The sequence below is a fragment of the Pseudoalteromonas sp. S4741 genome (assembly GCF_005886135.1).
GTDB lineage: Bacteria > Pseudomonadota > Gammaproteobacteria > Enterobacterales > Alteromonadaceae > Pseudoalteromonas > Pseudoalteromonas tetraodonis.
Window position 1 is genome coordinate 1 of the sequence record NZ_PNCN01000004.1, and the last position, 57671, is coordinate 57671.

Sequence of the window (57671 nt, forward strand, 5' to 3'; positions counted from 1 at the left end):
CAAAGATCAACACGCCCTAGTTGCCTACCAATTATAAGTTGCCGAAATCATGGCATTACGCGGTTTTCCTGGGAAGTAACGCTCGCCAGTAAAACTGGTGTAATCGGCGCGCTCAGCGTAAGCAGTGTCTGTTAGATTTATTATTCGCGCACTGAGTAATAAATGTGGGCTAATTTGCCACTGGCCGCGCAAGCTTAAAATATCGTGGCCTTGATATTCATGTAAGTTTTCAGGGTCGGTAAAGTAGCGGCCCACATAGTGCCATTGCAACGCAAGACTAATACTCTCGTTGGCTTGCCAGTTAAAATCGATATTAGCAACCTTTCGAGGTGCGGTATCAATATCGTTACCTTTAATATTAATGCTGCCAATAATTTGCTCATTCGAGTACGTATGCTTGGCATAGGTGCCTGCAAAATTAACAGATAAATGCTGATTAAAGCTATGCGCTAATTCAAGCTCAATACCGCGATGCCGAGTTTGGCCGTCATTAACAGTAAAAAAGTCACTGTCGCGGTAGATGGTATTGTGCTTGCTCATCGCATACATCGATAAGCCATAGCGAGTATTGTTGTACATCCCTTTAATACCCACCTCAGCATTATTAGCTATTTCTGCGTCTAAGTCGGCAGTACTTTGCTCGCGCTGTAATTGATAGAGTTCAGCCGCTTGGGGGGCTCGATAGCCTCTTGAAAAATTAGCGTATAATGTATTGTTAGTATTAAGCTGATAGCTCACCCCGAGTTTTGGCGAAAGATTACTAAAGCTGTTTTTAGTGCTTTCGGGGCGGCTATAACGACAGCCACCAAAACCACATTCGTTGCCATCCTCTTTTGTACGCCCTGCAAGCATATTATTTTGATAGTCATATTGCATGTGCTCATAACGCAGCCCAGCGGTAATAAGCCAGTCATTAAGCTGCCAATCAATAGCGGCAAATGGAGCGTATAAGGTTGCATCGACTTGGTAATCGTAATGTTTACCTTGCGGCACAGTGGCCACTAAAAACGCAGAGCCTTGGGTGGGGTTATCTTGGGTTTGTAAAAAATCGGCTTGGGTAAACTCACCATCAAAGCCAAGCTTTAAGTTCGTATTGTCGTTCACATAATGTTGATAAAGCGATTGTAGGCCAAACCCCATTTGACTGTTTTTTTCGAGCGGAGTACCGGGTAAAAAGTGTTTGAAAAAGTCCATGCTTTGGTCACGAATATAAGGAGTAACAACCAGTGTGTTCTCACCTAATTGCCAGCTTGCTTTACTCCAAGCCCTAAGCGAACGGGCTTTTCTAAAGGCGTCAGGATCAAAATTTTGCTGTGCAATATCTTCATCTTTATAGCTTTGAAAGCCACTAATATACCCTGCGGTTTGTTGGTCTAAGTCGGTATAGGTCAACCCCGATATTAAACTTAAGTTGTTGTTAGCGTACCGATGTCGCACATTTATTTTTTGTTGTTTAACGCTTTCATCATCTCGGTAACCGCCATCATCGGTAAAGCTGGCATTAATACCGAACCCTGAATTATCCATAGCATGGCCTGCACGCAATTTATAGCGAGCATAACCGTAAGAGCCATAATCAACACCCAGTAAACCACCACCTTGGGTTGTGTCTGGTGTAATGACGTTAATTACGCCATGCACTGCATTTGAGCCATACAGTGCAGAGCCTGGGCCTTTTAATACCTCAATACGCTGTGCCATTTCGCTATGTGCTTCAAACAGCTCATTAATATTGCAAAACCCAGCTGCACGAAGTGCAATACCATCTTCAGCAGTTAAAATCCCTCCACAAGCCCCCGTACCAGAAAGCACCTGCGAGCGCAGGGCGGGTAAATATTCTTGACCATTACCACGTTGTATATTGGCACCTGCAACGCGTTGCAGTGCTTCTTCTACATGGGTAGGGGCTATAAGCTCAAGTTGTGATTCGCTTAATACACTGATCACCAAAGGTAATGGGGTGGAGAGCGCTTCACTACGTGATGCTGTGGTGGTGATACGTTCAATTGATTGCGCGGTATCTTCAGCACACGCACTATTAATTAAACTTAACTGACTGCATAACAATAAAGAGGGTAAATAGTAATATTTCATAAATTCCAGCACATCGGCAAGTTGATAAGTTTAGGGTAGGGGAGTTTGTGAATTGGTTAAAGCACACTCAACCTATAAACCCGATAAGTAATCGATAAAACAATACAAAAAATACCCGGAAAAACTAAAGTGAGCACTGAGTAATGTTTAAATAGCAATACGCCCACCACTCCACCGGTTAAAAAACCGGCAACAATTAATGTAAAGACCAAGCATTTTCTATTGTCAAAAGCTTCTCCTTTTAAGGCTTTACCAAACATCAAACCCAAATCGGTAAAAATACCGGTTAAATGAGTAGTACGCACTACAGCACCGCTGTAGTTAGTGGCTAAAGCATTTTGTAAGCCGCAGGCGGCAGAGGCGAGTGTAAGTGCGTAAGGATATGAATGTTGAAGTAGCTGTGCGCTTACCAGTAGTAAAATACCCTCAATAAATAAGAGCGTATCGTAATGGCGTCCTAACTTAAGTGACCCGCCTGAGAGCATTAAGCCTGTTAATGCCGAGCCAAATATAAAGCTCAGTACAATCGCAATTAAAAATAACGCTGCATTGATGTTGGTAGTAAGTTCAATAGCTAATGAAGTCACCGACCCCGAAACATGAGAAATTGCTTGCTGTTCAAACCCTAATAAACCTACTGCGTTTACCATACCGGCAATAAAAGCGAGGGTAAACGCACCATATTCGACCCACTTAGGTAGTTTTGTAAACATCCTTTTAGCTCCGGTTTCAGTGTGTAGATTAATCATACACTTAATTAAAGTTAATAAATGAAAAGAGGTTATATTTTTAACATCACAAGCAAGTGATGATCGCTAAATTTAACTTTTGCGTATCAACAGAATTTGGAATAAATATGTTTAACCAAGAACAGCAATCACGCATTATAGAAATGGCATGGGAAGATAGAACACCGTTTGAAGCCATTGAAAATCTGTATGGGCTAAATTACTCTCAATTAGTTAATTTTATGCGTGACCACATATCTAGTGGCTCATTTAAAGTATGGCGTAAACGCCATGCCGGGCGTAAAACTAAACACCTAAAGTTGCGCGACCCCGCGATTATACGCAGTCATTGTAAAACACAGTACAAACAGCGCTAACTTTAGGGTTTCATGTGTTGTTCAGGCTTAAGCGTTAATAATCTTCAGTAATAACCACACTGGAGAACAGCCATGAAAACATTAATCAGTATTTTATTAATGGTTTTTGCGCTAACGGCAACAAACGCATTTGCTGTACCACACAAAGACAAACATGCAGGCAAGCATGCGAATAAACACGCAAACAAGCATCACTGGAAAAAGCAAAAAAATAACCAATACCATAATAAAAAATGGCTTTCTAAGAAACAAGCCAAGCAGTTAATTCGTCAAGGGTGGACTCCACCAGGGTGGCACAGATCTTATCATCAAGGTGATATCCTTGAGCATGACATTTATAAGCGTGCTAGAGTAATAGACCGAGAAAGAGACACAGTGCGAGTTGAAATTGATCGCACTATTATTCACCTAGTGCACGACACTCGTGAAATACTCTCTATTTTACAGCGCTATTAGGATTTATAAATGCTCACTGTATTGGTCATAGTTACTGGCTTGTTGTTATTAATAACCTTATTACCCCTGTCATACAGTCAGCATTACTTGATACGAAGTTGCGACTTTGTGCGTTTGCAGGTGTGCTACCTAGCAAGCGCTGTAATTATCGTTGCACTAATAGGTATGTGGCAAATCGACTTAATTGCATACTCACTCGTAGCGGTGGTCGCTTTTGTTATTTTAGTTTTGCAAGCTAAGTGGATTTATCCCTACACTTGGTTTGCTAAAAAAGAAGTATTAACAGCGCCAAAAAGTAGTGATCATAGCATCAGAATCTTATGCGCTAATGTACTGATGTCGAATCGACATAGTGAGCAGTTAATTAACTTAGTCGATAAATATCAGCCCGATTTACTTATCACCTTAGAAAGCGATAGCTGGTGGCAAGATAAGTTATCTGTGCTTAAAAAAAACTACCCTTATCAAGTACAGTGCCCAAAAGATAATCGTTACGGCATGCATGTATTTAGTAAATTTAACATACTCGATGCACAAATTTGTGAACTCATAGAAGATAATATTCCCTCTATTCATATTTTATTTGAAAACCACCAAGGGCTAAAAATGCAGGGGCATTTTATTCATCCCGCGCCACCAAGCCCAACAGAAAAAGATTCATCGCGTCCGCGCGATAGCGAACTAATAATGGTGGCTAAAGCGCTTAAAAATCCAAGCCGCCCAACGATAGTCGCCGGCGATTTAAATGATGTAGCTTGGTCACGCAGCACCCGTTTATTTATGCAAATCAGTGGCTTTTTAGACCCACGTAAAGGACGGGGCTTTTATAACACTTTTCATGCTGGTTACTTTTTTATGCGCTGGCCGCTCGATCACTTATTTCACTCTACAGGTTTTACTGTAAAGCGTATCAAACGTGTTGCTAAATATGGCTCCGATCACTTTGCTCTGCTTACCGAACTTGTTTATGAAGATGCTAATCAGCAATCACTCGAAACAAAGCCCAGCGAGCTTAAACAGCAAGACATACAAGAGCTTGCTATGAGCAAAGCCGATAAACGTAAAGTGCCTAGGTTTGAAAAAGGCTAGATTAAGTACAGGTGTTAGGTTAAAGGCTTTAGGCGAAAGGCAAAGTTAATACATTAGGGTCGTGCTTTTAAATTTGCGGGATTTTATATAGCGAGCTATTTAGTTGAGTGTTAATTAACAAAGAGATTCATTATGTTTAATAAAATTATCGACTTTTGGTTTACTGAGCTTGAGCCAAAGCAGTGGTGGCAAAAAGACGAGGCGTTTGATTTGATGATTGAGGCTCGTTTTGGCCAATTACACCAGCAAGCGAGTGCGAGTGAGTTATTTCAATGGCGTGAGAGTGCATTAGGCAGCCTAGCTGAAATTATCGTGCTTGATCAGTTCTCGCGAAATATTTATCGTGACAAGCCAGCATCATTCGCCTGTGATTCAATGGCTTTAGCGTTAGCACAATCGGCCATTAAAAAAGGGTTTGATAAGAGGTTGACGGATGAGCAGCGAGTATTTTTGTATATGCCTTTTATGCACAGCGAATCGCAGTTAATTCATAAGGAAGCAGTCCGGTTATTTAAGGCGTTAGGTATTCAAAATAACTTAGACTTTGAGTATCAACATAAAGCGATTATCGATAGATTTAATCGTTACCCGCATCGTAATAAAATACTGGGGCGGGAGTCTACAGAAGAAGAACGCGAGTTTTTAAAACAGCCCAATTCAGGTTTTTAGATTTATCAGGCAAAAAACACCGCGCTTATTACAAGCGCGGTGTTTAGTTTTATTAACCAGATACCTGATATTAGCTATTAATCATGATGCTTTTAACATTCACAAACTCGCGAATACCAAAGCCGCCATGTTCTCTGCCATAGCCACTGTCTTTAACACCGCCAAATGGTAGGTTCGGTTGTGCGAGTCCGTAACCGTTTATGTTGATCATACCGGTATCAAAATGCTTTTTAGCCAGCTCAATGGCTTTTTTCTCATCTTTTGAAAAGATACCGCCGCCTAGTCCATAACGGGAGTCGTTGGCAATACGCATAGCGTCGTCATTATCTTTGGCTTTAATCAAAGATGCCACAGGGCCAAATAATTCGTCATCATATGCAGGCATCCCTGGTGATAAATTTTCTAGTACTGTAGGTGGGTAGTAATAGCCTGTTTGCTGCGGAATTTCGCCGCCTACAATTACTTTTGCGCCTGCATTTACCGAGTCTTGCACTTGCTGATGAATTTTGTCGCGTAAATCTTCTCGTGCCATAGGGCCCAGTTCAGTATCTTTATCCATAGGGTCGCCCATTTTAATTGCTTTAAATTGCTGGCTCAGTGCTTCTTTAAAGTCATTGTATAATGAGTCAACTACCACAAAACGCTTGGCAGCCACACAGGTTTGGCCATTGTTAATAATGCGGCCCTGCAAACAGGTTTTAACTGCCAGTGCGAGGTCAGCATCATCAAGTACAACATAAGCGTCATTACTACCCAGTTCTAGTACGGTTTTTTTAACGTGCTTACCGGCCTGCTCAGCTACTTTTTTGCCTGTGCCATCACTTCCTGTGAAGGTAACGCCACTAATGTGTTTATGAGAGATAAGTGCGCTGGCTGTTTTTCCATCAATTAGTAAGTTACTAAAGCAATGCTCAGGGAACCCAGCTTGTTTAAATAAGGTATCTATTTTTTCAGCCATACCAAACACATTGCCCGCGTGTTTTAATACCGTGGTATTACCCGCCATAATATTTGCGGCACTGTATCTAATAACTTGATAAAGTGGGAAGTTCCATGGCTGAATACCTAGCAACACGCCAGTGGGGCGATAACTTATAATTGCACGACCGCCATGCATATCGCGTTCTTCGTCGCTCAGCATATCGGCGCCATGTTCTGCGGTATAACGGCAAATGTCAGCACAAAGCTGCACTTCTTGAAAGCCTTGTTCGTACACTTTACCCATTTCTTCGGTCATCAGTTTAGCAAGCGCTTCTTTTTGCTCTTCAAATAAAGAGGCTAGCTTATTCAGGTATTTAGCGCGCTCAGTAAACGAGGTTAATCGCCATGTTAAGTATGTTTCATGAGACTTTTCGATCACTTGTTCTGCTTGAGCTTGAGAAAGCAGCGTATAGCTATTGATGACTTGCTCAGTTGCTGGATTGATCGTATCTACTGTGTTACTCATTTTACCTCCTAACAAATTATGTAATAGGGTAGGTGCAAAACCAAAGCCAGTTGGGTGATAGTTTATAATAGTTCATAACTTTTTGTTAATAATGGTTTTTATATTACTTCATACAAAAATCTAGATTTTGTTTGTTCGTTGTTTTTGCTATGGTTCTGTAAATACTGCAAGTTGTTGAAAAAGTTACAGGGAGTAGTTAGATGATACAGTCATTGTTTAATATCGATTTACCTCTTATTCAAGCGCCCATGGCGGGCGTACAAAGCGTTGAGTTGGCTGCAAGCGTTTGTGAAGCTGGCGGGCTAGGGTCGTTGCCTTGCGCTATGTTAACGCCAGCACAGTTAGTTGAACAGCTCGACATGCTTACTCAAAAAACAGATAAACCATTTAATCTAAACTTTTTTTGTCACACGGTTACAGATTACACCAGCCAACAAAAGCAGCAATGGCATAATATGCTGACCCCTTATTTTGCAGAGTATGAAATTGATCCGCAAAGTTTAACCGCAGAGGCATCCCGTCAGCCTATAAACCAAGCCGTTGTAGATATTATTGCTCCCTATAAACCTGCAGTTGTGAGTTTTCATTTTGGTTTACCTGAGCACGCTATTGTGGCGCAAATAAAAAACTGGGGCGCTAAAGTAATTTCAACGGCGACCACTTTAGATGAAGCTATTTGGCTCAGTGAAAATGGCGCTGATGCTGTTATTGCTCAAGGTTTAGAAGCTGGTGGGCATCGAGGGCATTTTTTATCAATGGATTTAAGCTTGCAACAAACCACTGAGCAGTTAGTTAAGCGTTGTGTTGAGCATTTATCATTACCGATTATTGCTGCAGGAGGTATTGCAATGCCAGATGATGTAAAGCATATGAAAGCGCTGGGGGTAAGTGGAGTTCAAGTTGGTAGCGCTTATTTATTATGTAAAGAGGCAAAAACATCTGCTTTACATCAGCAAGCTATTTTAGAGCAGGCTCAAGATAGCACCGCGCTTACTACTTTGTTCTCTGGTCGAGCCGCGCGGGGTATTCAAAACCGCGTCATGCTCGAGTTAGGTACTATGCCTGAGGGCGTGCCTTCGTTTCCTCACGCTAGTAGCGCAATAACAGCATTAAGAACATGCGCTGAAAAAGCAGGCCAAAGTGATTTTTCGCCTTTATGGTGTGGTCAGAAGTATGTGCCTAGGGTGGGGGTATCAGCTGCGGATATTACGCATATTTTAATGGAAAAATGGTAATGTTTAATGTCTGACAACCCACTTTTATCGCTTGGCGATAGTTACGAAGTGCTTATAAATAAGCTTAAATCACAATTGGCAGGTATTTACCCTCAACAGCTTGTCGCGCGCAATACCGTGTTATTGCCCCAAGGCGATGTACAGCGTTATGGCTATTTAATTATGGAGGGGGTTTTAGGTGCTATTCATGATGATATTGATGGCGGGCAAAAATGCAAAGAGTTTTATTTTAAAAATGAGTTTGCATTGCTGTTTGCCAATTGGATGACCTCAAGCCCCGCTTTTTATCAATTAAAAGTAATTAATGAGGCAAGTGTAATTAAAGTACCGCTAACACTATTTGAGCAAGCACAGTACCAACTCATTAAGCAGCAGCTCATTGCGCAGCAACTAATATTTAAAGAAGCCAAAGAAGCATTTTTATTACTCAACAGCCCCGAGCAGCGATACTGTTACTTGCTTAAACATAAACCGCATTGGTTGGCGCAGTTAAGCTTAAGCCAAGTGGCTATGTATATAGGTATTTCGGCCATTTCGTTATCACGAATTCGTAAGCGACTTAACTTAAGTTAAGTGCTGTTTATATAAAGCACTATACACTCCTCATTTTTATGCCTTAAGTGCCTTGGAGTGTTATGTTTTTAATTGCCCAATCATTGGTTGCCGTCGCGACTTTACTCGACTTAGCTTCATTTCAGTTTAAGTCCCGACGCATTATCTTATGTTGTTTATTTACCTCTGTGTTATTAACCTCAGTCCACTTTTTTATTTTGGGTTATAACAGTGCCGCCTGCTTAATGCTTATTGCCGCGTTACGTTATTTTTACTGCATATACTTTAAGCATACTTGGGTCATGTTTGGATTTATGGCAGTGAGTTGTTTAGCCGTTTATTTAACATGGCAAGATTGGTTTAGTGGCTTTGCGCTGGTGGCGACATTAATACAAACCATTGCTTCATTTCAAAATAGAGACTTGCACTTAAGGTTATGTATGGTGGTGGGAACCTCTTTTTGGATAACGCATAATATTTTTGCTGGCTCCCCTGTGGCAATAATTATGGAAAGCCTATTTTTAAGTAGTAACTTATTTGGTTTATATCGATTTTATATTAGTAAAAAAAAGTCTTGCTGAACCTCAAATAGGAACGTAAAATGCAGCAATGTAAACTTATTAAAAGAACTGTTTGGCAATTTCTTTTAATAAAAAGGTTTCTCGAATAATCGACAATCCTTGTTTATCGCTATTAGCTAATGTGCGTTCGTTGTGAGCTATCGCCTCAAAAATATTTACCCATTTAGCTTGCATACCATTTTGTTGCTCATAGTGCTCAAGCTGTGCTTGGCCGAGTTGTTCGTTAATTTCGCATACATAACAGTATGACTTTATATGAATAATATCAAAGTCATCTTTGTACCAAGGACGATATTCTTCATAGAGGCCAAACTCACTGCAAATTTTTATATTTTGCGCGCCAGTTTCTTCATTAAGCTCTCTGATAAGTCCTTGTTCAATGCTTTCATTTGAGTCTATGCCACCACCGGGTAAACTGAAATCGTCATAGCGCTGAGTGTACATTAATAAAATATGCTGTTGTTTAAATACAATTGCGCGAGCAGTAGGGCGAGTAAACTGACAACCATGAGTAATATTAATAGTGGGGTGAATAGTGGTTTTTAATAAGCGCATAACGACTCCAACAATAAAGGTAAATTATATCAGCTGGTTATATTAATTACTTCATTGTTAAAAAGTAATTAGCTGCAAAGCTTGTTAATTTCAGCGCTTATACATATATCTTTAGTTATAATAGCGAATTATAAAAAAATAAAATGTCATTGTTTTGACCATGCTCTGTATATCTTTCATTTGTTGAAAGGGGTGAGTAGAATAATAAAAAAGCATAGGGATTAATCATGTTAAATATACTTTTAGTTGATGACGACATCGAATTTAGTGATGTTATTTGTCACATTGTTGAGTTTCTTGGGCATAATATTCAAACTGCAACCAGTTTAGAAGAAGCGCATCAGTGGTTTGAGAATAATTCCTTTGATCATATATTACTGGATTTCATGTTACCCGATGGTAGCGGCTTGCACTTATTAGATCATTTGAAAATGATTGGTCAATCTCCTAAAGTCACGCTTATTTCAGGGCACCCATCGGTTAAGGGGATTTTAGCCGATATGTGTGAGCCCAATGTAACGCATTTATTAAAGCCGCTGCAGCGAGAAGATTTAGAACTGGTTTTAAATGGTTCTAAAAAAACTGTTAAAAAAGCTAAGAAAAACGCTATCACCCATCATTTTGATACCTTAATTGGTGAATCTGAGGCAATGCAAAAGCTCTATACTATGATAGAACGTGTTGCTAAAACACAGGCTAACGTAATGTTAGTAGGTGAAAGTGGTGCCGGTAAAGAAGTGGTTGCACAAGCGATTCATAATGCCAGTCAATGCGAAGGACCTTTAGTTGCTAGCAACTGTGGCGCCCTTTCAAAAGAGCTTATTGGCAGTGAATTATTTGGTCATGAAAAAGGTGCCTTTACAGGGGCGATAGCCCGCAAAGAGGGCGTGTTTGAACAGGCAAATAATGGCACCTTATTTTTAGATGAAGTCACTGAAATGCCCATTGGCATGCAGCCTAATTTATTGCGCGTATTAGAAACAAAAAAAGTAACAAGGGTAGGTGGCAACCGAGAAATTCCAACTAACTGCCGCGTTATTTCTGCGACCAACCGTTCTTTAATCGATTTAGCCCAAAATAATATTTTACGTGAAGATATTTACTTTAGGCTTGCCGTATTTCCTATTGATATACCGCCATTACGTGAACGAAAAGACGATATTCCATTACTGGCAAAAGTTTTTTTAGAGCAGTTAAATGACGAAAATGGCACTGCTTTTAGCTGGACGAACGAGCAACTTAAAGAGCTTCAAACGTACGACTGGCCAGGTAATGTACGCGAACTTCGTCACGCTATTCACCGCGCTTTTATTATGAGCGATCCACAAACAAGCGATGTGGCACTGCCAAATAACCTAGAGTCACCTTTTTCACGAGTAAATAATCAAGCTCAGGAAAATCAGGTTTCTGCAGGGCAAACCATTGAAGAAGTTGAAAAAGAGCTTATTCATGCAACACTCGATAAAGTACAAGGTAATAAAACATTGGCTGCACAAATGTTAGGTATAAGTACTAAAACGCTTTATAACCGCCTTAACGCATATGGTGGCATTGGCGAATATAAATAAAATAACATGAGGATAGTATGGCATTAACTAAACAAATAAAGCCTTTAAACGAACTAGTACATGATGCGCGAGCACCGTTAAATCGTATTTCAATGAATGCTGAGCTTATCAAGCTAGTACTTGAAAACGATATGCCCGTCGAAAAAGCACTCGAGGCACTCGATAAAATAATTGTTAATTGCCAAGCATGTAGTGACAGTTTACAGCTTATTTCAGACTCAAAATAATAAAAACCAGGACGATAAATGATTAAACGCAAACAGCAAGGCAAAGCAAATGTTATATGGGCGTTATTTATCTCCATAATACTATGCATTATTGTAGGTAATGCATTTTTAGCGGTTAATACCATACAAGGCTTAACGCGTACTCAGCAAAGTTTAGATAATACTAATATGCTAAGTACAGCCATTGAGCAAATGCATCTCTCTGTAGTGCAGGCTGAATCAGGGCAGCGCGGGTATTTATTAACGCAGGACGATGATTACTTAGTTCCCTATTACGATGCGATTGCACAAATTGAATCGCAAACCGATTATGTTCGCTCTTTAAACTCTGAAATTGAGGGGCAAGCTGAGCGTATTGCAACGTTAATTTTATTAGTTGATAGTAAAATTGCTGAGCTTAAAAGCACAGTTCAATTAGCATTAAATGACAAAGAAGAACGTGCAATGCTCATACTCAACTCTCATAAAGGGCGTGACCTATACCGAGAGATTCGTGTACTTGTTAATGATATTCAAGATCGAGAGCTGTTATTTAAAGTCAGTCACTTTTCTAAATTAGCGCAAATAAAAAACGAGGCAAAAATCACTTTTGCAATTACAGCCATCACGAGTGCTTTACTTATTGGTGGTATGTTTTTACTTGCGCGGCTTAACTTAAAAAATGCGGCGGTATATCGAGCTGAGCTCGAAATGCAAAACGAAACCTTAGCCAGTAAAGTGACCGAACGTACCCAAGAACTTACGTTATATTCTGATGAGTTAAGTCGCAGTAACCGTGAGTTAGAAGAGTTTGCTTTTGTTGCCAGTCATGACTTGCAAGAGCCGCTGAGAAAAATTCAAGCATTTAGCGATCGTCTTGAAAGCATGTTTAAAGACGAGTTAGGTGAAAAAGGAACTGACTACATTGCTCGAATGAAAAATGCTGCGCAGCGCATGTCTAATTTAATTAATGATTTATTAGAGTTCTCTCGAGTAACAACTCGAGGTAAAGATTTTACCGACACCAATCTAAATAGCATACTTAATGATGTTTTAAGCGATTTAGAAATAGCCATTAACGAGTCTAATGCGCAAGTGATAACGGTTGATATGCCAATCATTCAGGCTGATCCGAGTCAAATGCATCAGCTGTTTTTAAACTTAATTTCAAATGCTGTTAAGTTTAGAGCGCCTAACGTAAACCCTGTTATTGATATTAGCTTTGAACGAATTAGCGAGTTTAGTGAAGACCATAATAGTAAAGTAAGTTGGCATGTTATTACTGTAAAAGATAATGGTATCGGCTTTTCAGCTGAGTATGCAGATAAAATATTTGTGCCATTTCAGCGTTTACATGGGCGTTCTCAATATAAAGGAACCGGCGTTGGATTATCTGTATGTCGCAGAATTGTAGAGCGACATGGAGGAACTATTACAGCAATAAGCACCCCTAACGAAGGCGCAACCTTCATTATTAAACTACCTGTGGATGCAGAGTTATTCACATTACAAGGAGAGGCATAATATGCCATTAACAAACGTAAAACCCATTACCATTTTAATGGCAGACGATGATGAAGATGATCGTTTATTAACCCAAGATGCTCTCGCTGAAAGTCGCGTTTTAAATGAATTACACTTTGTTGAAGACGGTGTAGAGCTTTTAGAGTATTTAGAGCGTACAGGCAAGTTTGAAGATAAAACCCTGTCACCAAGACCTGGCTTGATTTTACTCGACTTAAACATGCCGAGAATGGATGGACGTGAAGCACTTCAAGCGATTAAAGCCAACCCTAATTTAAAAGGTATTCCCGTTGTTATTTTAACTACTTCAAAGCAAGAAGAGGATATGGTTAAAGGTTACGATTTAGGTGCGGCGTCATATATTACCAAGCCAGTAACTTTTGATGGTTTAGTTGAGTTGATGAAAACGTTAGGTAAATACTGGGTTGAATTTGTAGAGCTACCAAGCACGTTTAACGATTAAGCATATAATTAAAATAGGAGACGCTATGTTAGCAAAGGCAACGAAACTGCTATTGGTTGAAGATGATGAAGATGATTATATTCTTACTCGTGACTATTTAGAGCAGCTCAGTTCCCATGTGTTTAACATAGAGTGGATAAGCTCTCCTGAGCAGGCAATACATGTACTAAGTAAAAATGAGCATGATATTTGCCTGCTTGACTATCGCTTAGGTGCCTCAGATGGCTTAAGTGTTTTAAAGCAAGCGATTAAGAATGGCTTTTGTGGGCCTATTATCATGTTAACGGGGCAATCTAACGATGCGCTAGATTCGGCTGCGCTTGATGCTGGTGCGGTTGATTACTTAGTTAAAAGTGAAATGAGTGGTAGCCGGTTTGCCCGTTCTATTCGTTATGCTTTAGCGCGCCGCGATGTAGAAGATGAGCGAGTTGAACGTTTAAAAGCGGAGGCTGAAAACCGTTCAAAAGACCGCTTTTTAGCGCATTTAAGCCACGAACTACGAACTCCCTTGTCGTCTATTTTAGGCTATACCGAACTACTTATGCTCAGTGATTTTAGCAAGCAAGCTGAAAATGAGTTGGGTGTTATTTATCGTAATGGCAAGCACTTATTGAGCTTACTGAATGATGTTTTAGATTTATCTAAAATTGCAGTCGATAAGCTTGAGCTAAGCTTAGGGGATGTTAATCTTGATAGCCTAATGGCCGACGTGTTTACGCTAATGCGTGTATCAGCCCTTGATAAAGGTTTATCATTAAAATTTGAATCACTGGAGCCTTTGCCATTAGTTATTCGTGTAGATGCTACTCGGGTTCGACAAATTCTCATTAACCTGATCAATAATGCGATAAAATTTACCGAGCAAGGCGAAATTATCGTTAACGCATGGACAGAGACGGTGGCTGATCGTGAAATGCTCTTTTTTAGCATTAAAGATTCAGGCTTGGGTATTGCTCCAGAAAAACAAGCACTCATCTTTAAGCCTTTTGAGCAAATTGCCGATGTCGAGTCGCGCTCAGTAGGTGGTGCAGGCTTGGGATTAGCTATTTGTTCTGAGCTACTTAGTCGTATGCAGGGCACCATTTCATTAGATTCTTATGTAGGTGAGGGCTCAACGTTTACCATTTCCTTATACCCTGGTGATATCAGACAGGTAGAGCGCAATTTATTAAAACTTGATTTAACCCCCAACATGCAGCAAAAAGTAGCGCCATGCGAAGTAAGTGGCAAAGTGTTGGTGGTGGATGACTTACGCGATTTACGTGTGTTAGTTGGCCATTTAATTGGCTCAGCGGGTGCTGATGTAGATTATGCTGATAATGGCAAACAAGCGCTTGATAAGGTTAAAAAGCAACTCGCAGAGGGGCGCGCCGCTTACGATATTATATTTTTAGATATTCATATGCCGGTGATGGGTGGGAAAGAAGCTGCCATTGAACTTAGAAAGTTAGGGTTTAAAGGGGCGATTATTGCTTTAACCGCGGCCACCATGAAAGGTATTCATAACGAACTAACCGCGCTAGGGTTTGATGATATGATTGCTAAACCTGTGGATTCCAACTTACTTTACCAATGCTTAGAGTCAGCGCTGGGGAAAAAAACACAACGTGTTTCATCGATACAACCAACGCCAAAACATAATACTAATATAAAGCGTTTTTTATTAGTGGAAGACGATGCTGATGCCGCACAAATAACTCAGCTTTTATTAGAAAGCTTGGATGTAGAAACCACTATTGCAACTAGTATAGAGGCGTGTTGTACAGCGCTTAAACAAGACAGTAATTACGACAAAGTATTACTCGATATGCATTTACCCGATGGTTCAGGTTTAGAGCTTGCTGGGTTTATTAAAGAACACTATCCCGATATTCAACGAGTTATTATTAGTGGAATGGAGCCTGATGCCGTACACATTAGGCAGCTAGAAATAGAGCAAGTTTTGCTTAAACCAATAAACTTGGCGCTATTAAGTAAACTTGTTTAACGCCACTATTTGCCAATTTATATAATAATTAGCTAGGTAATATTAACGACTGATTGGCGTATGACTAATTCGGGCTGAAATAAAGTTTGAATAGGCTGTACGCTTTTTTGATATACAAGGCTCAGTACCCACTGTGCAGCTACTTTACCCATTTCATCTATTGGGTAATTAATAGTGCTTAAAGGGGGGTATACATGGCGGGTAAAGAACACGTTATCGTAGCCTATTATTGAAAGTTGTGCGGGTAGTTCACCCGTGAGAAAGTGATTCATGACATTGCCGAAGAAGACAAGGTGTGTAACTGCTGTGGTAATGAGTTGTATAAAATGGGTGAAGACGTCAGCGAAAAGCTCGACTTCGTCCCCGCAAAGATAAAAGTCATTGAGCATATTCGCCCAAAGTACGCGTGTCGTGAATGTGATAAGTCAGGGTCGAATAACAGTATTAAACAAGCCAAGATGCCAAACATGGCCATCAACAAAGGCATGGCCACGTCCAGTTTGTTAAGTCAAATTTGACAAGAGTCGATGTTCAAGCAATACGGCATTGAGCTTAGCCGTAAAACCATGAGTGACTGGGTACTCGCATCCACTACCTTGTTTGAACCGCTGATACAACGACTGAAACACGCGTTACTTAAACAGCCTGCGATACATGCCAATGAAACGACGGTCAATGTGCTCAACGCCGACAAAGTAAAAAGTTACATGTGGCTATATTGTACCGGCACGGATTCGCCATCGGCTATAAATAAACACAACCCAATACCAAACATTGTGCTTTACGACTATCAAACCAGTCGGGCAGCTTCCTGTGTGGTTAATTATCTGGATGACTATTCGGGCTATTTACAGGATGATGGTTATCAAGCGTATGCACAAACGCAATCAACACTCGTTGGTTGCTAGGCCCATGCACGTCGTAAATTTATAGAAGCAAAACACGTGCAGGGTAAAAACAAGACAGGCAAAGCCGACGTAGTCTTGAGTCTCATTCAAAAACTGTACGGCATTGAATCAAAACTCAACGATAAAACACCAGCACAAAAGCATGAAATAAGGCAAGAGCAAGCGAAACCTATTATCGATAAACTGCATAAATGGCTAGAGCAAAATCAGCCACGTTTAGTCGGGAAAACCAAGTTAGCAGAGGCAGCAACCTATCTCGCTAATCAATGGCATAAGCTTATAGTTTACCTTGAAAATGGTCAGCTTAATATCGACAATAACCGCGCCGAGCGCGCTATCAAACCATTTGTTATCGGCCGTAATAACTGGATGTTTAGCCAAACCTCACGCGGCGCAATAGTAAGCGCTCACCTATACAGCATCATCGAAACTGCAAGATCCAACGGCTTAACGCCATTTGATTACATCATGCATTGCCTCGATGAGCTTTGTCAGTCTGAGCCAGACATAGAACAATTATTGCCTTGGAATATCAATATCTAGGTGATGATCACCGGACGTTTACCATACGCAGAAGTTAATGGTGATGTTGATAACCTCGAATACCAGCGCGGTAATCAAAGCGACTTAGCGCTACTGCGTAAGTTTAAAGATGCGGGAATCCCTGTTGTTTCATTATTTATAAGCGGTCGCCCTATGTGGGTTAATGCTGAGCTTAACGCCAGTGATGCGTTCGTTGCTATTTGGCTTCTAGGTAGTGAAGGCGATGCAATTAGTGATGTCTTGTTTAAAAATGCAGACGGTTCAATTAATCATGACTTTAAAGGCAAGCTATCGTTTTCCTGGCCTAATAATCCAATCGATAATGAAAACCGTAACGACGGAGGTTACAGTCCATTACTTCCTTATGGTTTTGGTTTAACTTACAACGATAGTAATGTCTTAAAAGATGACCTGGTGGAGCAAACTCAACAGACTGAAAAACTGGATGATTTAGTATTGTTTGAGCGTGCAATTAAAGCACCGTGGTCACTGGTTTTAAAAAGTGGTGAGCAACAAAAAACGGTGGCGAGCAGTCGCGAGTCATTAGGTGCGGTGAGCATCCAAACATTTGATAAAGAGGTGCAAGAAGATGCCCGTGCAATTCGTTTTAATGGCCAAGCGATGGCTGGGGTTAATTTAGCGGCTGCGTTTCCATCTGACTTACGTTCATACGTTGAAAACAATGGCCAACTGCAAATGCAAATTAAAGTAGATAAAGCCGCAGCTAGTCCGTTATGGGTTGGTATGGGGTGTGGTGAGAATTGTCAGGGTAAGTTTGATATTGCTGATAACCTTGAGCAATCAGGTCAATGGCAAACATTAAACATCAACTTAAGTTGTTTTGCAGAGCAAGGTGTTGATTTAGCACAAGTGTTCCCCCCTTGGCAGTTAAGCTCGCAAGGTGATTGGCATGTATCTATTGCTAAGCTGGCTATTACAGCAAATGCTGCCGAGCAAAGTAGTGTTACTTGTAAGTAGTCAATAACCTATTAATAATCTATCAATAAGCAGGTACTAAATGTACCTGTTTATTGCTTTAAAAACGGGTATACAAAAACCTACCAAATTATACACGTCTACTTTTTATTTCAGTCTGTATCATTGATTATATTTAGCTCAGTAGTAGTCATAAAAGCATGATAAAACTGTATTCGCTTTTGCGTTAATAATTTGAGAGTATGCCAAAATATTAAACGCGTTGTGTAATTAACAGGTGATAGAATGAATCAAATAAAGCTGGCTTCGCAGAGCATACAACCTTCAAAAATAGTCTGTGTGGGGCGTAATTACAGTGCGCATATTGCTGAATTAAACAACGAACACCCAGAGCAAATGGTGGTTTTTAATAAGCCTAATAGCGCGATCACTGATACCTTACTCGCTACTCATCTTGGCGATACATTGCACTACGAAACAGAGTTATGCTTTGCGGTTAAAAAGAAACAACTTGTGGGCGTGGGCATTGGACTTGATTTGACTAAACGCGCTTTGCAAAGCAGCTTAAAAGAAAAAGGCCTGCCGTGGGAGCGTGCTAAAGCATTTGACGGTTCAGTTTTATTTAGTGAGTTTATTGAATTAACGCCAGAGATGACATCGTTTATATTTGAATTACATATTGATGGCAAGCCGGTTCAACATGGTGATAGCCAACTTATGTTGCACCAACCTGCACAAATATTGGCTGAGGTTAGTCAGTTTATGAGCCTCGAAGAAGGCGACATTATTATGACTGGCACGCCTGCTGGCGTAGGGATGGTTAGTACTGGGCGAGAGTTTAACGTTGCTCTTTATTCTGGTCAGCAGTGTTTATTGGAGCATCATTGGTCTGTGAGTCAAAGTTAATTATGTGTTGATAATATTGTTTATCAAAATTATCGATATGTTCACTTAGCCAGTGTCGCTGGCTTAGTTGATGAGCCGCTGATTCTAGTATGGTACTTTCTAATGCCGCATTAATTTTCTTAATTGCCTGATTAGCAAAATCATTAGGTGCATTAGTCGCACAGCCTACAGCTCCTTTGATTAATGAGCGCGTATTTTGAGCTATGGGGATACTAACGATTTTTATAGGGTGTTGTTGCTGGTTAAGGTAACTGGCCATAAAAGGGTAATCGAGCGAGTAGTCTAAAAAGCCATGCCTCAACCTATCGATCACAACGCCACTCTCATTATCACTACTTAAGCTCAAGGACACGTTATGATGGCTCAAAGAGTTTTCAATAATCATATTTATGTGTGGTGAAAAACGTCGTGCTGCGGCTTGTCCATAGGTAAAGCGTTCATCGCTAAGTAAACTAATTAAATTTATAGGATTACCATGTGCTTTAGTAAGTGTTTCTGCTTTTTGGTTAGTTGTAATAATACTAAACTCAGGGTAGATAGAAGTAGGACGTGAGTATGTATAGACTTCGTTGGTACTCTTTTTATGGATTACGCATGGAAAGCAGACATTTTTGCCTTCTTTGATATATTTATTAATTCGTTTTTGTGGAACAAATAATCGAGTATGTTTTACATCCTTTATACTACTGATTAGTTGCTTAGTTAAATTATCACACAAGCCCATTTGAGTATTCTCTGAGTCTAAGTGAAAAGGTGGTGTGTTGCTTTGTAGCCATAAAATTTCAGTAAGCTGATTTTTAGATTGGCTAATACTGTTACTCGAGAATATTAAAAATAGCAGGCAGAAATAACGAGCTGTATCCATAAAAAGCTGATAATTCTTTATTAAATGACTGTATTTAATTATACCTCAGCGCTTAAAAAATAAACATAAAGAATAGCAAAGAATCAACATTATTGAATAACATTTACCCTTTGCTTAATTTCATTAGTAAGGCATTGGATTATTTCTAAATATGATATCAATCGCTGATAACACGTCATCGCTCAGTGTTAGATCAAACGCATCAATGTCTTCCTTTAATTGCGCCATAGTAGTGGCACCAATGATAGATGATGTCACTCCATCAACTTGATTACACCAAGCCAGCGCTAATTGAGCTGGGGTGATAGCGTGTGCATGGGCAAGTTCAACATACTCTTTGGACGCCTGTTGTGATTGTGGCGTATCACGAAAAATACCGTTACGCTGCATAAATGTCCAGCGGGAGCCTTCAGGGCGTGCTCCATTTAGGTATTTACCGGTTAATAGCCCTGCGGCCAATGGTGACCAAGGTAAATAAGCAATATCTTCATGTACACATTGTTCTATTAAATAAGGCCAATCTTTGGCATGTACTAGGCTAAACTCGTTTTGGATAGACACCATTTTTGGCAAGTTATGCTCTTTTGCTAAATTTAAAAATTGGCTAATTCCCCAAGGCGTATCATCAGAAAGCCCACAATGCTTAATTTTTCCTGCTTTAACACACGCATCTAACCCCTCTAAAATATCAAGCATATCAGCGGTGTGTTGTTTTGCATCTACCTCGGTAAATTTAAGCATACCAGGCCATTGCCTAGCAAAGTGAGGGGTACGGCGATTTGGCCAGTGTAGCTGGTATAAATCAATATAGTCGGTTTGTAGGCGTTTTAGAGAATGATCAACCGCATCAATAACAGCTTGGCGGGTAATATTGCCGCCATCACGTACCCAAGAAAGTCCATTCCCTGCAATTTTAGTTGCAATAACAATGTCTTTTCGTTTTTGTGAATTACGTGCTATCCAATTGCCTATAATTTCTTCTGTTTTACCGTAGGTATCGGGAGAGGGAGGAACAGCATACATTTCTGCTGTATCAATAAAGTTCACACCCTGCTCAAGCGCATAGGCTATCTGTTGGTCGGCATCATGTTGGGTGTTTTGTACTCCCCAGGTCATGCTACCTAAACACACTCTTGAAACGCTAACACCACTACTGCCTAATTGACTATATTGCATTGCTAATCCTAATTATTCGGTTTGAGAGTTTGCTTTTAAAGCCGATAACAATGGCTCAGTGATCGTGGCTTTTTGGCCTGTTTTAAAGTCAAACATCACCACTTTTGACATGCCGGTGGTTGTTATCGCGTTTTGCGCATGACTAAACACACTGTAGTTCATTACAAATCGGTCAGATTTAATATCACTAATGGTAATACCTACGCTCAATGTGTCGGGAAAGGTAACTGGACGCTTATAGCGAATATTATTTTCACTGATCACAGGCCCCGTGGCTTTAGCATTAATAGTATCAAATAAATTTAATTTATTTAAAAAATCGATTCTGGCTATTTCAAAATAACGCAGGTAAACACAGTTATTAACATGCTGTAGGGCATCCATATCGCCCCATGCCACAGTGATATCGGTATGAATAGGGTGTTGTTGTTTAAACGTTTCCATGTATTTATTGCTCTTAGTTTTAAAGCATTTAGATTAGCAATATGGTCGGATGAGCTCAAGGGAATTATAACTAGGGGTAGAGCTACTCTGTATTGCCCTCATGGATGTAAATAAGGGACGTAAGCAGGACATGGAAGCTTTGCGCCTTTTTTATTTAAACAATTAGGCTATAAACCTCGCGCCGCGAGTAAACTGCCTCAGATTGAACAAACCTTAACCTTAAAAAAACAACAGTGCTAAATAAAAACCCTTGAGTAAAAATTGTACCTCTTTAAATTCATGGCTATAGTAACTATTAACACACAAGGAGATAACTATGCAGAATATAATTAATTGGTTATTGGCATGCACCGTTTTTATAGCGTCGTTTACTTGTTACGCTATGGGTAATGAGGCTGGGGCAATTGTTTTGATTTTATTAGGCTTTTCTTTAGAAATTTTATTTTGGATGTATTGTTTTAATAAGCCAAAGAAAAGTAAACGCTCTTTTTAAGCAATAACATGCTTGCTAATTAAAAGTGATTCCACAATAATGGCTGTATAAATAAACAGTTGTTATTGTGTGATGAAAAAGTTTATTCATATAGATATGGACTGCTTTTATGCGGCCGTAGAAATGCGCGACAATCCTAAGCTTGCAAGCTTACCGCTGGCAATTGGCGGAAATAGTCGTCGTGGAGTGCTCTCTACCGCTAACTATATTGCTAGAGAGTATGGGGTGCGCTCTGCTATGTCTAACTATCATGCCAAACAGCTTTGCCCTGACTTAGTTATTGTGCCTGGCAGAATGGCTGTTTATAAACAAGTATCAACTCAAATCCGCGCCATTTTTAACCGCTATACTGACCTTGTAGAACCTCTTTCGCTTGATGAAGCATATTTAGATGTAACTCACAGTACTGCTTTTAAGGGCAGTGCAACGTTAATTGCAAAGCAAATTCGTACCGATATTTTTAATACCACAGGACTGACTGCATCTGCAGGTATTGCCCCAATAAAGTTTATTGCCAAAATAGCCAGTGATGAAAATAAGCCTAATGGGCAATTTGTGGTATTGCCTGAGCAGGTTGACTCGTTTTTAGCCCAATTGCCATTAGGTAAAATTCCAGGAGTGGGTAAAGTAACTCTAGAAAAGCTTAATTTAAAAGGGTTATACACGGGGCAAGATGTGCGCGAAAAAGGGGCTAATTGGATGCAACAGCATGTGGGTAATTTTGGTGTGTCGTTATATCAAAAGTGCATGGGTGAGCATATAGGGCGAGTTTCAACTGAGCGGATTCGTAAGTCATTGAGTGTGGAACATACTTATGAATACAACAAAAACAGCCTAGATGAATGCCTTGAACAATTACCGCAACTGTTAGATGAACTCGTGGTTCGATTAAATAAACAGCAACTACAACATAAAATTAATAAATTAAGTGTTAAAGTTAAATTTGCTAATTTTGTAGTGACCTCAGCAGATCAAGCTGCGCATCAATTAAACACGGCTATTTTTAAAGAGTTACTCGCCAAAGCCTATCAACGTGGATTACAACAACCGGTGCGCTTATTAGGAATTGGCGTGGGTATTAAAAACCAACCAGAGCATAATTTACAGCTTAGTATTTTAGATGTGTAAAACGCGTAACTCCAAGTTGCCAGTAAGTAAGCAGGTTATCGCAGTACACTGGTTATAAATTGCTAAATAAATAATAATAGGGACTACGTTTTCTAACAGGATCCTTTTTTATGGCATATCCAAAAGCAGTACTGGCTAAGCCGGTAAGTGCAAGCCTAGATTGTACATCGCATGATGCACTTATTATTATCAGCAACGACTTTTCTCATTTACCAAATACGCCACTGCGTGATGCAATTTTAGACCAAGCCCAAGTAGACTCTCGCATAGGCAATCAAGTCACCTTGTTAGTGATTGCCGGTAAACGTGTCGTGTTAGCGCCAACAGGCCCTTTAAACAGAGATTATGACGACGTTCGTCGTTATTTTGATGCAGCCAAATTAGCCATTAATGAGGCAAAAGCATCAGGTAGTGTTAACCCTGCTATTTATTTACCCGCTTTAAATACGGATAGCCGTTATCAACATGCTCTTGAAGTGGCTTACTTAGGCGCATGCCAAGCATTATGGCAACCCCTAGAAGCGCGTGAGTTTCATGGTCATGGTATTGAACCTATTACTCAAATAGGCTTAATTGATGCCAATGAGCAAACAATCAAAGCAGTCAATGCATTAGCTGCGGGGCAATATGCCGCACGTGATTTATGTGGCACCGAGCCTGAACGCATGGCCCCGCCACGTTTTGCTGATTATTGTACTGAGTTATTTGAAAACAGTGCGGTGAGCGTTGATGTGATTGATGATTTAGCTGCCATTGATAAGCATTACCCCATGCTAAGTACCGTTGCTCGTGCATCGTATGCGGTAGAGCGTCATCATCCACGCGTTGTTAAACTTGAATACGTGCCTGAGGGCGAAGTAACCCGAACACTGATGTTTGTTGGTAAAGGTTTAGTCTATGACACGGGCGGTGCAGATTTAAAAGTCGGTGGTTTTATGGCGGGCATGAGCCGCGATAAAGGCGGTGCGGCCTCGGTTGCTGGATTTATGAAAGCAGTAGCCGATTATCAGCCTAAAGGGGTTAAAGTGATTGCCTTTTTAGCGGTTGTACGTAACTCTATTGGTTCAGATTGTTTTGTCCCTGATGAAATAATTACTAGCCGTGAAGGTGTGCGAGTACGTATTGGTAATACCGATGCCGAAGGGCGTTTAGCTATGGGGGATTTACTTAGTGAAATGAAAGATTTAGCTAAAAACGAAATAAATCCAACGTTGTTTACAGTGGCAACCTTAACAGGGCACGCTGCGCGCGCTATGGGGCCTTATGGCGCATATGTTGAGAATGGGCCCGCGCGTAGTGCTAATATTTCACGCCAATTAGCCGATTGTGGTGATTTATGGGCTGACGGTGCTGAAGTGTCGCGTTCACGCCGTGAAGATTATGATTTTATAAAACCACGCACTTTAGCTGACGATGTGCTTTCTAGTAATAATGCAGCTTCTGCTGTCACAGCGCGCGGCCATCAATTCCCTATGGCATTTTTAGCTGTGGTAGGTGGATTAGATAAGCATGGCAGTGAATCTACTTTACCACTTCCTTATGTACATATGGATATTGCTGGTAGTGGCGTTGAAGGCGGCGACTGGCAACATGGTAAACCAACTGCAGCGTCAGTAAGCAGTTTATTTGCCCGCTATTGTTTATAATTTTCTATAAATAATCCTAAAAAGCCCTGAAAATCAGGGCTTTTTAATTGGTGGAAGATATTTATTATCCGGAGTTCAGGTTAACTAAGCTTAAAGCGCGATACCACGCTTGATAACTCAACACTGCTTTGTTTGAGTTTGTCGCTAGCGCGAGTTAAATCTTTAGTGTTACCCAATGATTGCTTTGTAGATTGTGATAAATCATTAATTCTTAAATTCACCTCGTCTGCGGCTGATGTTTGCTGCTCTGTGGCGCGAGCAATTTGGCCGTTCATATCGGTGATCACCGATACCAGCCTGTCTATTTCATCAAGTGATGCATTAGCAAAAGAGGCTTGTTCAACCGTAGAAATAGAAATCTCTTGGCTAGATTTTACCGCTTCAACTGCAGCTTTAGCCCCTTCTTGCAGCTTGGCTATCATAGCTTGAATTTCATCCGTGCTTTTACCTGTCCGGCTGGCAAGTGTTCTTACTTCGTCGGCTACAACTGCAAAGCCTCTTCCATGTTCACCTGCTCTTGCAGCTTCAATAGCTGCGTTTAGCGCTAACAGATTGGTTTGTTCAGCAATGCTTCTAATAACATCAAGTACCGAGCCAATATTATTACTCTCTTGAGCAAGTTCGGCGGTCACTTTGCTGACAGTTTCTATATTACTAGAAAGGGTTTCAATGGCGGTAATGGTTTTCGACACTACATTTTTACCCGTTGATGCATTACTAGCAGCATCATTTGCGGCTTGCTCAGCAGCTTCGGCATTACGGCTAACATCATGAATTTGATGAGTCATTTGCTCCATTGCCGCGGCTACTTGGCTGCTACTGTCGTTTTGAAGCTCAATAAACGACTGGCTGGTTTTGCTAGAATCATCGACTGCATGGGCATGCTCGTTTACATCGTTTGCGCTTTTGGCAACCAGCACCAAAGACTCCCTAATTTTAGAGACAAATAAATTAAATGATCTCGACAGTTGAGATATTTCATCATTGCCATTTTCGTTAAGAGTACGAGTTAAATCCCCCTCACCTTGAGAGATATCTTTCATCATTTCTGCTGCTAAACGGGTCGGCGTTAAAATACTGTGACCAATAAAGTAGCTAAAAAGTACGACAACGACGAGCATAATCATTACATTGATAACGATAATAGTACGTTGCTGCGAAAAGGCACTGTCTATAGTATCGAGGTAAACGCCCGAGCCGATGATCCATTGCCACTGATTAAAGCCTTTTACATACGCAATTTTATCTACGGGTTTGTCGCTGCCGGGTTTTGGCCACTTGTAAGGCACATAGCCTTCGCCGGATTTTTTAACAACATCAACCATTTCAACAAATAAAGGGGTGCCATCAGGGTCTTTATTATTCGTTAAATCTTCCCCTTCAAGGGCTGGTTTAATTGGGTGCATTACCATGGTTGGCTGATAATTGTTGATCCAAAAATAGTTAGTATCATCGTAACGCAATGAGCGTATTGAGGCCATCGCTTGAGATTGTGCTTGTGCACGAGTGAGTGTTTGACTTTGTTCAAGCGCTGCGTAGTGTGTAATGATGCTATAAGCAGTTTCCACCACATTTTTTGTTTTTAGATATTGCTCATTTTTAAGCGATTTATATTGATTACTTAAACTCGAAATACTCAATACAATTAAACCAAAAATTACAATCCCTACTAAAATGGCTAAACGTTGAAATATAGTAAAACGACGGAGGTTTGGCATATGCATGTTCCCGTATTAGAGCATTATTTCTCTTAAATAAGCATAGTTAAAATATAGGCTAATACGGTTTTATTTTCCTTATATTGTATTTTTAATACTCTCTTTGTTAACTAGTTTGCGTAAATACAATAAAAAGGATAGGCCGAACTTTTATTTAACGGGTGCTTATAATGAATTTAATTATTGTTTGTTGACGTTTCAATATAGCTTATCTGCATAAAAAAAGGCTGATACTTATATCAGCCTTTAGTCGAATAATTAACCCAGTTTTAGTTACTTTGTATTAAAATTACGGTTAAAGAAGTTTGTTATAGTTTGATGTAAATGAGTTTGAACTTGTTTACCGCGAAGGCTATGTTTTGAGCCCGGGTAAGTCATCATTTCAAACTGTTGATTGTTATCTTGCAGCTGTTTAAACAATTTAGTGGCATGGGTAAATAATACGTTGTCATCGGCCATACCATGGTAAATCATTAATGGGCCTTTTAAGCCTTCAGCGTATGGGAACACCGCACTGTCGATATAGCCTTGGGCATTAGTATCAGGGTGACCCAAATAGCGCTCGGTATAATGGGTGTCGTATAGAGCCCAGTCGGTAACCGGAGCACCAGATACACCCGCGCTGAAGTAATCGCCTGCTTTAAACATGGTCATTAGCGCCATATAGCCACCGTAGCTGTGGCCGTATATACCTATGCGAGCAGGGTCTACGTAATCAAGAGTACGTAAAAATTCAACGCCTTTGATTTGATCCGCCACCTCTACAACGCCTAAGTGCTTATAAATCGCATCTTCAAACTTCTTACCGCGATTGTAAGAGCCTCGGTTATCAAGTTGAAAAATTACATAACCTTGTTGCGCCATGTATTGAAAATATAAATTTTTACTGCGCCAGCTATTGGTTACTCGCTGAGCATGAGGACCACCGTAAACGTTGACAATAACCGGATGCTTTTTACCCTTTGCCATATTTGCTGGTTTAAATAAACGGTAATGCATAATTTGGCCGTCTTCAGCGGTAATTGTACCGTATTCGGGCTGGGCTAAATCAGTTAGATACGGGGTAAGTGGGTGAGAGTCATCAAGCTTATTCTCTTCAAGCCACGTAATAAACTCACCATTAATTTTGCGCAGTGCAGCTGAATTTGGCTTATTAACCGATGAGCTATTATCAATGAAAGTTTTATTATCTTTCGCTAGAACGACATTATGGTATTGGCCTTTTTCAGTAATGCGCTTCATAGCCCCTTTTTTAAATAAAGGCGCACTGTATAAATGGCTCTCTAGCGGGGTATCTTTACGTGCAGCAAAGTAAACAACGCCATTTTTTTCATCTATCCCTTTTAGGCTATCTACGACCCAAGCACCTGCGGTAATCTGGCGGATAAGTTGGCCGTTATTACGATATAAATAAAGGTGCTTAAATCCATCGCGCTCTGAGGCCCATACAAAATGCTTTTTATCTTTTAAAAATTCAAGGTCAAAATGCAAGTTGATCCAGGTATCACTTTTTTCAGTTAAAGCAACGGTTTGCTGTTTTGTTTTAGTGTTGTAAAAACGTAATTCTAAGCTATGTTGCGAGCGGTTTTGCCATTGATAAGAGAGCGTATTGCTGTCGTTTAGCCACTTAGCGCGGGCAATATAAATATCTTTATCGTCGCCTAAGTCAATCCAGTCAACTGCTTGATCATTAAGCTTTACCACCCCAAGTTGAATGTCAACATTATTGGTGCCAGTAAATGGATAACGCTGGTTAAATAGTTTTACTTCATCAGCATAAATTTCGTTACGAATCGCTTCTTGAACAGGGCTTTCATCAACGCGAGTAAAGGCGATTTTAGATTCATCATTTGCCCACCAATAACCGGTCATACGGCTCATTTCTTCTTGCGCCACAAATTCGGCCATGCCGTTTTTAATTACGCCACCGCCATCTTTACTTAACTGAATTTCTTTACCTGAAGCCAGCTCTAGTGCATATAGGTTTTGCTCTCGGATAAAGGATACGAAATTTCCTTTTGGAGAGAAACGCGCATCGGTTTCAAATGCGTCTGTGTTAGTCAGCTTTTTACTATTTTTAGCATCTAAGTCATAGTAATAAAGATCGCCATTAAGAGGGAATAACAGTGCTTTCCCATCTTTTGACCATTTATATTCAAGGATACCTTTTCCAAAAATACGTTGGCGTTCGCGGCGTGCTTTTTCTTCATCGGAGAGATTTTCTGGGCCTGAAAATAACTGCGCCGAATCAACTAACAACCGGTTGGTATTATCTTTTAAATTATATTCCCATAAATCGTAGCGGTTATAGTCATCGGTTTTACCTTGTAAGTAGGTAACCCGGCTACCATCAGGCGAAAACTTAAGTTGTACCGGAGATTTGCCTGCTAAGCTCGGATCATCAAATATACGCTCAAGCGTTAGCGGCTCAGCTTCTGCGCTTAATGCGCCCGCGAGTAGGGGAATTGCCAGTGAGAGATGTTTTAGTTTTTTTAACACAGGATTGCCTTTACTTACATAAAATTATCTCGATGGTAAAGCACAAGCGTGTTCAACTGCAACTAAATGCTATAAAGTGTGCGGTAAAATAATCTAAGGACTTTAACATGAGCAAAACATCATTTACCTTAGTACCTGAACTGAAAAGAGATTGTATTGAACTGGCTGATTGGCCACTTTGTAAAGTGTTGCTATTAAACGACAGCCAATATCCTTGGTTTGTATTGGTCCCCAGAATAGCGGGCTTAAAAGAGATTATTGATTTAACCGAGCAGCAACAAATTACTTATTTACACGAGTCAGCGAAACTCAGTCATTTGTTAATGGAGGTGTTTAATCCTGATAAGTTAAATGTAGCCGCATTGGGTAATATGGTGCCGCAATTACACATTCATCATATAGCGCGCTTCAAAACAGATATTGCATGGCCTGCGCCTGTATGGGGCAAGTTTCCGAGTGTACCTTATACTCATGAGCAGATAGAGCAATTAAAAGCGCATTTTTAAAAATCAAAATGAGTTACTTTGAGGGGGTAGTATGAAATTAATCAAACAACTCTGTACGAGTGTATTTATTGCTGCAGTTGCAGTATCAACAGTGATAGCCAGTGAGCAACCTGTAGTTATAGATGTGGTAAATAACGCTAATATTAAAAACTTTGCAGCACATAACAACTTGGTTTTTTCAGCAGCCCAGCCCAGTGATGCACAGTTTAAGCAATTGTCGCAAGCTAATGTTAAGCATGTTATTAATTTACGTGCAGCAGATGAGCAAGACTGGGATGAAGGGGCATTAGTCAATTCTTTAGGAATGAGCTATCACGCAATTGAGATTGCAGGTGCACAAGATGTAAACATCGACAATGCAAAACGATTAGCTAGCCTTTTAGAAGAACTTAAAGGTGAGTCAGTGGTTGTTCATTGTGCGAGCAGTAATCGTGTTGGTGCGCTAATGGCTATTTCAGCCCATCAACAAGGTGCTGATATAGAGTCTGCGATTGAAACCGGTAAGCAGTGGGGAATGGCAAGCCTTGAGCCGGTTGTTCGTAAAGTGATGAGTGATAAATAATTCAAATAATAAAAAAGCGTTACAGTGTAACGCTTTTTTTATGTGGTTGGTTTTTATTAATTAAGGCCAAGTACCTCTTTACCTTGTTTGAAGGTTACATCTACAGGGATGTTCGCTTTGCTTAACTTTTCTAAATCTTTAGCTAGTTCCGCTTTAATATCGCCATGAGTTGCAATCAGTTGATCAACTTTTTCGTAATCACCGTCACCTTGTAGGGTTAAAATAAGGCGCGATAATTTAGCCATAGCGTCGCCCATTTTATCCATGTTGATGCTATACAAGCCGTCTTCATTTTTAGAGAAGGCACCTTCTTGAGCAAAAAAGTTAAAGCGGATCATATTTGCTTTACCATGTGCACTTGAAGCACCAAAACGCACTGAGCGGAAAATACCCGCCATAAAAGTGGTGTAGTAATCTTCTAATGTACCTTCGGTGATTTCACCTTTTTTAAGTAACTGTTCAACCATGTATAAACCAAGAATATCGGCTTTACCTTCTTCCAAGGCGCTAGCGTGCTCTTGAAGTGATTGGCGAACAGTACCTTTACCCGTTATGGTGTTTTTAATTCCTAAACCGTGAGCTACTTCATGGAACATAGTGTTAGCAAAAAATGCATCAAAGGTAATGTGTTTACGTTGCTCTGGCACAATTAACTGCTCTGCGATAGGGACTAAAATTTTATCAAACTTCGCTCGCATTGCATTTTTAAGCTGTAAGCGACGTGTGCCTTTTTCTAGCTGCACTTGCTCATCATTGGGTAAGTTAATTGCAATGGTTTTACTGCCGGCATTTGAGTGCCCAGCATAATAAACAACATCGTAGGCATTTAAGTCAGCATCTGATCCTGGTACTTCTTGCTTGTACTTGCTATCAACAGGTAAGCCTTTTTGCAGCTCAGGTAAAAACGCTGCAAATTTGGCCAGGCGCTCGCTCCATTTTAAATCTTTAATTAGTACATACGATTCATAGGCGGCACGGTAACCAAATAATTGGTCTTCGTAGTTTTCAATTGGGCCAATAACAACATCGATAGGGTTATTTTTCATATCCATCCAAGCAAAGTCAGAGGCTTGGAAGTCATCGCTTTGTATTGCGTCAGCTCGTAAGTTTAGGTAGTTGGCAAATTCTTTGTCGTCAGCTAATTTGCTAGCGTCTCTAAGTAACTTAGCTGCTTGGGCAAGTTCTACGGCATATTCTTCTGAATAAGGCGTGCTGTATAAATTACCTAGTTCATCGCGTTTAATAAGTGAGTAAAGCCCTGTTTTATCTTTTACATCAGCGTTATTAAGCTCTTCTTTGGTGATGTCGGCCGGATAAAAGCCTGCCCCAAGCGGCTTTTCTTTATAGCCAGATAAAAATACTTCATCGCCATTTAAGCGATCCCATGGGCCGTAGTTTATATCTGCAAACTGACGTACTTTTTCATCATCTAATTGTGCTAAAAAGCTTTGTTTATCTTCACCAAATGCTTGTTTCCAAAATAAATCGTCCATAATTTTTGAAGCATCAATAAGCTTGGCAACCATGGCTTTTTGGTTATCAGATAAGTGTGACAAATCGCTTTGTAAGCTAAAGTCTGTGTATATGTCTAAGCGTTGACGGTCAATATTAACGAGTGTTGGCCCTGAAGGCGCTTGAGAAGCCGTTGGCGCTGAGCTTTGCGGCGTATTGTTTGAAGACGGTGCTTGCTCAGAGCAGGCACTAAGAAAAACGATGCCAGAGAGCAGTATTGCTTGGCTAATTTTATTTAAGTTCATTATTTTGCCTTTAAAAAGTCTATTTTATAACTTGTATACTGTAAATTAAGGTACTGAATGAGTATTAGTGTGCCTTAGCATGTTTGCATTAAAGCAAAACATACTAGCAAATAGCAAGTATTAGGCGTTAGAGTGCACTAATGAGGGGCGCTGGTAAATAATCAATAATTATCTACAATTCTTTTTATTTTAGGTATATGTTTAATACTATTAAGCTTTGAAATAATTAATAATATAAGACTTGCTGTAAAGTGTAGGTCATTAAGCAAAGGGATATTTTATGTCTACAGAAAATGCCTTACTGACTATTTTAGTTGACAGAATTAACAACGACACACTGGTGTTGCCTACGTTACCTGAGGTAGTGATTAAGGTTCGCCAAGCCGCAGATAACCCCGATGTTAATTTGATGCAAATGTCAGATGTGATAGCACATGATCCTGCATTGTCGGCGCGGATGATCAAAGTCGCAAATAGTGCAATTATGGGCCGAGCTGTAAAGGTGTCTAACTTGCACCAAGCTGTTACACGCATTGGGCTTAGGCAAATAAAAAATATTGCTACAGCCATTGCAATGGAGCAGTTATTTGTATCTAACAACGAGTTAATAAAAGGTTACATGGGAAAGGCGTGGCATAAAACGCTGCATGTGGCCTCGCACTCTATTTCATTAATGGAGTTTTACTTAAAAAGAAATACTCACACTTCGCTTAACCGTGATGCCATTACACTAGCTTCATTGGTTTATAATATTGGGGTGTTACCGATTTTAACTGAGGCTGAGCGACACCCAGAAGTGTTTGCCAATCCGAGTTTTTTGGCGCATGCAATTCAACGTTTAAGCGGTAAAATTGGTGGCTCAATAATGAAAGCATGGGAATTCCCTGATGTGTTTGTAGAGGTTGCACAGCACTGGGCAGATGTGAATCATCGTACTGCTGAAGTGAGTTATATCGACTTTATTCGCATTGGTGCAATCCTTGAGGGAACCCTACAAGTATCAGATAAATCTGCGGCGCTACAAACCTATATTGATAAAGGCATTTTTCCTTCATTAGAAATGTTTGAGAGTGAGGAATACTTGCATATGGTTGAAGACGTAAAAAAAATGTTTAGCTAAATTTTTGAGCAATAAAAAGCACGATTTAATCGTGCTTTTTAGTTGTAATACTATTTTATAAAGCTTTTACGCTAAATCTTCAGCATCACCTAAGCCCTGTGTAAGCTCTTCTAGCAATTGCTTAATTTCTTCAGATGCAAGAATAAAATCAGCATCTAGTTTAACCGCCATATCTTCTTTAGGAATATCGGCATTTTCTTCTTTAAGTGTTTCTGAATAGCTTAAACGTTTAATTGAGCCATCGTTTTGTAGCATAAATTTAACGCGCTCTTGCCAATCAAGGGCAAGCTTAGTAACGCGCTTACCACTTTCAAGGTGCGACTTCACTTCGTCACACGATAGGTCATGGCCTTTAAGCTTTACCTGGGCGCCACTGTCATCAGCTTCTTCAAGTTCAGCGTCTGATCCAATTGCAAAGCCCTCTGGAGTACTAAAGTTAGTAAGCCAGTCAGTTAAAAATACGTCTAAATCATAATTAGCAAACGCAGGAACAACGGGTAATGTCCCTAATGATTTACGTAATAGAGCAAGTAGTTCCTCTGCTTTATTAAAGCTTGCACTATTAACTACCACCCACCCATTTTCTTGGTCTATAAAAGCAAACTGCAAGCTCGATTTTTTAAATGCTTGTGGCAATAAGGTGTGTAAGATGTTTTCTTTTAATTCATCTTTTTCTTTTTTCTTTACTGGGCGATTTTCTTCGGCTTCAATCTGCTCAACTTTTTCTGCTACCAGCTCATTTATTACCGAGGCTGGTAATACTTTTTCTTCACGTTTAGCGCACACTAAAATACTTTTTTGTGAGAAATGAGAAAGAGTTTCACCATGTTTACCAAATGCTTTTGTCCAACCAAATGTTGCCAACTCTTGGCCAGTACACGGACGAAATAGATCTTGCTCTAATGCCTTATCAAAGTCTTCTTGTGTGTATGAAACGTCTTGTTTAAAGCGATAGCATATAAGGTTACTAAACCACATAGGGGAATGATCCATTTAAAAAATTTGTGCAATCATAGCAATAAAAGCCGCTTCTAGAAACGGCTGATTTAGCTTAATCGAGTTTAAAAAGTGGCAGGGGAGATGACATGTTTTTAGGGAACGAAATACGGTAGTGTAACCCTTGCCCAGGCTCACTACTTACTTCAATTTTACCATTGAGCGCTTGTTTTACTAGATTAAAAATAATATGGGCACCTAAGCCGCTGCCACCCTCATCACGCTTGGTGGTAAAAAATGGGTCAAATAAACGCTTTAGTTGAGCCGGTTTTAAACCTAAACCGTTATCTTGATAATTAATGATGAGGTCGTTTTCATCAGTATTCACATCTATGGTGATTTGGCCGCTGTTTATATTTTCAAAACCATGCACTAATGAGTTCATAATTAGGTTCGTAAATATTTGGCTAATAACTCCCGCAGGTAAGTTAATAATTAAATCATCTGGGCAATGTAGGCGAATGCTGTGAGATGTTTTTTTAATTTGTGGGTGCAAAGAGCGTATAACTTCGTTGATGTAGTCTTTAAAGTTAATTGTTCTTAGGGCTTCACTGGCCTGATCTACCGCAATTTGTTTAAAGCTGGTTATTAAATCTGAGGCTCGTTCTAAGTTGTGAGAGAGCAGTTGAGCGCTTTGTGCTGCATCATTAATAAAGCCTTCTAACGCCGCAGACGATAATGATTTATTTTTATACGCAGTTTCTATTTCGGTTAATCGCTCTTGTAGAAAAGAGGTGGCAGTAACGCCGATACCAATAGGGGTATTAATTTCATGAGTGATCCCCGCCACTAAGCCGCCTAATACCGCCATTTTTTCTGAGCCAACCAGTTGCTCTTGCGCAAAGCTTAATTCATCGAGCGAGCTTTGTAGCTGAGTTTGTTTGCTTAACAGTTCTTGTTCGGTTTGCTTTCGTAAATCGACTTCTTCTGTTAATACTGCTTTTTGTCGCTCTAGTTCATATTTTTGTTGTTGCAGATCGATCATTGCTTGGCTTAAATTTGATGTTTTACGCGCAACATCCTGTTCAAGTTGTAAGTTTTGTTTATCCAGTTTTTGATTGCTTTCAATTAGGTCATGCTGAGTTTGTTTTAACTCTTTTTTATACTCAACAACCTTCGAAATCAGATTGTTAAAAGAGCGTTCCATTACTTTAAGCTCGTTATTTTCATCGGTGACTATTTTAACCTGTTGACCATCAAGCTCTTCTAACTCAAGGTATTCAATTTGCTCGGTTAATTGAGTAAGGGGCTCGGTGAGTAACTTTCTAAATGCAATTAAAAATAAGATGATTAAAAAGGTTGTTTTAATCATGGCATTACCAATCAAAAAGTAGATAGAGAGCATAATGCGACTAAAAATTACATCGCGACTAGAAAATAAAGTAACATCGCCTACTTGCGTTGCTCGTCCTGAAAACTCAAAAATAAGTGGGAATGTATAGCCAAATAAACCGGCTTTGGTGTCCTCTACCATGACATCTTCTTGCACAAGTTGCTGACTGTAAAGATTGTGAATATTTAGCGCGCGGCCTAATTGAGAAATAATAGCGCCATTATCGTCACGAATAATAACCCCCTCAACCATAGGTATATCGAGTAATCCTTCGGCGGTTGTGATGGTTTGCTTTATATTTAGCTCCCAAATTGCTCTGGTTAAACTTCTACCAAAGGTCTTTTGTAATGTGCCAAGTTCATTGCGTATGTAATCTTTAGTATTGACGTACTCTGCGAAAATTTGCCCGCAGGTCACCACAAAGGTCAGTATAAAATAAACTGATAAAACCCGAGTGAGTAACTTTGTTGAAAGACTTTTTTGCGGCATGGGAGGCTTATATTTCCTTAAATTATTCAACTGTTAATGTACGCTTATAAACATTAGTTAATAAATGATTAAAAATAAACATATATTTTATAATATTGCTATTTAGCGTTGTTAAATAAGCAATCATTCTGTTTTATATGCATGGGGTTTCTGTTTGAGAACCGTTGGTTTGGATAGGCTGTTTTTTACTTGGAAATAGTTAATTTACTAATTTGTATTGTGCAATTAAGCATTTTATTGATAACTTTAATAGAAGTTACAATAAATAATCTGCTCGTTGCTAATTTGGTTATAATTTTGACTGTTGCGGATTGGGCAACCAACTAATTTTACTGTGGGTTTAGGTGTTTTGTATAAGTTTAATTAATGAGTCATTATAATGCGTTTTTCTATTTTAGTCTGTGATGATTCCACCGTTGCTCGCAAACAGGTAATACGCTGTTTAAAAGAGTGTATTGATGCCGATATTCAGCAAGCAACTAACGGTAAAGACGCTTTGGAGCAATTGCGTCAAAGGCATTTCGATCTTTTGTGTCTTGATTTAACCATGCCTGAAGTTGACGGTATTGAAGTACTTGAGCAAATCAAAATTTCTAAAATAGAGTCTTATGTATTAGTGATCTCTGCTGATATCCAACAAAAAATGCAAGCACGTGTCGCACAACTGGGCGCAATTGATTTTATTCATAAACCAATTAATAAAACGCAACTGAGTGCAGTTTTGCATAAGTTTGGCATTTATTAATAAAATTCATGATGAAAAAGACTGTTTTATCTGCTAATTTAGGGTTGACAGAATAGCCTGTGTTAAGGCAGTCTTAAGCTTATGAAAACATTTAGTCTTGTAACGACCATTATTATTACAACCACCATTCTTACTGGATAGTGGCATAGGTCGGTGCAACAAATTTAAAGGCCTGTGTTCACTTAGAACACAGGCCTTTTTTCGTTTTATGGAATGAGGAAACATAAAAAATGCGCGTATTAAAATTTGGTGGCTCATCGCTCGCTGATTTTGCCTGTTTAGAGCAAGTTGCTGCACTCGCTAAGGCACAATTAAAAGATGAAATGTTACTGGTACTGTCAGCCCCAGGTGGCATGACGGACTCGTTAGTTAATTTAGCTAGTACTGCAGAGCAGGGGCATGACTTTAGTGAACAATGGCATTCACTGACTAGCCGATGCAATACGCTTAAAGCGGCGGTAGAGGAAAAGCAAGGAGCAGTTCAAAACTGGCCTGACTTTAACGAACTTAAAAATAAGCTTGATGGTATTGCACTGATAAAGTGCTGCCCTGATAAGGTCAGAGCATTCATTATTAGCTTTGGTGAGCGTGTTAGCGTATCGCTAATGCAAAGCCTATTAGCCGATCATAACGCGCATTATTTACAAGCAACAGATTGTATTGTTTCAACCGGCGGATACATAGACGCAGAAGCGGATTTAGTGGCCAGTAAGGCACGTTTTCAAGCCGTGTTAAAAGAATCCCCTGCGACGGTTTATATTATGCCGGGCTTTACCGCAAGTAATGATGAAGGGGAGCTCACAACACTTGGTCGTAATGGGTCTGACTACTCGGCAGCGATTGCTGCAGCGTGTTTAGAAGCACAAGTGTGTCAAATTTGGACTGACGTTGATGGTGTTTACAGCGCCGATCCGCGCTATATCAAAAAAGCCACTAAGGTTGATTTCCTGTCTTATAAAGAAGCGATGGAGCTTTCTTATTTTGGCGCTAAAGTATTGCACCCTAAAACTATCCTACCGTGTGCAAAAGCAGGGGTGCCATGCGAAATTAAAAACACGCATAATCCAGACGCACAGGGCTCACTAATTAGTAACGATACGGTATCTGATGAACCAGTAAAAGCACTCTCAAGCTTGCAAAACTTAGCTATGTTGACCGTTTCAGGCCCAGGTATGAAGGGCAAAGTGGGCATGGCATCGAAAGTATTTAATGCATTAGCCCATGATAACGTGTCAATTGTACTTATTACCCAGTCATCATGTGAATTTAGCATTAGCTTTTGTGTGCATGAAAGCGATTTAAATCTAGCGTTAAGTGCGTTGCAAGTAGCCTTTGACTTAGAGTCAAAAGCGGGGCTCATTGAGCCGGTAAATGTGCAACGTAATTTAGCAATAGTAACGTTAGTTGGTGATAACATGCGTGCCCATAAAGGGTTGGCGGCTAAGTTTTTTGCATCGCTTGCACAAGCGCAAGTAAACATTGTTGCCATAGCGCAAGATTCAACAGAAAGTGCTATTTCAGCCGTTATTGACGGTGAATTATGTAATGACGCGGTTAAAATTTGCCATGAAAACTTCTTTACTCATGTACCTTCAATTGATGTGTTTTTATTGGGCTGTGGCTTAGTCGGCCAGGAGCTAATTAACCAGCTTGAGCGTCAACAAGCATGGCTTGAAAAGCGTAATATTAAATTAAACCTATATGGTGTTGCCAACTCTCGTCAATTACACCTTGATGGTGAGGGGATTGCGTTTGATGATTGGCAGCAAAAACTGGCGCAGTCAGAGCAAGCGTTTGATTTAAAACTGGTCGAGCAGTTTGTTAAGCAAAATCATTTAGTTAATCCAGTGCTAGTTGACTGTACTTCATCAGATGCCTTAGCTGCACAATATGTAGATTTTTTAAATGCAGGTTTTCATGTTGTGGCTGCCAATAAAAAAGCCACCACGAGCTCATATACGTATTACCAAGATTTAATTGCAGCAACACATAAAAATAATCGTAAGTTTTTATACGAAACTAACGTAGGTGCAGGTTTACCTGTAATCGATAACTTGCAATCGTTGTTTGGTGCAGGTGATGAGTTACTTGAGTTTAGTGGTATTTTATCAGGCTCGCTTTCATACATGTTTGGTGCACTAGAAGATGGTTTATCACTTTCTGAGGCAACAATTAAAGCCAAAGAAAGCGGGTTTACAGAGCCCGACCCACGCGATGACTTATCGGGAACTGACGTAGCACGTAAATTACTGATCATTGCACGTGAAGCCGGTATGAAATTAGAGCTTAGCGATATTGAAGTGGAGTCGGTTTTACCGCCAGGTTTTGCCCAAGATGACAATGTTGAGCAGTTTATGGCGAAATTACCTAGTTTAGATGCTGGTTTTAACGACCGTGTTCAAAGTGCAGCAAGTGAAGGTAAAGTACTTCGCTACGTAGGCACAATTAAAAATGGTCACTGTAAAGTCGGAATCGAAGCGGTGGATTCATCACATGCATTGAATGTTATTCGTGATGGTGAAAATGCGCTGGCTATTTTAAGCCAATACTACCAACCGCGTCCGTTTGTAATTCGTGGTTATGGGGCAGGCTCTGCAGTAACGGCTGCGGGTGTATTTGCAGACATCTTAAAAACATTATCTCGCTAGGAGTCAGTCATGATTGAAGTATATGCTCCGGCGTCTATTGGTAATTTTGCCGTTGGCTTTGATGCGCTGGGCGCCGCACTTGCGCCCATTGATGGCGGTTTATTAGGTGATGTGGCGATTGTTAGTGCCGCATCGAGTGATGAATTTATTTGTACAGGCGACTACGCACATAAGCTACCTAGTAATGCGCAAGAAAATTTAGCGTATCAGTGTTTAGTGCACTTTAGAGCGCATGTTGCGCCTGATATGCCTGCGGTAAAGCTCGAACTTAGGAAAAATTTGCCGATTGGTTCGGGATTAGGCTCAAGTGCCTGCTCTGTGGTGGCGACATTTGCAGCACTGGATAAATTTGCCAAAACTAATTTAAGCCAAGTAGAGCTCATTGAGCTTATGGCAGATTTTGAAGCCATTGTAAGTGGGGGGCGCCATTACGATAACATCACACCGTGTTATTTAGGCGGCTTACAGCTAACCGGTGATTTAATTCCTGATAAATCTATTGCTTTACCTGTTGATGAAAACTGGTATTACGTCGCCGCATTTCCGGGCTTTTCGCTCAATACCGCAAAAGCCCGCTCTGTTTTACCAAAAGAGCTCAGTATGCATGCCGGGGTTGAGTTTGCACAGCGTTTATCGGCGTTTAGTAGCTTACTGTTAACAGGGCGTTTTGATGATGCATTAAGCATTATGAAAGACGAAATAGCAGAGCCATACCGTGCGCCACTTATAAGCGGCTTTAGTGATGCCAAAGCAAGCTTACCAGCACTGGGTGCTGAAGTTGTGAGTATTTCAGGCGCAGGGCCAACCTTGTTTAGTGTATGTAAAACGCTTGAAGCGGCAGAGCAATGCGCGCAGTGGCTAGAGGAAAATTACATCAACGAGCAAGGCTTTTGCCATATTTGTAAATTAGATAACGACGGCACGCGTCAATTAAATGTTTTATAGGATAAAGAGTCATGCAATTACATAATTTAAAAGAATATTCACAAAAAGTGTCGTTTGTTGAAGCTGTAAAAACAGGACTAGGGCGTAATCAAGGTGTGTTTTTTCCAGAGTCGTTAGCGCCATTAAGTGATGTTGATGCATTACTAGATATGGACTTTGTTACTCGCAGCGGCAAAATTTTATCGCACCTTATTGGTGACGAGCTACCAAGTGATACTGTTGCCCAGATGGTTAAGAATGCGTTTAACTTTCCGGTTAAGCTGGTGGAAGTTGAAGATAATACCTATTGCTTAGAGTTATTTCACGGCCCAACACTGGCATTTAAAGATTTTGGTGGCCGTTTTATGGCCGAGTGCTTGGCGCAATTTAATCAAGGTGAAAAAGTCACTATTTTAACTGCAACATCGGGTGATACCGGGGCTGCCGTAGCGCATGCTTTTTATAACAAACCAAATATTGATGTCGTTATTTTATACCCTAAAGGTAAAATTTCATTAGCGCAGCAAAAGTTATTTACAACGCTTGGTGACAACATTCATTGTTATGCGATTGAGGGTAGTTTTGATGATTGCCAAGAATTGGTTAAAAAATCATTTTTAGATGAAGAGCTAAAATCGAAGTTAGGTTTAAACTCAGCAAATTCAATTAACATTAGCCGTTTAGTCGCGCAGGTGTGTTATTACTTTGAAGCCATTGCACAGCTGCCAAAAGAAAAGCGTGCTACAGCGCATATTTCAGTACCGAGTGGTAACTTTGGTAATGTGTGTGCGGCTATGATTGGCGCGGTTATTGGTATGCCTGTAGGTAAACTAAGCGCGACTACAAACCAAAACGACACAGTACCGCGCTTTATGCTTGATAAAAATTGGACGCCTAATGCGACAATTGAATCGCTTTCAAATGCAATGGATGTGAGTAAACCTAATAACTGGCCACGTGTGCAATCAATGTTAGATAATAACTGGTTTAGTTATGATAACTTTTATTCGGTGAGTGTTGATGAGCAGCAAACACAAACAGTGATGAAAAAAATTCAACAGCTTGGCTATATTGCAGAGCCTCACACCGCAATTGCTTACCAAGGTCTTGTAGAAAATAAGGCAGCAGATGCTGTGGGGATTTTTTTAGCGACTGCGCATCCGGCCAAATTTAAAGACAGCGTTGAGGATATCCTTAATGTTGAATTAGATATGCCAAAGCCGTTAGCTGATGCATTAGCAAAACCGTGTTTAGCCACGGATATGCACAACGATTATGGTATTTTGCGTACAGAATTGTTTAAAAAGCTAGCCTAAAAAAGGCAAATAATAAAAGCGGCTTAGGCCGCTTTTTTTGTTTGTTTGTGCATCGCTTTAGACATAACGCATAAGCTATATAAATGTAGTAAATAAAATTCATTTAAAATTGTTATTAGTTTATAAAAAAATATCATCATCAAAATGCTGTGAAATAGTTTCAATCCCTGTTTAAATATCCTCAACTTAAGAGCGTAGGCAAAACGTCGTTTTAAGCGTACAATAAAGCCTCTAAAAAATACCCATACACGTTGCCCAGGAGACCCCAATGTTAGAACGTAGCATGAATATTTCGGACTTTGATCCAGAGTTATTTGACGCGATGAGCAAAGAAACATCACGTCAGGAAGAACATATTGAGTTAATTGCATCTGAAAACTACTGTAGCCCACGCGTACTTGAAGCGCAGGGTTCTCAGCTGACTAACAAATACGCTGAAGGTTACCCGGGCAAACGTTACTACGGTGGCTGTGAGCACGTAGACGTAGTTGAGCAACTTGCTATTGACCGCGCAAATGAATTATTTGGTACAGATTACGCAAACGTACAACCTCATGCCGGTTCACAAGCGAATGCTGCTGTTTTCCAAGCTCTTTTAAGCCCACTTGATACTGTATTAGGCATGAGCCTAGCGCACGGTGGTCACTTAACACATGGCTCACACGTAAACTTCTCTGGTAAAACATACAACGCAATTCAGTATGGCCTTAACGAAGAAACTGGCGAAATTGATTACGCACAAGTTGAAGCGTTAGCACTTGAGCACAAACCAAAAATGATCATTGCTGGTTTTTCTGCATACTCAGGTATTGTTGATTGGGCTAAGTTCCGTGAAATTGCAGACAAAGTAGGTGCTTACTTATTTGTTGATATGGCGCACGTTGCAGGTTTAATTGCTGCGGGTGTTTACCCAAGCCCAGTGCCATTTGCTCACGTTGTAACAACCACAACACACAAAACATTAGCGGGTCCTCGCGGTGGTTTAATCATCTCTGCGTGTGGCGATGAAGAAATTTACAAAAAGCTAAACAGCGCTGTTTTCCCAGGTGGCCAAGGTGGTCCTTTATGTCATGTTATTGCTGCTAAAGCGGTTGCATTTAAAGAAGCACTTCAACCTGAGTTTAAAACATACCAAACACAAGTTGTTAAAAATGCACAAGCAATGGTTGCGGTATTACAAGAGCGCGGCTACAAAGTAGTATCGGGTAAAACTGATAACCACTTATTCTTACTTGACTTAATCGACAAAGATATCACAGGTAAAGATGCAGATGCTGCCCTAGGTAATGCGAATATCACGGTTAACAAAAACTCAGTACCGAACGATCCACGTTCACCATTTGTTACCTCTGGTCTGCGTATTGGTTCACCAGCAATCACTCGTCGTGGCTTTAAAGAAGCTGAATCAAAAGAGTTAGCGGGCTGGATCTGTGATGTACTAGACAACATCGAAGATGAGTCAGTACAAGCGCAAGTAAAAGAAAAAGTGAAAGCAATTTGTGCAAAATTACCTGTTTACGCTTAATCCAAGAGTAAAATAGTAATTTAGATCACAACTGCACACATTTTTGATATGATAATGGCCGCTATGATAGCGGCCATTTTTTGTTTTTAAAACGGAAACACACAGTTATGCATTGCCCTTTTTGCACCGCCAAAGATACTAAAGTTATTGATTCTCGCCTTGTAGGTGGAGGACACCAAGTACGTAGACGTCGTGAATGTAATGAATGCCACGAACGATTTACCACCTTTGAAGGGGCTGAATTAGTGATGCCACGGGTCATCAAGCAAGATGGCAGCCGCGAACCGTTTAATGAAGATAAGTTACTAAATGGCTTAACTCGCGCCCTCGAAAAACGTCCCGTAAGCACTGAGCAAGTTGACGAAGTGGTTAATATTATTAAGTCGCAGTTACGTGCCACTGGCGAACGCGAAGTGTCTAGCCATTTGGTGGGTGAGTGCATTATGGAAGCGCTTAAAAAGTTAGATAAAGTGGCCTATGTAAGATTTGCCTCTGTATATCGCTCGTTTGAAGATATACGCGAATTTGGTGAAGAAATAGCCCGCTTAGGAGAATAGTAATGAGCATGCAAAGTTCGTTTTCAGAGGATGATAAACGCTACATGGCTCGCGCTATTGAACTGGCAAAAAAAGGGCGCTTTACCACCACTCCTAATCCTAATGTTGGCTGCGTACTCGTAAAAAATAATAAAGTAATAGGTGAAGGGTTTCATCAGTTAGCGGGTCAAGGTCACGCAGAGGTAAACGCACTGGCTATGGCTGGTGAAAATGCAAAAGGCGCAACCGCTTATGTAACACTTGAGCCTTGCAGTCATTATGGTCGAACACCGCCATGTGCTGAAGGGCTAAAAGCAGCAGGTGTTAAAAAAGTGATCGCTGCTATGGTTGACAGCAACCCGCAAGTTGCAGGCAAAGGTCTGAAAATTTTAGCGGATGCTGGTATAGAAGTCGCTTACGGGTTACTTGAAGCGCAAGCTCGCGCATTAAACCTTGGGTTTTTTAAGCGCATGGAGCAGGGATTACCCTTTGTGACTTGCAAAATGGCCGCAAGTATAGATGGTAAAACGGCGCTTAAAAACGGGCAAAGTAAATGGATCACTGGCCCCGCAGCGCGCCAAGATGTGCAACTATACCGAGCACAAAGCTGTGCAATTTTAACCGGTGCCGATACGGTATTAATGGATGATGCAAAATTAAATGTGCGCCCAGAAGAGTTACCGTATTCTTTACCAACTGATTTACCACTGCGCCAACCGGTTCGCGTTGTTATTGACTCACAAAATAGGCTTACCCCTGATCTTGCCTTATTTTCAATTCAAAGTGAGGTGATAATATTTACCACCAAGGTTGATAAATCGCATCAGTGGCCTCATTTTGTTAAACAGATTGAAGTACCTGAAAATAATAATAAAGTAGATTTACTGGCCGTGTTAAACACGCTAGCCCAATTGCAGTTTAATAATGTGTGGCTAGAGGCCGGAGCAACACTGGCTGGCAAAATGACAGAACTTGATTTAATTGATGAGTTTGTTTTTTACATTGCCCCTAAATTAATGGGCTGCGATGCTAAAAGTTTACTGAATTTCCCAGAGTTAATGAGTATGCAAAATACCATTAATTTAACTTTTAATGAGTGTGTGTCAATTGGTGATGATTTACGTATCACAGCACTAAAAAAAGCTCATTAATCATTTTATATAAAGAGTAGCACTATGTTTACTGGAATAGTTGAAGCGACAGGTAAAATTGCGTTATTACAAAAAAAACAAGGTGATTTAGCTATTCGTATCCAAAGTAAAAACCTTGATATGAGTGATGTTAAGTTAGGTGACAGTATTGCAACTAATGGTGTCTGCCTGACGGTTGTTGGTAAGCATATTGATGGCTTTAGTGCTGACTTATCAAATGAAACGATTAGCTTAACGGGATTTGCACATTACGCATTAGGGCAAACCGTTAATCTAGAAAAGGCGATGCAACCTGTTTCGCGCCTCGGTGGTCATTTAGTATCTGGCCATGTAGATGGTATTGCTACTATCACAGCGATTAATGCCAATGCGCGAGCAACAGAATATTGGTTAGCCACCGATGAAAATTTAATGAAATACATTCCTTACAAAGGGTCGGTTTGTATTGATGGTATTAGCCTGACGGTTAATGCGGTTGAAGGTAATAAATTTAAACTGACGATTGTGCCCCACACCAGCGAGCAAACGACCATAGCTGACTTTAAAGTTGGCACCCAGGTTAATTTAGAGGTCGACCAAATAGCACGTTATTTAGAGCGCCTAGTTAGAGGGGCTGACCAACCTTCGGGTTCAGATATTTCGATGAGCTTACTCGCTAAAGCGGGCTTTATAAAATAACGACATTGACAACTTATACGAGCAACTTATGAATTTAAACAGCGCACAAGAAATAATTGATGACATTAAAGCCGGTAAAATGGTTATTTTAATGGATGATGAAGACAGAGAAAATGAAGGCGATTTAATTATTGCTGCTGAACACATTAGTGCAGAAGCGATTAACTTTATGGCGACTCATGGCCGTGGACTAATTTGTTTAACGATGACTCAAGAGCGTTGCTCGCAGCTTGATTTACCATTAATGGTAAAAAATAATGGTGCCGCATTCTCAACTAATTTCACCATGTCAATTGAAGCATCAAAAGGGGTCACCACAGGTATTTCTGCAGCGGATCGTGCTCGCACTGTTCAAGCTGCCATTGCGAAAGGCGCTGTGCCAAGCGATATTGTACAACCAGGTCATATTTTTCCTATTATGGCGCAACCAGGCGGCGTGTTAACACGTGCAGGGCATACAGAAGCGGGGTGTGACTTAGCGCGTTTAGCAGGGCTTGAGCCATCATCAGTGATTGTAGAAATCCTAAATGAAGATGGCACGATGGCGCGTCGTCCTGATTTAGAAGTATTTGCTAAGCAACATGATATTAAAATTGGCACCATTGCTGATTTAATCGAGTACCGCAACCTAAACGAAACCACAATTGAGCAAGTTGCAAAATGTAAATTGCCAACTGAACATGGTGAGTTTGACTTAGTGACTTACAAAGACACCATTGATGGGCAGTTACACTATGCATTGCTTAAAGGTGAAATAAAACAACAAGAACCGACCTTAGTACGTGTGCATTTACAAAGTACTTTTAACGATATTTTACTCTCTGATCGCAATGCTGACCGTAGTTGGGGTTTATCGCAAGCAATGGCTTATATTGCTGAGCATAATGGCGCCTTAGTTATTTTAGGTAAGCAAGAAAGCACTGAAGAGTTAGAAGCCACAGTAAAAGCGTTTGCCGCAGCTGATGCGGGTGAAAATGTGACGCCACGTAAATTTCAAGGTACTTCGCGCACCGTAGGTGTGGGTTCGCAAATTCTGGCTGATTTAGGTATTCAAAAAATGCGTTTGATGAGTTTACCTAAAAAATACCATGCATTATCAGGGTTCCATTTAGAAGTGGTTGACTACGTAGAGCCACAATAATTACGCGCTAGGTTATTATTTTATTTATGTGGTATAATGCGCATCAATTTTTGCGCAACCGAAATCGCTTAAACTTATTTTTAGGGTTATCAAATGAAAATTATTGAAGGTAATAAATACGCTCCAGGCAAAAAGTTTGCCATTGTCATTTCTCGTTTTAATGACTTTATTGGTAGTAGCTTGCTTGCAGGTGCTGTTGATGAGCTAAAACGTACTGGTGGAGTATCAGAAGACGATATTACCGTGATTTACGTACCCGGTGCGGTTGAATTACCTTTGGCAGCGAAACGCGTTGCAGCAAAAAAAGAATATGATGCAATTATCGCCTTAGGTGTAGTGATCAGAGGGGGCACGCCTCACTTTGATCTCGTCGCTGGCGAGTCAAATAAAGGGCTTGCACAAGTATCGCTTGAGTATGATATCCCGGTTGCATTTGGCGTATTAACCACTGAAAGCATTGAGCAAGCAATTGAGCGCGCAGGTACCAAAATGGGTAACAAAGGCGGCGAAGCTGCTTTAGGTGCGCTTGAAATGGTTAATGTGTTAGATAAAATTTAAGTTTAAGGAATTTTTGTGAAACCAGCAGCAAGACGTAAAGCACGTATCTTAGCACTTCAAGCCGTGTATTCATGGCAATTAAGCGGCAATGCGATTGCCGATATCGAACAACAAATGTTGATCGAAAACGATGTGACTAAAATTGATGTTGAATATTTTAAAGATTTAGCACGTGGAGTTGCCGTAAATCATAAGCAACTAGACGAAGCTGTATCGCCTCATTTAACTCGTCCATTTGATGAATTAGACGAAGTTGAACGTGCAATCTTACGTTTAAGCAGCTACGAGCTTAAATTTCGTGAAGATGTTCCTTACAAAGTGGCTATCAATGAAAGTATTGAATTAGCGAAAATGTTTGGCGCTGAAGATAGCCATAAATTTGTAAACGGTGTACTTGATAAAGCTGTAAAACAGTTACGCAAGTCATAACAACTTAAGCTGCATATTAATTTCAGTGAGTTGTTATAAATAACCGTTAAAAAGGAGAGCCGGCATAGGTCGGCTTTTTTGTGTATGAAGGAATTTGAATTAATTAATCACTACTTTAAAGGTCGCGGTATCACTCGTCGCGATGTTAATTTAGGGATTGGAGATGACTGTGCGCTTGTCACAGTACCAGCAAACTGTCAGCTTGCTATAACAACAGATACCTTAGTTGCTGGGGTGCATTTTTTTCATGATATCTCTCCTCGCGCATTAGGGCATCGAGCTCTGGCAGTAAATTTAAGTGATTTAGCTGCCATGGGTGCAGAGCCTACATGGGTATCGGTTGCACTCACGTTGCCAAGTATCGATCCACAATGGATTGCAGAGCTGACTGACGGCATGCATGAAATTGCTGAGTACTTTAATGTACAAATTATTGGTGGCGATACGACTCAAGGCCCACTCAGTATTACTATTTGTGCAAAAGGCACGGTTCCTGAAGGTAAAGCACTGTGTCGAAGTGGCGCAAAAGTGGGCGACTGGATTTTTGTAACCGGACCGCTAGGTGATGCTGGTTTGGCAATTGAGTCAAAAAAACAAGGTTTGCCAGTTGCACCTGAACATTTAAAGCATATTAATAAATGTTTAAACTTTCCAACGCCACGCGTGGCCGCCGGACAAGCTTTGCGTGGCTTAGCGTCATCAGCGATTGATATTTCAGACGGTTTACTTGCTGATTTAGGGCACATTTTGGATTTGTCACAGGTCAGTGCAACAATCAATATTGAAAATGTACCTACTTCTGATGCGATGCAAGCGAGTCTTGATTTTGAGCAACAGCTTCCTTTTATACTCAACTATGGCGATGACTATGAACTACTTTACACTGTCCCAGACAGTAATAAGAGTATGCTCGATATTAAGTTGCGCCAATACGGTGTAGAAGCAACCTGTATCGGCCAAATCAAAAGTGGTGACGGGAATATAGAATTATTACACCAAGGTGAAAAGTTTGTTTTTGAGCACAAAGGCTTTGAGCACTTTTCCAAGGAGCAGGTTTGAATAAAAACCGATTATTTAATTTAAAACGCCCACATCAATTTTTTGGTTTGGGTTTTGGTACAGGGCTTGCGCCTAAAGCCCCAGGTACATTTGGTACTTTAGCGGCGTTACCGTTTATTTTTATTACCATGCATTTTCCGTTATGGTTACAAATTGTATTTGCGGTGGTGATCAGTATATTTGGTATTTGGGCATGTGGAAAAACAGCTGATGACCTTCAAGTTCATGATCATCCAGCTATTGTTTGGGATGAAGTCGCTGGTTACTATATAACGATGATTGGTGCAGCACTGAATTGGCAAACCTTATTAGTGGGCTTTTTACTATTTCGCTTTTTTGATATAGCAAAGCCAGGGCCGATTCGTATACTTGATAAACGTGCTCATGGTGGGTTTGGTATTATGGCCGATGATGTACTTGCAGGTATTTTTTCGCTTATTTGTTTGCAAGCATTGATAAAAGTAGGTTTACTACCCTTTTAATTTATTATTTGTTTAACTAGGTGGCAGCACTATGATGCGATTTTTATTGGTTTGTGTACTCTTGATGTGTGCCATGCCAAGTACGGCTTCAATTACTGATTACGTAGTTAAACAATGGAACATTAAAGACGGACTTCCCTCACAATCCCTTAAAAGTGTGGTGCAAGATAACCAAGGCTACATGTGGCTTGGTACGCAATTCGGATTAAGCCGATTTGATGGTAACACTTTTACTAATTACAACACTCAAAATAGTCTGTTTTTACCCAGCAATGGCATCAATAAATTACTGATTGATGGCCAAGGACTATTATGGATAGGCACGAAAAACGGCCTCGTTGTTATAGACCCAGAAAAGCTAACCGCACAAGAGTTTAATATTAAAGGCCCTGTTAGAGATATTCTTGAAGACTCTAAAGGCAGTATTTGGATAGCAGCTAATGGGCTTTATTACATAGACAGAGGCCAGATAGAGCTGCGCGACCAGCTAAACAATCCGAGCCCTATCGTAAATGCCACTGTGATCACCCAAATAGTAGGGTCAGTCAGTAAAATGGCGCTCTCACCAGAGGGAATTTGGCTGGTTAACGATCGTAATTTATTGCGCTTGACGCAAAGCGCGTCTGATTTTTCTAAATTGCGCTTAGAGCTTACCGCTAAAGTGGCCTTGCCTGATCGTTTAGCGCAAACAATTGTTCACGACTTATCCTTTTTAAATGGCAATTTATATCTTGCTTCTGAGCTAGGTGCTTACTTTTTAGATTTAGATGATGAGCTACGCCCATTTCCGCTGCCTAACGCTAACAACTCAGCCGTTTATAAGTTTATGAGTGATGGCAATGGTGGCCTGTGGGTATCGACTTATGGGCGCTTATTGTTCAGAGGGAAATCGGATGATTGGCAATGGGTTGAGCCCAGTCAATTAGATCAAAGTATTTGGTTTGCCGATATATTTAGAGATGATGAAAATAATATATGGTTAGCGAGTTTTAGTGAGGGACTTTGGCTTGCTCACGAAGGGCGAATAGAGCGCCATTCAGCCATTTCTAAAATGACCGAAGCGGTTATGGCCATTAGTAAATCACCAGATGGTAAGTTATGGATTGCCAACAAAAGCGGCGTAGGCTATTTCGATGCCGATAAAACGTTTATCAATGTCATTAACAGTACCAAGTATGGTAACGCCTCAGTACATGACTTACAGTTTGACGGCAATCGTCTTTATGTTGCCACTGGTAGAGGTTTGTTTTTCTACGAGTCGAATACCTTATATAGTTTTCCTGCCCGTGCGTTGAGTGATAATCCTGTATTTGCTATTAGTACGTCGACTAAAGGCGGCTTTTGGGTGGGCACTGGGCGAGGCTTATATCGTTTAAATTACAATGGCTTAAACCCTTTTGCGTACAATGCTTTTTTAGGCAGTAAGTTTGTAACCTATGTTTTAGATAAACCAAATTTTGGCGTGATTGGTACCAGTAAAGGGGCGTATTACTTTACTGAACGCGGGATAGAAAAAATAGGCGACCAAACCACTTTGGAAAGTGCGTACGTGACTAGCATTTTACACATTAAAGGTGTGGGGATTTTAATTGGCTCGCTTAACGATGGTTTGTTTTATCGCAGTGGACAAGGGCAGTGGCAGCAATTAGATGCCGCCAATGGGCTGCCATACGGTTCTATATTTAGTCTTGAATACGATGATACTACAAAACGTATTTGGGTAAGCACCATGAAAGGGGTTTATCGCATGCCGGTTGAGCAATTCAAAGCCAACATTGAAAGCCTAAAAGTGGAGGAAGTGATCTCTTCATTTGATCGACAGCTCGATGGTAAAGCAAGTCAATGCTGTAATGGTTTAGGCCATGATGCGGTGGTTGATATGGATAATTCAATTTGGTATCCCAGCTTGCAAGGTGTTGTAGAAATTCCTAAAGACGTAGAATTATTTGGACTGCGTTCACTTAAACCAACTATAGAAACTTTAACCACGCCATCACGAAAACTTACTGCGGCTGCGTTAGGTAAAAAGCCAGTACTTAAAACTGACGAGCGTGATGTAACGCTTACCTATACCGCCATCGATTACTATGCACCTGCAAGTATAGAGTTTAGGTATAAACTCAATGGGCTTGATAATGATTGGCGCTATGCAAATACCCGCCGAGAAGCAATTTACACTAACTTACCAGCAGGTATGTTTTTATTTGAATTAGAGACAAAACGTCAAGGTGAAGATTGGGGCAAAGCGCAATCGGCCGAATACGCTTTTGTGGTGCCTGAACGATTTGGTGAAACTATATATTTTAGATTACTGATCACCAGTGGTTTTGTGTTGCTCTTTTATTTGGTGTTTTGGGTATTTAAAGTTCAAGAGCGACGTAAGCAGCAAGTTCTTGAGGGGCTTATTACTGAGCGAACCCTTGAGCTTCGCCAAGCAAACGATAAATTAAACCAAGTAAACTCTCAGCTTAAGCTTGTTAGTCACTCTGATGAGCTAACAGGGCTGAGAAGTCGCCGTTTTTTGTTTGATCAACTACCAAAAGATATTGAGCATTTTCAGCGTAACTCGCAGTCATTGCAGGCTCAAGGTAAATCGTTGGTATTGTTAATTATTAATTTAGATAACTTTAGCCGCATTAACGATGCCTATGGTCCTATTGCCGGAGATAGCTGTTTACAACAAGTAGCGGCATTACTTAACTCGCGTACCCAAGGTTCTGATTATGTTGCCCGTTGGAGTGGTGATGAGTTTTTACTGCTATTGCGCGATTTTAAATGTAATTTAATCGACAGCTATGTATCTGAATTATGCCAAGCAATTGCAGATTATTCGTTTCAGCTTCCTAACGGTGAAACAACCAATATAACAGCGTCAGTCGGGTGGTCGTTCTATCCTTTACCTCTTTTAGGTGGGCAAGTTATTAGCTGGGAAACATCAATTAATCTAGCTGACATAGCATTACATCAAGTTAAAAAACGTGGCGGCGATGGCGTCGCTAATATTACCTTTGACGAGCAATTAGATGCATTTGAGTTTGAGCAAAACCCCAATGTTGAACAGCAAATTGGTTTGTTACAAAGCAATGGTCTAGCCGACATTAAGGTGTGGATGCGCTAGAGATTATAGATGAGCAATAAAAAAGGAGCCAATGGCTCCTTTTTTATTAAACACTATAAGTATTAGCTCATAAATGCTTTAATTGAAGTTAAAATACCATGTTCACCTAACCCCATTTCATCGTGCATTTGCTGTTGTGTGCCATGTTTAATGAATTCATCAGGAATACCTAAGTTAAGCACTTTTACATCGGCTTTAATGCTCGCTAAATATTCATTAACTGCTGAGCCTGCACCGCCCGCAATCGCGTTATCTTCAAGGGTTACAATAATATCGTTATCATTAATCAGCTCATCAATTAATGCCGTATCAAGTGGCTTAATAAATCGCATGTTTACTAATGTGGCATTGAGCTCATTAGTGGCAAGTTGTGCGTTTTCAAGCAAGGTACCAAATGATAATATAGCCACTTTAGTACCTTTTTTAATTACATTCGCTTTACCAATTTCTAGCTTTTGCATAGTGCTTTGAATGTCTGCTGAGCCTGCACTACCACGCGGGTAACGAACAGCAACAGGACAATTAGCTTGATAGCCTGTATAAAGCATATGACGGCATTCGTTAGTATCACTTGGGGCCATAATGACCATGTTAGGTATACAGCGCATAAAGCTTAAGTCGTAGGCGCCTTGATGGGTTTCACCATCGGCTCCAACAATACCGGCGCGGTCTATAGCAAATAATACCGGTAGGTTTTGCAGTGCAACGTCGTGAATTAGTTGATCGTACGCGCGTTGTAAAAAGCTAGAATAGATAGCCACAACGGGCTTTAAGCCCTCACAGGCAAAACCTGCAGCAAGAGTAACGGCGTGTTGTTCTGCTATCGCTACGTCAAAGTATTGTTCTGGATACACTTTAGAAAAACGTACCATACCTGAACCTTCACGCATAGCTGGCGTGATTGCCATGAGTTTACTGTCTTGCTCGGCCATGTCACAAAGCCAATCACCAAACACATTTGAGAAAGTCGCCGCACCTGGCTTAGATTTTGGTAAGCTTGATGTTGCAGGATCAAATTTTGGTACGCCATGATAACCAATCGGATCGGCTTCGGCAGGCTTATAACCTTTGCCTTTTTGGGTTTTTATATGTAAAAGCTGTGGGCCTTTTAAGTTACGCATATTGCGCAGCGTATCAACCAACATATTCACATCATGTCCATCAATTGGGCCAATGTAATTTAGACCTAATTCTTCAAAAAAAGTACCCGGGATCATCATCCCTTTAATATGTTCTTCCATACGGCTGGCAAGCTCTTTTACCGGCGGTACACCAGAGAGCAGCTTTTTACTGCCTTCGCGGATGTTGGTATAAAAGCTACCTGATAAAATACGCGCAAAATGATTGGTTAACGCACCGACGTTTTCAGATATCGACATTTCGTTATCGTTCAAAATGATCAGCATGTCTGATTTAACATCGCCAAGATGGTTCATTGCTTCAAAGGCCATACCCGCAGTAATTGCGCCATCGCCGATTACCGCGACTGTTTTACGCCCTTTGCCTTCTTTTTGCGCAGCAATGGACATACCCAGCGCCGCAGAAATTGAGGTACTTGAATGGCCAACACTAAAGGTATCGTATTCACTTTCATCTCTAAAAGGGAAAGGGTGCAATCCGTCTTTTTGGCGAATGGTATGCATTTGGTCACGGCGGCCAGTCAGTATTTTATGCGGATAAGCTTGATGGCCCACATCCCAGACCAAACGGTCATCGGGTGTGTTGTATACATAATGTAATGCAACGGTAAGTTCTACGGTTCCTAAACCAGACGCTAAATGACCGCTACTTTGCGATACCGAATTGACTAAATAGTCACGCAATTCATGGCTAAATGCAGGAAGCTTATCTTGTGCTAACTCTCGCAAGTGGGCTGGTTCGTTCACCAAATCAAGTAATGGATACTTGCTGCTATCAAGTGTCATGGTTTTTTATATATCCTTCGCTAATATTAACCCTCCTCAAAACAAACGAGGTTTAAAAGGCGACTTAATATTCAGTAATAATTTTGTTCTAAGATTTAATACGGTTTAGCCATGTTTAATGGTCACGTTCAATTAAATAGTTTGCCAATGCCGCTAAATCTGTTGTGTCTGCGTCAATGTTAGCTAATGCCTCATGGGCTTGTTGTATTAAATTTTGTGCTTTTTGCTTAGCGCCTAGCATACCTAATAAAGCGGGGTATGTCGCTTTATTCGCTGCAATATCTGACCCTTGTGGCTTGCCTAAAGTAAGCGTATCGCCCTCAACATCTAAAATATCGTCATGAACCTGAAATGCAAGCCCTATAGCGTATCCAAAAGTTGATAAGTTATCTAAAGTTTGTTGGCTCGTATTAGGAGCACACAGTGCACCAAGAGTAATCGCACAATTTATTAGCGCACCGGTTTTAAGTTTATGAATACGTTCTAACTCATCAACAGTAATAACCTTATCGGTTGCTGCAATATCACGGCCTTGTCCGGCAACCATACCTTGTAACCCCGAAGCATGCGCTAATGCTGCGATCATTTTTAATTGTGCTTCAGTCGAGCATTTAAATTTATGCTTGGCAATAAGTTCAAATGCTAAAGTTTGCAGTGCATCTCCAGCTAAAATCGCTTGTGCTTCACCGTATACAATATGGCAAGTAGGGCGACCACGGCGTAAGTCGTCATCATCCATCGCAGGTAAATCGTCATGCACTAATGAATAACTATGAATGCATTCAATGGCTGCTGCCAGCACATCTAAATCACGTTTTTCAGCACTGAGCATTTTGCCTGTGGTATAAACCAAAAAAGGGCGTAATCTCTTCCCGCCATTCATTAGACTGTAATGTGTGGCTTCTTTTATGGTGTTGTCGCTTTCAAGTGGTTGTTCGAAATAAAGGTTGAGTGTATTGACTACATCATCTTGAGCGAGCTTTATTTGTTCTTTTATGCTCACAATTATTCCAAATCGTTATCAAACTGAGTAAGCGGTGCTTTTTCGTCATTACCCATTAATATCGACACCTTTTGCTCAGCTTGTTGAAGTTTGCCTGAAGATGCGCTCGCAAGTGCAATACCTCGCTCAAATTGCTTTAAAGACTGTTCAAGCGATAAATCACCTTGTTCCATTTCACTGACAATTGTTGTTAGCTCTTCTAGTGCTTGTTCGAAACTTAAATTTTCAGGTTTTTTAGTCGCCATCTTTATTTTCAACTTACATAATAAATTTAGACGCCAATTTTAGGGGGAATGCTAAACTAGGTCAAAGAATGATATTGTTTTTTGATAGATAAATGCTGTTGATTGGGTTTTATTGCGTTTCAACGTTATTTTTTAAAATTATTAATTTTGATTAATTAGGTTGATTACCTATGTTGATCTAAAATAGGACTAATCGTAATTTTACCGTTTATCATAAAAATCACTTAAGTATTTCAGTATCTTGCCGATAAACAATTAATAACAACGCTTGCGAAGAAAAAATATAAAACCTTTGGAGGGAATGTGGATTTAGCAACCATTATTGGGATCCTTGGCGCAATTGGCTTAATTGTCATGTCCATGTTTATGAGTAGTAGCGGTGAAGTCGCTATGTTTTACAATACCCCTTCTGTGGTTATCGTATTTGGTGGTTCCCTTTTTATCGTTTTATCTAATTTTACCATGTCGCAATTTCTTGGCATTGGTAAAGTATGTGCAAAAGCGTTTATGTTTAAAATTGAACCCCCTGAAGCGTTAATTGAAAAGGCGGTTGAGCTAGCAGATTCTGCCCGAAAAGGCGGGTTTTTAGCCTTAGAAGAAGCCGAAATTCCAAATCCATTCATGCGCAAAGGCGTTGATATGCTCGTGGATGGGCATGATGCGGATGTAGTGCGTGCAACATTACAAAAAGATATTTCCCTGACGACGACTCGTCATGAAATGGGCGCAAGCTTATTTAAGTCGCTAGGTGATATTGCTCCCGCAATGGGGATGATCGGTACGTTGATAGGCTTAGTGGCTATGCTCTCGAACATGGATGATCCAAAAGCAATCGGACCTGCAATGGCGGTAGCCTTGTTAACAACGTTGTATGGGGCATTTTTGGCGAATGTTGTCGCCATTCCTATTCAGGTAAAACTTGAACTGCGTAAAGACGAAGAGGCCATGAATCAGCGCTTAATTTTAGATGCGGTATTAGGCATCCAAGATGGCCAAAATCCTAAAGTAATTGAAGGGATTTTGAAAAATTATCTAGCTGAATCAAAACGCGCAGTCAATACTGAGGAATAATTATGTCAGATGAAGAGTGCAAATGCCCTCCTCCAGGGTTACCTGCATGGATGGGGACATTTGCCGATTTAATGTCGCTATTAATGTGCTTTTTTGTACTTTTACTCGCATTTTCTGAAATGGATGTACTTAAATTTAAACAAATTGCGGGCTCAATGAAGTTTGCTTTTGGTGTACAAAATAAAATAGAGGTAAAAGACATTCCAAAAGGGACATCTGTTATTGCTATGGAGTTTACGCCGGGTAAACCTGAGCCAACTCCTATAGAAACCATTCAGCAACAAACGGTTGAAATGACTCAACAAATGCTTGAGTTTCAGGCGGGAGATGAAAGCTCCGCAGGTGGACGTCAAGAGCAACGTGGTGAAAAGCGAGGTGGTGAATCAAGCAGTACCTCAGAGGAAGTTGCTGCAGCTACGGCAGTGTCTGCTGCTGATCAAGAGCAAATAAATGACTTAGTTAAAAAAATTGCGCAACAGCTTGAAAAACAAATTATTGATGGGGCTATTGAGCTTGAATCTTTAGGGCAGCAAATCATAATTCGTATTAGAGAAAATGGCTCGTTTCCATCGGGGAGTGCATTTTTACAACCACAATTTAAACCTATCATTCAAGATATTGGCCGATTACTTAAAGATGTACCCGGTGAAATTACGGTGTCTGGTCATACGGATGATTTTCAGGTATCCAACGAGCTTTACATTAATAACTGGGATTTATCCTCTAAACGCGCAGTTGCGGTAGCGAGTGAATTACAAAAAGTTCCAGGTTTTGATAAAACCAGAATGATGGTGGTAGGGCGTGCAGAAACACGACCTTTAGTACCTAATGATTCCCGCGAAGATCGCAGACGCAATCGCCGTGTAGAAATATCTATTTTACAAGGTAAGGCAAAAGAGTCAGCGCCAATTGATGTAAGATAGAATGATTTGGCTATGTACCTTTTTTAGCGTAGAGTGCAACATTATTAACAAATGTAATGGGGCGAATATGTTGACTAAGTATTGTAGTATGCCTGGTAACGGCGATGGAACTGATGAAGATACAAAAGTTAAGTAAGGTTATTTAGTTTGCCTGAATGGTTTTTGTATTTTGTAAGTATATTAAGTAAAAGCTGGGTTCTTATTTTGAGTCCGGCTATTTTTATATTCTTTATCCTCAAAGATTATTTAGCTCTTAGGTTCGTTGTTATTACCGCCGCTTTTTTCTTATTTGGCACTGTGACCTACTCAAGTTTAATGGCGTTTGATGATGGTATTTATATATACCGTTACCTTGTATGGGCATTAACAGATATTACTTGGATGGCCCTTATTGCTTATTGGGGTCTTAAAGATAAAGTGCATTTGTGGCAATGTGTACTTGGCCAACTTGTGGTTATTGCTGCCCCTATTCTGCAATTGTTTCGTTTAGTAGATCGCCATCTTTGGGATTTATCGTATAGTACTGTTATGTATCAAACATTTATGCCCTTAATAAATATCGCTACTGTTGTTATATGTTATCTACCGCTTTTATATATTTTTGTTAATAAGCGAAATAAAGCTTTAAGCTTATAACG

The 57671-nt window shown here is 40.3% G+C and carries 52 protein-coding genes and 1 pseudogene; 37 read left to right on the forward strand and 16 right to left on the reverse strand.

Annotated elements, in window-relative coordinates; all coding sequences use genetic code 11:
• Positions 1 to 24: 24 nt before the first annotated feature.
• Positions 25 to 2094: a TonB-dependent receptor gene (locus CWC30_RS00415; RefSeq protein WP_138626117.1), complete on the reverse strand. Its 2070-nt coding sequence runs from the start codon at positions 2092 to 2094 to the stop codon at positions 25 to 27.
• A 56-nt stretch (positions 2095 to 2150) separates the two neighbouring features.
• Positions 2151 to 2807 carry a YoaK family protein gene (locus tag CWC30_RS00420; RefSeq protein WP_036979974.1) on the reverse strand — a complete coding sequence of 219 codons (657 nt, stop codon included), beginning with the start codon at positions 2805 to 2807 and terminating at the stop codon, positions 2151 to 2153.
• Between the two features lie 143 nt (positions 2808 to 2950).
• Between CWC30_RS00420 and CWC30_RS00425 the strand changes: the two genes are divergently transcribed.
• The 4 genes from CWC30_RS00425 to CWC30_RS00440 all read left to right on the forward strand — a co-directional run bounded on the left by CWC30_RS00425 (position 2951) and on the right by CWC30_RS00440 (position 5413).
• Entirely contained in the window at positions 2951 to 3199 is a 249-nt protein-coding gene (locus CWC30_RS00425) for a TIGR03643 family protein (RefSeq protein ID WP_069439242.1), read from the forward strand.
• Between the two features lie 72 nt (positions 3200 to 3271).
• Positions 3272 to 3655, forward strand: a complete 384-nt coding sequence (locus CWC30_RS00430; RefSeq protein ID WP_138626118.1) for a hypothetical protein — start codon at positions 3272 to 3274, stop codon at positions 3653 to 3655.
• A gap of 9 nt (positions 3656 to 3664) precedes the next feature.
• Entirely contained in the window at positions 3665 to 4744 is a 1080-nt protein-coding gene (locus CWC30_RS00435; protein ID WP_138626119.1) for an endonuclease/exonuclease/phosphatase family protein, read from the forward strand.
• 132 nt (positions 4745 to 4876) lie between these two features.
• Positions 4877 to 5413, forward strand: a complete 537-nt coding sequence (locus CWC30_RS00440; protein ID WP_138626120.1) for a DUF924 family protein — start codon at positions 4877 to 4879, stop codon at positions 5411 to 5413.
• A 70-nt stretch (positions 5414 to 5483) separates the two neighbouring features.
• Here the strand turns inward: CWC30_RS00440 and CWC30_RS00445 are convergent, their stop codons facing one another.
• Positions 5484 to 6860, reverse strand: a complete 1377-nt coding sequence (locus CWC30_RS00445; protein ID WP_138626121.1) for an NAD-dependent succinate-semialdehyde dehydrogenase — start codon at positions 6858 to 6860, stop codon at positions 5484 to 5486.
• Between the two features lie 200 nt (positions 6861 to 7060).
• On the opposite strand from CWC30_RS00445, the gene CWC30_RS00450 reads away from it, so the two are divergent.
• From CWC30_RS00450 to CWC30_RS00460, 3 genes are all read left to right on the forward strand, one after another.
• The gene (locus tag CWC30_RS00450; protein WP_138626122.1) at positions 7061 to 8095 is read left to right on the forward strand and encodes an NAD(P)H-dependent flavin oxidoreductase; all 1035 of its coding nucleotides are present in this window, start codon (positions 7061 to 7063) and stop codon (positions 8093 to 8095) included.
• 6 nt (positions 8096 to 8101) lie between these two features.
• On the forward strand, positions 8102 to 8668 hold the full coding sequence (locus tag CWC30_RS00455) for a Crp/Fnr family transcriptional regulator (protein WP_036979957.1): 567 nt from the start codon (positions 8102 to 8104) through the stop codon (positions 8666 to 8668).
• 62 nt (positions 8669 to 8730) lie between these two features.
• Positions 8731 to 9228: a YgjV family protein gene (locus tag CWC30_RS00460; protein ID WP_036979954.1), complete on the forward strand. Its 498-nt coding sequence runs from the start codon at positions 8731 to 8733 to the stop codon at positions 9226 to 9228.
• 39 nt (positions 9229 to 9267) lie between these two features.
• Here CWC30_RS00460 and CWC30_RS00465 read toward each other — a convergent pair whose 3' ends face one another.
• Positions 9268 to 9783, reverse strand: a complete 516-nt coding sequence (locus CWC30_RS00465; RefSeq protein ID WP_138626123.1) for an NUDIX hydrolase — start codon at positions 9781 to 9783, stop codon at positions 9268 to 9270.
• Positions 9784 to 10010: 227 nt separating this feature from the next.
• Here CWC30_RS00465 and CWC30_RS00470 point away from each other — a divergent pair, with 227 nt between their 5' ends.
• From CWC30_RS00470 to CWC30_RS00490, 5 genes are read left to right on the forward strand one after another with little or no spacing between them, the layout of a single operon-like run.
• Positions 10011 to 11351 carry a sigma-54-dependent transcriptional regulator gene (locus tag CWC30_RS00470; RefSeq protein ID WP_036979949.1) on the forward strand — a complete coding sequence of 447 codons (1341 nt, stop codon included), beginning with the start codon at positions 10011 to 10013 and terminating at the stop codon, positions 11349 to 11351.
• 17 nt (positions 11352 to 11368) lie between these two features.
• Entirely contained in the window at positions 11369 to 11578 is a 210-nt protein-coding gene (locus tag CWC30_RS00475) for a hypothetical protein (RefSeq protein ID WP_028834349.1), read from the forward strand.
• Positions 11579 to 11596: 18 nt separating this feature from the next.
• Positions 11597 to 13081, forward strand: coding sequence for a sensor histidine kinase (locus CWC30_RS00480; protein WP_069439235.1), 1485 nt, complete (start codon positions 11597 to 11599; stop codon positions 13079 to 13081).
• A 1-nt stretch (position 13082) separates the two neighbouring features.
• Positions 13083 to 13544: a response regulator gene (locus tag CWC30_RS00485; RefSeq protein ID WP_069439234.1), complete on the forward strand. Its 462-nt coding sequence runs from the start codon at positions 13083 to 13085 to the stop codon at positions 13542 to 13544.
• 25 nt (positions 13545 to 13569) lie between these two features.
• The gene (locus CWC30_RS00490; protein WP_138626124.1) at positions 13570 to 15531 is read left to right on the forward strand and encodes a response regulator; all 1962 of its coding nucleotides are present in this window, start codon (positions 13570 to 13572) and stop codon (positions 15529 to 15531) included.
• Between the two features lie 32 nt (positions 15532 to 15563).
• Here the strand turns inward: CWC30_RS00490 and CWC30_RS00495 are convergent, their stop codons facing one another.
• Positions 15564 to 15803 (reverse strand): substrate-binding domain-containing protein, encoded by a 240-nt coding sequence (locus CWC30_RS00495; RefSeq protein WP_249929801.1) that lies wholly within the window; start codon positions 15801 to 15803, stop codon positions 15564 to 15566.
• Between CWC30_RS00495 and tnpC the strand changes: the two are divergent.
• The 3 genes and pseudogenes from tnpC to CWC30_RS00510 all read left to right on the forward strand — a co-directional run.
• Positions 15786 to 16982: pseudogene (gene tnpC / locus CWC30_RS00500) on the forward strand (IS66 family transposase); the annotation flags it as partial. The gene CWC30_RS00495 and the pseudogene tnpC overlap by 18 nt on opposite strands.
• A gap of 3 nt (positions 16983 to 16985) precedes the next feature.
• Positions 16986 to 17960 carry a putative glycoside hydrolase gene (locus CWC30_RS00505; protein ID WP_138626125.1) on the forward strand — a complete coding sequence of 325 codons (975 nt, stop codon included), beginning with the start codon at positions 16986 to 16988 and terminating at the stop codon, positions 17958 to 17960.
• Positions 17961 to 18203: 243 nt separating this feature from the next.
• Positions 18204 to 18824 carry a fumarylacetoacetate hydrolase family protein gene (locus CWC30_RS00510; protein WP_138626126.1) on the forward strand — a complete coding sequence of 207 codons (621 nt, stop codon included), beginning with the start codon at positions 18204 to 18206 and terminating at the stop codon, positions 18822 to 18824.
• Here CWC30_RS00510 and CWC30_RS00515 read toward each other — a convergent pair.
• The 3 genes from CWC30_RS00515 to CWC30_RS00525 all read right to left on the reverse strand — a co-directional run bounded on the left by CWC30_RS00515 (position 18757) and on the right by CWC30_RS00525 (position 21309).
• Entirely contained in the window at positions 18757 to 19689 is a 933-nt protein-coding gene (locus CWC30_RS00515) for an ABC transporter substrate-binding protein (protein WP_138626127.1), read from the reverse strand. The two genes, CWC30_RS00510 and CWC30_RS00515, sit on opposite strands and share 68 nt — an antisense overlap.
• A gap of 123 nt (positions 19690 to 19812) precedes the next feature.
• Positions 19813 to 20865, reverse strand: coding sequence for an aldo/keto reductase (locus tag CWC30_RS00520; RefSeq protein WP_138626128.1), 1053 nt, complete (start codon positions 20863 to 20865; stop codon positions 19813 to 19815).
• 12 nt (positions 20866 to 20877) lie between these two features.
• On the reverse strand, positions 20878 to 21309 hold the full coding sequence (locus tag CWC30_RS00525; RefSeq protein ID WP_024601547.1) for an acyl-CoA thioesterase: 432 nt from the start codon (positions 21307 to 21309) through the stop codon (positions 20878 to 20880).
• Between the two features lie 565 nt (positions 21310 to 21874).
• Here CWC30_RS00525 and dinB point away from each other — a divergent pair.
• Positions 21875 to 22930, forward strand: coding sequence for a DNA polymerase IV (dinB, locus tag CWC30_RS00530; RefSeq protein ID WP_138626129.1), 1056 nt, complete (start codon positions 21875 to 21877; stop codon positions 22928 to 22930).
• Between the two features lie 110 nt (positions 22931 to 23040).
• Entirely contained in the window at positions 23041 to 24576 is a 1536-nt protein-coding gene (locus CWC30_RS00535) for a M17 family metallopeptidase (RefSeq protein WP_138626130.1), read from the forward strand.
• Positions 24577 to 24656: 80 nt separating this feature from the next.
• Here CWC30_RS00535 and CWC30_RS00540 read toward each other — a convergent pair whose 3' ends face one another.
• Positions 24657 to 26294 carry a methyl-accepting chemotaxis protein gene (locus tag CWC30_RS00540; RefSeq protein ID WP_138626131.1) on the reverse strand — a complete coding sequence of 546 codons (1638 nt, stop codon included), beginning with the start codon at positions 26292 to 26294 and terminating at the stop codon, positions 24657 to 24659.
• A gap of 273 nt (positions 26295 to 26567) precedes the next feature.
• Positions 26568 to 28793 carry a S9 family peptidase gene (locus tag CWC30_RS00545; RefSeq protein WP_138626132.1) on the reverse strand — a complete coding sequence of 742 codons (2226 nt, stop codon included), beginning with the start codon at positions 28791 to 28793 and terminating at the stop codon, positions 26568 to 26570.
• Positions 28794 to 28900: 107 nt separating this feature from the next.
• Between CWC30_RS00545 and CWC30_RS00550 the strand changes: the two genes are divergently transcribed.
• Positions 28901 to 29299 carry an HIT domain-containing protein gene (locus CWC30_RS00550; protein WP_138626133.1) on the forward strand — a complete coding sequence of 133 codons (399 nt, stop codon included), beginning with the start codon at positions 28901 to 28903 and terminating at the stop codon, positions 29297 to 29299.
• Between the two features lie 31 nt (positions 29300 to 29330).
• Positions 29331 to 29861, forward strand: a complete 531-nt coding sequence (locus CWC30_RS00555) for a protein tyrosine phosphatase family protein (RefSeq protein WP_036979911.1) — start codon at positions 29331 to 29333, stop codon at positions 29859 to 29861.
• A 56-nt stretch (positions 29862 to 29917) separates the two neighbouring features.
• Here the strand turns inward: CWC30_RS00555 and CWC30_RS00560 are convergent, their stop codons facing one another.
• Positions 29918 to 31618, reverse strand: a complete 1701-nt coding sequence (locus tag CWC30_RS00560; protein WP_138626134.1) for a DUF8614 domain-containing protein — start codon at positions 31616 to 31618, stop codon at positions 29918 to 29920.
• Between the two features lie 280 nt (positions 31619 to 31898).
• Here CWC30_RS00560 and CWC30_RS00565 point away from each other — a divergent pair, with 280 nt between their 5' ends.
• Complete coding sequence (locus CWC30_RS00565) at positions 31899 to 32738, forward strand: HDOD domain-containing protein (RefSeq protein ID WP_138626135.1); 840 nt, start codon at positions 31899 to 31901, stop codon at positions 32736 to 32738.
• A 66-nt stretch (positions 32739 to 32804) separates the two neighbouring features.
• Here CWC30_RS00565 and rdgC read toward each other — a convergent pair whose 3' ends face one another.
• Together rdgC and CWC30_RS00575 are read right to left on the reverse strand one after the other, a co-directional pair.
• Positions 32805 to 33716: a recombination-associated protein RdgC gene (rdgC, locus tag CWC30_RS00570; RefSeq protein WP_076922031.1), complete on the reverse strand. Its 912-nt coding sequence runs from the start codon at positions 33714 to 33716 to the stop codon at positions 32805 to 32807.
• A 73-nt stretch (positions 33717 to 33789) separates the two neighbouring features.
• On the reverse strand, positions 33790 to 35556 hold the full coding sequence (locus CWC30_RS00575; RefSeq protein WP_138626136.1) for an ATP-binding protein: 1767 nt from the start codon (positions 35554 to 35556) through the stop codon (positions 33790 to 33792).
• Positions 35557 to 35935: 379 nt separating this feature from the next.
• Here CWC30_RS00575 and CWC30_RS00580 point away from each other — a divergent pair, with 379 nt between their 5' ends.
• From CWC30_RS00580 to CWC30_RS00645, 14 genes are all read left to right on the forward strand, one after another.
• Positions 35936 to 36301 (forward strand): response regulator, encoded by a 366-nt coding sequence (locus tag CWC30_RS00580; protein WP_171034663.1) that lies wholly within the window; start codon positions 35936 to 35938, stop codon positions 36299 to 36301.
• A gap of 230 nt (positions 36302 to 36531) precedes the next feature.
• Positions 36532 to 38949, forward strand: a complete 2418-nt coding sequence (gene thrA / locus CWC30_RS00585; protein ID WP_138626138.1) for a bifunctional aspartate kinase/homoserine dehydrogenase I — start codon at positions 36532 to 36534, stop codon at positions 38947 to 38949.
• Positions 38950 to 38958: 9 nt separating this feature from the next.
• Complete coding sequence (gene thrB, locus CWC30_RS00590) at positions 38959 to 39894, forward strand: homoserine kinase (protein ID WP_138626139.1); 936 nt, start codon at positions 38959 to 38961, stop codon at positions 39892 to 39894.
• An 11-nt stretch (positions 39895 to 39905) separates the two neighbouring features.
• Positions 39906 to 41189, forward strand: coding sequence for a threonine synthase (thrC, locus tag CWC30_RS00595; protein ID WP_036979887.1), 1284 nt, complete (start codon positions 39906 to 39908; stop codon positions 41187 to 41189).
• A 268-nt stretch (positions 41190 to 41457) separates the two neighbouring features.
• A complete protein-coding gene (glyA, locus tag CWC30_RS00600) occupies positions 41458 to 42714 on the forward strand; it encodes a serine hydroxymethyltransferase (protein ID WP_138626140.1) in 1257 nt (418 codons plus the stop codon).
• Positions 42715 to 42821: 107 nt separating this feature from the next.
• A complete protein-coding gene (gene nrdR, locus CWC30_RS00605; RefSeq protein WP_010390928.1) occupies positions 42822 to 43271 on the forward strand; it encodes a transcriptional regulator NrdR in 450 nt (149 codons plus the stop codon).
• A 2-nt stretch (positions 43272 to 43273) separates the two neighbouring features.
• Positions 43274 to 44401, forward strand: coding sequence for a bifunctional diaminohydroxyphosphoribosylaminopyrimidine deaminase/5-amino-6-(5-phosphoribosylamino)uracil reductase RibD (gene ribD / locus CWC30_RS00610; RefSeq protein WP_036979884.1), 1128 nt, complete (start codon positions 43274 to 43276; stop codon positions 44399 to 44401).
• Between the two features lie 24 nt (positions 44402 to 44425).
• Complete coding sequence (locus CWC30_RS00615; protein WP_138626141.1) at positions 44426 to 45079, forward strand: riboflavin synthase; 654 nt, start codon at positions 44426 to 44428, stop codon at positions 45077 to 45079.
• A gap of 28 nt (positions 45080 to 45107) precedes the next feature.
• Complete coding sequence (ribBA, locus tag CWC30_RS00620; protein WP_013464232.1) at positions 45108 to 46220, forward strand: bifunctional 3,4-dihydroxy-2-butanone-4-phosphate synthase/GTP cyclohydrolase II; 1113 nt, start codon at positions 45108 to 45110, stop codon at positions 46218 to 46220.
• A gap of 93 nt (positions 46221 to 46313) precedes the next feature.
• Positions 46314 to 46778 (forward strand): 6,7-dimethyl-8-ribityllumazine synthase, encoded by a 465-nt coding sequence (gene ribH, locus CWC30_RS00625; RefSeq protein WP_008110216.1) that lies wholly within the window; start codon positions 46314 to 46316, stop codon positions 46776 to 46778.
• 15 nt (positions 46779 to 46793) lie between these two features.
• A complete protein-coding gene (nusB, locus tag CWC30_RS00630) occupies positions 46794 to 47207 on the forward strand; it encodes a transcription antitermination factor NusB (RefSeq protein ID WP_008110215.1) in 414 nt (137 codons plus the stop codon).
• 84 nt (positions 47208 to 47291) lie between these two features.
• Complete coding sequence (gene thiL / locus CWC30_RS00635; protein WP_036979878.1) at positions 47292 to 48266, forward strand: thiamine-phosphate kinase; 975 nt, start codon at positions 47292 to 47294, stop codon at positions 48264 to 48266.
• Positions 48263 to 48748 (forward strand): phosphatidylglycerophosphatase A family protein, encoded by a 486-nt coding sequence (locus CWC30_RS00640; protein WP_008110211.1) that lies wholly within the window; start codon positions 48263 to 48265, stop codon positions 48746 to 48748. The genes thiL and CWC30_RS00640 overlap by 4 nt, the downstream gene beginning before the upstream one ends.
• A 31-nt stretch (positions 48749 to 48779) precedes the next feature.
• Positions 48780 to 51866 carry a ligand-binding sensor domain-containing diguanylate cyclase gene (locus tag CWC30_RS00645; RefSeq protein WP_138626142.1) on the forward strand — a complete coding sequence of 1029 codons (3087 nt, stop codon included), beginning with the start codon at positions 48780 to 48782 and terminating at the stop codon, positions 51864 to 51866.
• A 62-nt stretch (positions 51867 to 51928) separates the two neighbouring features.
• Here CWC30_RS00645 and dxs read toward each other — a convergent pair whose 3' ends face one another.
• The 3 genes from dxs to xseB all read right to left on the reverse strand — a co-directional run bounded on the left by dxs (position 51929) and on the right by xseB (position 55039).
• Positions 51929 to 53791, reverse strand: coding sequence for a 1-deoxy-D-xylulose-5-phosphate synthase (dxs, locus tag CWC30_RS00650; RefSeq protein WP_036979872.1), 1863 nt, complete (start codon positions 53789 to 53791; stop codon positions 51929 to 51931).
• 115 nt (positions 53792 to 53906) lie between these two features.
• Complete coding sequence (gene ispA / locus CWC30_RS00655; RefSeq protein ID WP_138626143.1) at positions 53907 to 54794, reverse strand: (2E,6E)-farnesyl diphosphate synthase; 888 nt, start codon at positions 54792 to 54794, stop codon at positions 53907 to 53909.
• 2 nt (positions 54795 to 54796) lie between these two features.
• Positions 54797 to 55039 (reverse strand): exodeoxyribonuclease VII small subunit, encoded by a 243-nt coding sequence (xseB, locus tag CWC30_RS00660; RefSeq protein ID WP_010390946.1) that lies wholly within the window; start codon positions 55037 to 55039, stop codon positions 54797 to 54799.
• A gap of 303 nt (positions 55040 to 55342) precedes the next feature.
• On the opposite strand from xseB, the gene pomA reads away from it, so the two are divergent.
• The 3 genes from pomA to CWC30_RS00675 all read left to right on the forward strand — a co-directional run bounded on the left by pomA (position 55343) and on the right by CWC30_RS00675 (position 57669).
• On the forward strand, positions 55343 to 56110 hold the full coding sequence (pomA, locus tag CWC30_RS00665; protein WP_036979865.1) for a flagellar motor protein PomA: 768 nt from the start codon (positions 55343 to 55345) through the stop codon (positions 56108 to 56110).
• 2 nt (positions 56111 to 56112) lie between these two features.
• Positions 56113 to 57033, forward strand: a complete 921-nt coding sequence (locus CWC30_RS00670) for a flagellar motor protein MotB (RefSeq protein ID WP_028834921.1) — start codon at positions 56113 to 56115, stop codon at positions 57031 to 57033.
• A 147-nt stretch (positions 57034 to 57180) separates the two neighbouring features.
• On the forward strand, positions 57181 to 57669 hold the full coding sequence (locus tag CWC30_RS00675) for a hypothetical protein (RefSeq protein WP_036979862.1): 489 nt from the start codon (positions 57181 to 57183) through the stop codon (positions 57667 to 57669).
• The last annotated feature ends 2 nt before the right edge of the window (positions 57670 to 57671 follow it).

Excerpts from the sequence above, each read along its gene's own strand:
- CWC30_RS00520 (WP_138626128.1), bottom strand. The coding sequence starts at position 20,865 with ATGCAATATAGTCAATTAGGCAGTAGTGGTGTTAGCGTTTCAAGAGTG.
- ribD (WP_036979884.1), top strand. The coding sequence starts at position 43,274 with ATGAGCATGCAAAGTTCGTTTTCAGAGGATGATAAACGCTACATGGCT.
- CWC30_RS00425 (WP_069439242.1), top strand. The coding sequence starts at position 2,951 with ATGTTTAACCAAGAACAGCAATCACGCATTATAGAAATGGCATGGGAA.
- CWC30_RS00580 (WP_171034663.1), top strand. The coding sequence starts at position 35,936 with ATGCGTTTTTCTATTTTAGTCTGTGATGATTCCACCGTTGCTCGCAAA.
- CWC30_RS00465 (WP_138626123.1), bottom strand. The coding sequence starts at position 9,783 with ATGCGCTTATTAAAAACCACTATTCACCCCACTATTAATATTACTCAT.
- nrdR (WP_010390928.1), top strand. The coding sequence starts at position 42,822 with ATGCATTGCCCTTTTTGCACCGCCAAAGATACTAAAGTTATTGATTCT.
- CWC30_RS00535 (WP_138626130.1), top strand. The coding sequence starts at position 23,041 with ATGGCATATCCAAAAGCAGTACTGGCTAAGCCGGTAAGTGCAAGCCTA.
- CWC30_RS00435 (WP_138626119.1), top strand. The coding sequence starts at position 3,665 with ATGCTCACTGTATTGGTCATAGTTACTGGCTTGTTGTTATTAATAACC.
- dinB (WP_138626129.1), top strand. The coding sequence starts at position 21,875 with ATGAAAAAGTTTATTCATATAGATATGGACTGCTTTTATGCGGCCGTA.
- CWC30_RS00445 (WP_138626121.1), bottom strand. The coding sequence starts at position 6,860 with ATGAGTAACACAGTAGATACGATCAATCCAGCAACTGAGCAAGTCATC.
- CWC30_RS00455 (WP_036979957.1), top strand. The coding sequence starts at position 8,102 with ATGTCTGACAACCCACTTTTATCGCTTGGCGATAGTTACGAAGTGCTT.
- CWC30_RS00485 (WP_069439234.1), top strand. The coding sequence starts at position 13,083 with ATGCCATTAACAAACGTAAAACCCATTACCATTTTAATGGCAGACGAT.
- CWC30_RS00480 (WP_069439235.1), top strand. The coding sequence starts at position 11,597 with ATGATTAAACGCAAACAGCAAGGCAAAGCAAATGTTATATGGGCGTTA.
- thrC (WP_036979887.1), top strand. The coding sequence starts at position 39,906 with ATGCAATTACATAATTTAAAAGAATATTCACAAAAAGTGTCGTTTGTT.
- CWC30_RS00540 (WP_138626131.1), bottom strand. The coding sequence starts at position 26,294 with ATGCCAAACCTCCGTCGTTTTACTATATTTCAACGTTTAGCCATTTTA.
- rdgC (WP_076922031.1), bottom strand. The coding sequence starts at position 33,716 with ATGTGGTTTAGTAACCTTATATGCTATCGCTTTAAACAAGACGTTTCA.
- CWC30_RS00475 (WP_028834349.1), top strand. The coding sequence starts at position 11,369 with ATGGCATTAACTAAACAAATAAAGCCTTTAAACGAACTAGTACATGAT.
- ribH (WP_008110216.1), top strand. The coding sequence starts at position 46,314 with ATGAAAATTATTGAAGGTAATAAATACGCTCCAGGCAAAAAGTTTGCC.
- CWC30_RS00420 (WP_036979974.1), bottom strand. The coding sequence starts at position 2,807 with ATGTTTACAAAACTACCTAAGTGGGTCGAATATGGTGCGTTTACCCTC.
- CWC30_RS00575 (WP_138626136.1), bottom strand. The coding sequence starts at position 35,556 with ATGCCGCAAAAAAGTCTTTCAACAAAGTTACTCACTCGGGTTTTATCA.
- glyA (WP_138626140.1), top strand. The coding sequence starts at position 41,458 with ATGTTAGAACGTAGCATGAATATTTCGGACTTTGATCCAGAGTTATTT.
- CWC30_RS00415 (WP_138626117.1), bottom strand. The coding sequence starts at position 2,094 with ATGAAATATTACTATTTACCCTCTTTATTGTTATGCAGTCAGTTAAGT.
- CWC30_RS00490 (WP_138626124.1), top strand. The coding sequence starts at position 13,570 with ATGTTAGCAAAGGCAACGAAACTGCTATTGGTTGAAGATGATGAAGAT.
- CWC30_RS00510 (WP_138626126.1), top strand. The coding sequence starts at position 18,204 with ATGAATCAAATAAAGCTGGCTTCGCAGAGCATACAACCTTCAAAAATA.
- CWC30_RS00615 (WP_138626141.1), top strand. The coding sequence starts at position 44,426 with ATGTTTACTGGAATAGTTGAAGCGACAGGTAAAATTGCGTTATTACAA.
- CWC30_RS00470 (WP_036979949.1), top strand. The coding sequence starts at position 10,011 with ATGTTAAATATACTTTTAGTTGATGACGACATCGAATTTAGTGATGTT.
- thiL (WP_036979878.1), top strand. The coding sequence starts at position 47,292 with ATGAAGGAATTTGAATTAATTAATCACTACTTTAAAGGTCGCGGTATC.
- CWC30_RS00670 (WP_028834921.1), top strand. The coding sequence starts at position 56,113 with ATGTCAGATGAAGAGTGCAAATGCCCTCCTCCAGGGTTACCTGCATGG.
- thrB (WP_138626139.1), top strand. The coding sequence starts at position 38,959 with ATGATTGAAGTATATGCTCCGGCGTCTATTGGTAATTTTGCCGTTGGC.
- CWC30_RS00505 (WP_138626125.1), top strand. The coding sequence starts at position 16,986 with ATGATCACCGGACGTTTACCATACGCAGAAGTTAATGGTGATGTTGAT.
- CWC30_RS00565 (WP_138626135.1), top strand. The coding sequence starts at position 31,899 with ATGTCTACAGAAAATGCCTTACTGACTATTTTAGTTGACAGAATTAAC.
- CWC30_RS00550 (WP_138626133.1), top strand. The coding sequence starts at position 28,901 with ATGAGCAAAACATCATTTACCTTAGTACCTGAACTGAAAAGAGATTGT.
- CWC30_RS00560 (WP_138626134.1), bottom strand. The coding sequence starts at position 31,618 with ATGAACTTAAATAAAATTAGCCAAGCAATACTGCTCTCTGGCATCGTT.
- xseB (WP_010390946.1), bottom strand. The coding sequence starts at position 55,039 with ATGGCGACTAAAAAACCTGAAAATTTAAGTTTCGAACAAGCACTAGAA.
- CWC30_RS00645 (WP_138626142.1), top strand. The coding sequence starts at position 48,780 with ATGATGCGATTTTTATTGGTTTGTGTACTCTTGATGTGTGCCATGCCA.
- CWC30_RS00430 (WP_138626118.1), top strand. The coding sequence starts at position 3,272 with ATGAAAACATTAATCAGTATTTTATTAATGGTTTTTGCGCTAACGGCA.
- CWC30_RS00515 (WP_138626127.1), bottom strand. The coding sequence starts at position 19,689 with ATGGATACAGCTCGTTATTTCTGCCTGCTATTTTTAATATTCTCGAGT.
- ribBA (WP_013464232.1), top strand. The coding sequence starts at position 45,108 with ATGAATTTAAACAGCGCACAAGAAATAATTGATGACATTAAAGCCGGT.
- thrA (WP_138626138.1), top strand. The coding sequence starts at position 36,532 with ATGCGCGTATTAAAATTTGGTGGCTCATCGCTCGCTGATTTTGCCTGT.
- dxs (WP_036979872.1), bottom strand. The coding sequence starts at position 53,791 with ATGACACTTGATAGCAGCAAGTATCCATTACTTGATTTGGTGAACGAA.
- CWC30_RS00440 (WP_138626120.1), top strand. The coding sequence starts at position 4,877 with ATGTTTAATAAAATTATCGACTTTTGGTTTACTGAGCTTGAGCCAAAG.
- CWC30_RS00460 (WP_036979954.1), top strand. The coding sequence starts at position 8,731 with ATGTTTTTAATTGCCCAATCATTGGTTGCCGTCGCGACTTTACTCGAC.
- CWC30_RS00525 (WP_024601547.1), bottom strand. The coding sequence starts at position 21,309 with ATGGAAACGTTTAAACAACAACACCCTATTCATACCGATATCACTGTG.
- CWC30_RS00450 (WP_138626122.1), top strand. The coding sequence starts at position 7,061 with ATGATACAGTCATTGTTTAATATCGATTTACCTCTTATTCAAGCGCCC.
- CWC30_RS00555 (WP_036979911.1), top strand. The coding sequence starts at position 29,331 with ATGAAATTAATCAAACAACTCTGTACGAGTGTATTTATTGCTGCAGTT.
- CWC30_RS00495 (WP_249929801.1), bottom strand. The coding sequence starts at position 15,803 with ATGAATCACTTTCTCACGGGTGAACTACCCGCACAACTTTCAATAATA.